This window comes from Anaerocolumna sp. MB42-C2 (assembly GCF_030913705.1).
Lineage (GTDB): Bacteria > Bacillota > Clostridia > Lachnospirales > Lachnospiraceae > Anaerocolumna.
Window position 1 is genome coordinate 5,097,916 of sequence record NZ_CP133190.1, and the last position, 57,671, is coordinate 5,155,586.

The following is a 57,671-nucleotide window of genomic DNA, read 5'->3' on the forward strand; positions in this document are numbered from 1 at the left end:
ATATAATCAGCATGTCAATAAGAACACCTGCCGACGCATATGATCCAAGTATTATCTGGATACCTAAACATCTTTCAATTACTGGTTTTGTTGATGCCTTTAATTCCATGAAGTATATAAGTGCGTTAAAAACCAGTCTTGGATTAGGATTTGGTTGTGCTATATTGGATGTGTTATCCTGCGCTTTAGCTGGATATGGTTTTGCAAGGTATAAATTTCCAGGTAAAAAAATATTATTTGCCTGCGTTATTTTAACGCTGATTGTTCCATCGCAGACAATAATTCTTCCATCCTACATGAATATGAAATATTTTAAGTTAGGCGGATTATTGCCAGTGTTTTCGAAAATATTTGGAACGCCGGCATCCATCAATTTGATTGGAACCAATTGGACTTTTTATTTACCTTCCCTGCTTGGAGCAGGAATCCGATCAGGGCTTTATATCTATATCTTTAAGCAATTTTTTGAATCGATGTCAAGTTCTTTGGAAGAAGCAGCATATGTGGATGGAAGCGGTCCGCTTCGTACATTCTTACAAATAATGCTGCCAAATGCAAAAAATGCAATCATATCAGTATTCCTGTTTTCTTTTGTATGGCATTTTAATGATTATTATCAAGCAAAACAGTTTCTTGGTACTTCAAGAAGAACCTTAATTGTCGCATTGTCATTCTTAAGAGTTGATTTGGCATCTTATGTTGGCGGACAGACAACATCGGATCCTCTAAGAATTGTTACCCGGATGCAGGCGGGATGTCTGCTCGCAATAATTCCTATGTTCGTTCTATATTTAATAACACAAAAATATTTTTCAGACAGTATAGAGCATATGGGCATCAAATAGGTTTATATTTAAATATTTAAATATAAGATATATCCCCATTTATTAATAAAAAAACACATTAGGAGGTATTTTATGAAAAAAATAATTTCAGTATTTATGGTATTAGTTATATCCACTATGTTGTTTACAGCATGTACAAATAAGGCTGTGAATAATGATGTTAGTACTGATTCAGACAATACTAACACAAGCGTAACGAACACAACTGAAGATACACAGACAAATGAAACAACAGAAGATGAAGTAAAGTCAACGCTACCCGATAAGTTGGATAACCCAAATATCACAATATTATGGCATACTTCAGAAGACCAATACAAAACAAATTTAAAAGCTAATCCAGATACTTTTGATGCGGTTTGGAGTGTTAAGGATGCTTTTGAAAAAAAATATGGTGGCAAAGTTAACATAGTTCCTGTTGCCTGGGGTGACCAGAAAGATACTTTAATAAAAAAGGTGAATGCAGGAGAAGCAGTAGATTTAGCACAGGCAAATGACCAGAACTTCCCGGTATATCCTGCCAAAAAATTAGTCCAGGATGTTTCTCAATATATGGATGCTAATGACAGCTTCTGGAATCCCGGAGTAACGAAAGCCTTTACTTTCGGTGGTGCTCCATATGCACTTGGTATTGATGCAACACCTGTTGTTATCTACTTTAACAAAACATTATTTGATAATTCTGGTGTAGAAACACCTATGGATTACTATAAAGGAGGTAACTGGACCTGGGATTCTTTCCGTGAAGCTGCATTAGCTTTGACAGGAGATACGGATGGTGATTCCAAAACTGATACCTTTGGATTTGGTTGGTGGGATGGAACGTATGTTCAGTTTTTAGCAACCGATGGTATTACTAATATGGTATACAATGAAGATGGTTCAATCGGAGATAATTATATGACTCCTCAAGCAACTGAAACAATAACCTTCTTACAGAATGCTTTTATTAAAGATAAATTTATAGATGCAAGCCAAACAGGTGATTACTTTATTAATGCATTTAAAAAAGGAAAACTAGCAATGACCTGTGAATATGGATTTAATGGTATGACTGCATATGCAAGTGATGATTATGAAATTGGCTGGGCACCTCTTCCGAAAGGACCTTCAGGACAGGATAATCAATGTGGCGGTGGTATGTCTGGATTTTGTATTCCTGTTACCTCGACAAACGGAGCAGGTGCCGCAGCATTTATGAGAATGTCAGCAGAAATGCTTAAAGATTTCAATGATAACCAATTACTGGATAAGTATGGACAGGAAGATGTTGATTTAATGAATACATTAGCACAAAATATCCTGTTTACTCCGATAGGAATTGATGGTTATTGGGATGCAAATACTACCATTTACCAGGGAATGATTAAAGGAACTCCGGTAAGCACATTCCTTACGAATGCAGATGAACAGATTAAAAAAGGTGTCAAGACTACTTTAGAACAGTAGAGGGTTAAGTCATTCATAAAAATTAATTGAATGTATTTACATAAATGGGGATGTAAACATTTGGATAGATATTTTCCATCACCGCCTATACTATAGCGGTGATGGGTTAAAGGAGTTTAATCCTGATTTGCATGTGTGTTAAAGCACACAGATGGGAGTTAGAATGAAGAAGAAAATTAAGCCGATTTTCTTAATAGTAATCATTATGACACTGCTTTGTGGGTGCAGCAAAAAGATAGATAAAACAATCAATGAGAATGGAGTAAATACCGTGACAGATGAAGCATATAATAAAAATTCTGTACAGGAGAATAATCAAACAGTGAATACAGATACAGCTGAGACAGTTAACAATCATATTAATGAAAAAACCTATAAGTTATTTATGACTTCGGAAAATAATTACGTTGGAGATATTATGCCTCTAACAGATGACAAAGGAATCCAGTTATATTATCTGTTTGATACGGACCATAATGGAATTGGATATCATCCAATTTACAAATTTTCAACCAGTAATCTTTATAATTATTCGGACGATGGATTGGCAATCCCGTATTCAAACTCATCCGATGATCCGGATATAGCTATTGGTACAGGAAGTTTTTTGCTTGCAAACGGTGTATATCATTGTTTTTATACCGGACATAATGATTCATACCCGGACAAAGGGCTTGACAAAGAACGGATTATGCACGCCATCAGTTCTGATAATAAGAAATGGGAAAAAATATCAAAAGATACATTTCAAGCGCCAGAAGAATATAGTGGGGACGATTTCAGAGATCCTTTCGTTTTCTGGAATGAGGAAGAGAAATGTTACTGGATGTTAGTTGCAGCTAGAAATGATAATCTTGGGGGCTTTATTGCAAAATTCACTTCGAGTGATTTATCGAAATGGACCTTAAAGGAGCCGATCTATGCACCTGACAAGTATTATATGATGGAATGCCCGGATTTGTTTAAATTGGGACAAAAATATTATTTATTCTACAGTTGGAATAATGTCACCTATTATGCAATGAGTGATTCGATGAATGGACCATTTACAGAGCCTGATAACAATGTGTTAGATGGGCAGGCATTTTATGCAGCAAAAACAACCGAATACCAAGGTAAAAGGTATTTATTCGGTTTTATTAATAGAAAAAAGGACGGAAATGATACCAATAATTATAGCTGGGCTGGAAATCTCTGTGTTTATGAACTTGGGCAAAATCCAGATGGAACGCTAACAGCAAAAATGCCATTGCAATACATGGATTATTTTAAGAATAAGATTGATTTGCCGAAAGCTTCACTTATTGGAAATGCCGGTGTAGCCGGGACTACAGCAGTTATAGAGAGTGACGGGGAAAACATATCAGGAGTAGATTTTGGAACACTTCCTAATACCATGTTACTAACTTGTAAGGTCAGGATTGATAAAAAGGGATATGGTACTGGTTTTTCATTTGGTAAAACTAATAAGTTTGAAAATTCATTGGGTATTGATCTGGATTCAAAAAAAGATTTATTAAGATATGATAGCTGTATTTTGAACAGAATGAGATTTGCTGATCCAAGTGTTTATTCCGTATTCCATTTTGATGAAGGTGTTACCTATGATGTAAAACTGGTAGTTGAAAATGATATTATCGTATTGTATATGAATGACACAAAGGTATTAAGCAATCGAATTTATAAGGCAAGAGGAAACAAGTGGGGCTTATTCAGTATTGGAGGGAAAACTACATTTTCTGACATACAGATTTATGTTCCATAATACATACACTTTATATAAAGTGTCATTTTGTAAACCTAAGTTGTATATTTACACATCACATGGTATACTTTTCGTATATATTTATAAGAGAGGTAACATGAAATGAATAAAGTAAAAATTCAGGACATCGCTGATAAAGCAGGATTATCAAGAAATACGGTATCTAAAATATTTAACGGCAAATATAATGGACCGGTGGAAACAAAAGAAAAAGTAATTCAGTTGGCAATGGAAATGAATTATAAAGAATATGGACAACTTCAAAATAAAATATCTGACAAAATGTCGTATTCAATAACAAAAAATATACTTATTTTAACAAAAGGCGATATTATTAACTCATACTTTTTTGCTCACATAGTAAATGAAATTCAGAAAATGATCGAGGGGGAAGGATATAATCTTCTATTGTCAAATATTCGTGATATTGATATCGAAACAATGCAGCTTCCTTCTAATGTTAGGAGCGGATTAGTTGATGGTATTGTCTGTATGGAGCTGTTTGACAGAAATTATATAGAAAAGTTGATAGCTACGGAAATTCCTATAATATTTGTTGAATTCTATTATGATGCATGGAATATCGAAGGAAATTACGATATCATCATGATGAATAATGAATTTTATGTAAATAGTATGGTTAAGAAATTAATAAAAGATGGTAGCAGCGATATCGGTTTTGTTGGAGATTACCATCACTGCAGAGGTTTCTATGAAAGATATATGGGATATGTAAATGCCTTAAGGGAGTCTGGTATTCCTGTTAATCCAAATAATTGTATGACTGTTGATGATGGAGATAATTATTTTAATGTACCTTGGATAATCGAGAGGATTCAGAAAATGGAAAAAGTGCCAGATGCATTTGTATGTGCTAATGATGCAATAGCAGTAAACATTGTAAAAGCCCTTAAACAATTGCACTATATAATTCCTGACGAAGTCCAGATTATTTCTTTTGATGATATCCCAGATGCAGTTAATATCAGTCCTACATTGACTACTGTAAGAGTTTTTAGAGAAGATTTAGGAAGATGTGCATTTGAAAATTTATTGGCAAGAATCAATACCCCAAATAGAAAAAGGCAAATTATATATGTAGATACAGAAATTGTTGTGAGAGAGTCTACAAGAAAGAGTATTGTATGGTAATAGTTTAAAAAACTATTTAGAATCTATGCAAAACAGGTATTAATATGGATAATTATAAATGTATCTTATTTGATATTGATGGAGTACTAGCTAAAGCCACTAATTCTGCCGATGAGATTTTAAAGGAAAATAATATTACAATCGAGGAATTTTTTAAGAATTGGGACTCTTCCAAAGCAGTGTCTGATTTTGAAGCAGGAAACATTACACCAGCAGAATTTTCGGAAGTCAGAGGAAATGAGCTGGATATGGATCTGAAGCCAAATGCTGTCATGAATATACTTATGGCACGAAAAAGTGTTTTATATGATGGTGTGGAACAACTGCTTGATAATTTGTATAAAAGAAATTTCGTGTTAGCTTGTCTATCAAATACTAATGTTCTACACTGGAATAATATAGAGGGAGAAGAGATCTTTGAACGCTATTTTTATATGAAATTTTTATCCTATGAAATGGGTTTTATTAAACCGCAAAAGGAAATTTATCAAGCTGTACTGAAAACTTTACAGTGCAAGGCTCATGAAATTTTATATTTTGATGATTCTAAGAAGAATATTGATGCAGCATTAAATCTGAGTTTTAATGCTGTACATGTAAAAGATTTTTATGATCTGGCTGAAAAAATAGATAAGGTTCTTTCTGTAAAAATTATATAAGGACAAACTAAGTATGCAGTGATTTATGGAAACCAGTCTAAAAATCAAAGTAATTGTTATATAATATCTAAGGGCTGCCAATCGGCAGCCCTTAAACTGTAGACAAACTATTTCTGTAAGACCCATCGCTATATAGTTGATTCTCTATAAATAAGTGAAGTAGTATACTGAGAGTAAACACAAGGGGTTTTAGGATTCTTGATCCGCTCGATAATACAATTTGCAGCGGAGATACCTAATTGTTCTTTCGGTGTGTCTATAGTCGTGAGAGGGGGATGTACTTTGCTGGATTCGGGAATGTTATCAAAACCTACAATTGAAACATCTTTAGGAATACGGTATCCTAGGAATTGGAGGGCGTGCATTAATTGAATTCCCGTCCAATCGTTACCGCAGATGAAAACATCCGGTATAGATTGCATTTTCTTAATTTTATTAATTAAATAAGTAAAATCCATAAATTTATCGTCCGTTTCGTAAAGCAGGGAACACTTATCATCCAGCTTTAGTTGATTCGTTTTTAATGTTTCACATAATGCATCGAAACGCTCCTGAAAACCTCTGCCGACATTTGAGGAATAGATATCTCCGGCAAACGCGAAACGGCTGGCCCCTTTTCTAATCAATTCAGATATAAATTGTTTTAAGTTTATTTTATTCTCCATAGTAATAATGTCAAGTTTACCCATGATTTGTTCGTAATCACGGGGCATGTCTACCGTTACAATTGGTATATTGTAATTTAATAATGCATTAATGACACGTTCATCGCAAATTTCCACCAGAATGATTCCCTTTATCGTCGGATCATTGATGGTAGAGGGAAATTGCAGATTCTTTAAGTCATTCTCAGCCATAATTCCCAATACTAAATTATAAGCATTTGGACGTAAAACGGACTCAATTCCTTTTAATACATTAGTCCAGAATTCAGAGTAATTGGCAGAAGCCCGGGTTAAAAATAATATAGAGCCATGGATAATAGATGAATCGGAAAAATTATATTCCATAATAGAACTTTGATAATTCATTTCCCTTGCTTTCTCCTGAATCACTCTTCTGGTAGCATCAGAAACACCCGGACTGCCGCTAAGAGCTTTTGATACAGTGTTTCGCGATATCTGCAAGGCTGCTGCAATATCTTTTATTGTACATTTCATAATTACAGAATCTCCTTTGCTTTTTTTAAAATTATATTATAAATAGCACAAAAATGCAAATAGAAATGCATAAAACGAAAAGTGTATGAATGTATCGTGATGGAATAAAATAATTCAGTAACCGCACGAAATTATAAAGTGTGCACACAGTGCACTAAATGCACACAAAACCGTATTATTTTTATTTATTATGTATATAAACTATATGCTATATTAGATAGAAATGTAGAAAATGTATATAATACACAATCGAATATTGAAAATATCCTGAAAAAAGGGTATTATGTATATACAGCAAGCAGCTGGAAAGAAAACAAAAATGCAATAAATAAAAAGTGCATAATGTGCATTTGAACGAAAGCAAGAGGTATAAGCGTTTTATGTCAAAATTATTCTACAGGCCAGAAGATGCATGGGTGGGTGATTTGATTCCCTATTATGAAGATGGACTATACTACGGATTTTATCTACATGATCCAAGGTGCAAAAAAGATGAATATGCGGAAGAAACTACATGGCATCTGGTAACAACGAAAGACTTTGTTAATTTGGATTATCATGGGGAAGCAATTAAAAGAGGCGGAGAGGATAAACCTAATAAAAATGCATATACAGGTTCTATAATAAAAGATAAGGATGGAATGTATTATGCATACTATACTGCCTATAATGCAGATATTAAGATTAATGGAAAAAGCGTACAGTCTGTCATGAGGGCAAAAGGCAGAGACCTTTATCATTTGGAAAATGAGGAAGATTTTTTGTTTGTAGCAGATGATACTATATATGAAGCCTTTGATTGGAGAGATCCATATGTATTTTGGAATGAAGAAGAGGAACAGTATTGGATGCTTTTAGCTGCCAGAAGGAAAAACGCAGGAGCTATAAGAGGGGGGTGCATTGCACTTTGTAAATCAAAGGACTTAAAAAACTGGAATTATGCGGAACCATTTTTTGAACCGAATATGTATGTAACCATGGAGTGTCCGGAAGTTTTTCGGATGGGTGAATGGTGGTACCTGGTATTTTCTACCTTCAATGACCGCTTCGTAACCCATTACAGAATGGCTGAAAGCCTTAACGGTCCTTGGATTATTCCGGAAGATGATGTGTTTGATACGCGGGCTAATTATGCAATAAAAACGGCTTCCAATGGCAGGCAGAGATTTGCATTCGGCTGGATACCCAGTAAAAAAGGAAATAATGATTTTGGTGCCTGGGAGTGGGGAGGAACCATGGTATTCCATGAAATTATTCAAGAGAAAAATACGGGAATCCTTAAAATAAAACCAACGGAAGGAAGCAGATATTACTTTGATAAAAAGGAAGCGGTAAGGCAGTTTGAGCCATTTCATTGCACAGTAGAGAATGAAAATGGTATTTACCGGATAGAAGCTCATATGTTAGGCGCTGCTCTATTTCCAATACCTAAGGATGCATTTAGCCTGGAGTTTGATTTGGAAGTGGAACAGGCCCATGAATTTGGAATAGCAGTACATGCGGATAAAGAGATGGAAAAAGGGTATTTTCTTAAAATGGATCGCAGGAAGAATATGGCGGCATGGGACATGTGGCCAAGAAGTGAACAGGGCTTTTATCAATGGCAGATAAAAGGGGATGTGGCTTATCAGGTAGAAACGGTGAGAAGACTTCCAGAGGGAGATAAATACCATATTTTCATGTTACGCGAAGAAGATATCTGTGTAGTATATATCAATAATGAAGTCGCCATGTCTACAAGAATGTATGATCATAAGGGGGAGTATGCGGGGGTGTATCTGATACAAGGAAAGGCAGCCGTTAAAAATTTAGTGATTAAAACAAAAGAATGACTGCTTGTAACTATTCGGTCACAATTTCTTTTGTTTAGATAAAGAAAAGGAGAGAATAATATGAAAAAAAGAATGCTTAACTTACTTATGGTGTTAGTGATGATTATTTCGCTTGTAACTGGGTGCGGCAGTAAAACCGACAGTACAGAACCTGGTGTCACTGAAAATCAGACAAAATCATCGGAAAAGACTACGGTTGTAAAATGGCTTGCGTCCAGACCTGTTGACGGTGCTATTGATTTAACCATGAGAGAGATAGCTAAGAAGTACAGCGAGGAACATGATGGAAACTGGGTACTGGATGTGGAAACCACAGCGGACAGGCCCTCCTATTTACAGAAATTAAAGACGTTAATTGCCGGAAATAATATGCCTGATATTATTGACATTGATGCAAATCCATACTGCAAGGAACTGGTGGATGCAGGTTTATTGGTAGATGTAAAATCTTTTCTAAAAGAAGAGGAAAAATATGATGACTTTTATCCAATTGCATTAAAATACCAGGAATTTACCGATGGGTCAATGTATACCCTGCCTTTAGAATATCATGTTGAAATGATTTGGTATAACAAAGAAATCTTTGCTGCAAATAATATTGAAGTTCCAAAAACCATGGATGAATGGTTAGATGCTTGTGCGGCCTTAAAAGGGAATGGAATAACACCAATATCCGTAGATGGTGTTGACAGATGGCCGGTACAGCGTTATCTGGCAATGTTGCCTTTCCGTGATACAGCCAATGATTATATTGTTAATCTTCGTGACGGTAAAGCTTCTATGGGTGATGAAACCGGAATGAAAGCAATTAAGTTCTTGAAACAAATGGGACAGTACTTTAATGAAGGTTTTGCTGCAACTGATTATGCAACCGCACAGTCCCTGTTTTTGGATGGTAAATCAGCAATGTACTATATGGGGGACTGGGAACAGGCGGCAATGTTAGATCAATATGAAGCTGGAAAGATTGATTATTTCTATCTGCCCACAACCCCGGACGGTAAAACAGGAGCTAATGAATTCTGCGTAAACTCAGGCATAGGAATGGCATTTAATATAGATACATTTGATGCGAAAACAAAAGATTTCATACTCTATGTGATAGAAAATTACGGCAAAATCTATGCCGGAAGACAGCAGATGTCTCCGATTAAAACAGAGTTACCAAAAGATATAAAATTTACTGATCTTTATTTAAGAATTCAGGATGATATGAATAATACGGGCGAACATTTCCTAAAACCTTGGGATACTTATCTGGACTCAAGTACGAATTCCATAATGCAGGACAATATGTTATTATTAGCAGCCGGGGATATGTCCGAAGAGGAGTTCGCTGGGTTAGTGGATGATTCAATAGCAGCCAGTAAAAATTAAATTAAAAATATTGCATCCGGGGAGATTTGTTCTCGGATGCAATTAATTGAGGTGACCTATGGGAATATTAAAAGATAAAAGATCATTCTGGGTATTTTTATTACCGGGATTATTATTTTATATACTGGCCGTTTTCTATCCCATTGAAGAATCCATTCGTTTAAGTTTTATGAAATGGGGTGGAATCGGGGATAAGAAATTTGTTGGATTTGATAATTATTTTGTAATGTTCAAAGACAAAGTGTTTTATAAAGCTTTTCTGAATAACCTGATTTACTTATTAATTGTTGTTTCCATGCAGCTATTAATAGGTTTAGTATTTGCAATACTATTATCTTATATGAAAAAAAGGGTTACATTAATAAAAACTTTGTATTATGTACCGTGTATAGTAACTACTGTGGCTGTAACACAGCTTTTTAGAAGTATGTATGCAACAGAACCGGTGGGATTAATAAACGAGATACTGAATGCGATCGGTTTAGATAATCTGGCAACATCATGGCTTACTAATGTTAAAACAGTTTTAGCCTGCGTATCTGTTCCGGAAGGATGGAGATTCACAGGTATGTATATGGTTATTTTTTATGCAGCACTAGTTTCACTGGATTCATCAGTTTACGAGGCTGCTAAGGTAGATGGAGCCAATGAATGGCAGATATTAATGAAAATAAAATTGCCGTTGATAAAACCTATTCTTTTGCTGACATTAACGATGTGTTTGACCGGTGCTCTCAGAGGATTTGATATTCCGTTTTTATTAACAAGTGGCGGACCCGGAAATGTAAGTGAATTAATGTCCACATATATGTATAAAAAAGCATTTTCAAGTAACCAATATGGCTATGGCAGTGCGCTTGCCGTATTCATAATCATAGAGAGTATTTTGGTTGTTTCGATTTTAAGAGCTGGTTTTACTACCAAGGAAGACAGAGAACTTAAGAAACAACAAAAGATAAATGACAGGGAAAGGAGAGCGAAAAGAGCATGAAAAAGAAAATCGGAAAAATAGTATTCAACTTAATTATCTTACTCTTTTTGGTTATTCAGCTATACCCGATCATTTGGCTTTTTATGGCAAGCATTAAGCCAACGGTAGAGTTGTCCTCAACTCCTTTTGCGTTACCTCATAATCCTACCCTAAACAATTTTATAAAAGTCTTTTCAGATGGTAAAATAGGGTTTTATATTTGGAACAGTATTAAGGTTACTGGAATTTCTTTGCTCCTGATTATAGCATTAAGTGCAACTGCCGGATTTGCATTGGCAAAGTTTAACTTTAAAATTACGAAAAATATTTATGGATTTTTCACCTTCGGTATAATGATTCCGGTTCAGATTACTTTAATTCCATTATTTATTTTTTATAGTAAATTAGGGGTACTAAACACTTCATTTTCTCTGATTTTACCGCAGGTTGGGTTTGCACTGCCACTTTCGGTTATGATGTTCTGCAGTTTTTATGGCTTTTTGCCCAATGAGTTATTGGAAGCAGCAATTGTAGATGGATGTAGTACCTACCGTATTTTTGCAAAAATTGTTTTTCCACTGGCGCGAAACACGATAATTACTATAGCGTCGATGTATAGTATATTAATATGGAATGATTTTATTTTTGCTAATACATTTATCAGCGATGATGCTGCAAAAACAGTAGCAATGGGTTTAAAAGACTATGTTGGTGCTTTCGGTAATGTGGATTGGGGATCAACCTTTGCAGCGATAACTATTACGATATTACCCCCTATGATTGTCTACTTTGCATTGAACCGATGGGTTACTGCGGGTATGACTATGGGAGCAACCAAAGGATAATTTTATGTAGTTATTAATGGGAATAACTATTTCTAAAGCAATAAAGAAAAAAAGTGTGGATTTTATGGTCTCACACTTTTTTTATAATAAGTTTTTTAGTACCGGAACTAAAGTTTTTTGTTTGAGGCTGTGTAAACTAAAAACTTTGGATATTAATAAATCTGATTAGAGAAATGTTTCTTTACCGTGGATTCCCGGTAAATAGCATCGGTTTGAAGATAAGTTATAGTGTATGGAAGGGAAGGGTTTTGAATCCGATCCAATAGCTTTTTAGCAGCAATGATCCCCATATCAGAACTGTGAGAATTTACAGTGGTCAGATGGGGTTCTACAACAACAGAAGCCGGAACGTTATCAAAACCGGTTACAAGAACGTTTTTGGGTACAGTGATATTCAGGTCTTTTAAACAGGAAATTAGCTGAATTGCCAAGGAATCATTGGCACAAACAAAAAGTTCCGGTAATGGATCCATCATTTTTAAATTAGAAATCAACCACAAACGATCCCAGTATTTTAAATCATCTTTTTCAATAATACAGAAAGATTTATTAACTGTTAGATCACAGCCCTGGAGAGCCATACAGAAACCAGTCCAACGTTCGTAGAAACTTAAACAGTGTGTATAGGATCCTACGAATCCAGCCCGGTTAATACGGTGTTCATAAAGAAGTTTTTTAACCATATTGGCTAATCTGTATTTACTTTCCATTAATAAAATATCTGCGTTTAAGTTGTCTTCTGCTGCAGTGTAATAGGAATCGATAAATAAAACCGGTTTATTCAAAGAGCTGAGCATTTTACAATATTCACGGTCAAATAATTCCACACATAAGATTGCGTCAATATTATTTAAGTCAAAAGTATTCGGCAGCCGTAAATAATGAATATCAGTATCCTGGATAGTAAATAGGGATAGGGTATACCCATATTTACTGATTTCCTGCTCCATTGTGGTTAACAGGGAAGAGCCAATATGCTGCTTATCCGGAAACTTATGAAATGTCAGGGCAATGTTGCCATGGATATTAGGAGCAGCATTTTGTTCTGAGGATTTAATAATATTAAAGGATTCTGGCATAGTGGAAAATTGTCTATAATTCAGTTCCGCCGCTCTCTTTAAGACCTTCTGTCTGGTTTTTTCTGAAATATTTTCACTGCCATTTAATGCTTTAGAAACGGTAGTGCGGGAAAGATGAAGTGAATCTGCAATATCCTGCACTAATATTCTTTGCTTTGCCATAATGTTAAAAATTCCTTTTCTTTATCTCTTTTGTAAACCTAATACAGAAGTTGGTTTACAATTTTTATTATATCACAGAAAGAATGTGCACGCAATATGTTTACAAATAGTAATTATGTTTACAAATGTAAAAATTTAAAAAATTAAATAGGCATATAAAACATACAAAATATATAAAAACATTCTGTTTGATTTGTTTGAATATACAAATCAAACAAAGACAGATTGACAAATGTTTAAAAAGTGTTAAAATAAATTTACACATAAGAAATACAGATATATAAATAAATTGAACATATGTAAAAGTTTTAAGGAAAGTTATGAAACGTATGCAACAAAAAATAGGCCGGACCTATTGAGGCCGGCTTTATTCTAACAAAAAAGGAGAGAAGATAATGGATTTATTTTATACTCCGGAATATGCAAAAACCGGTGATGTAATACCTTTTTATAATGAAGAATTGAAACAGTTTGATCATTATTACTTAAAGAACTGGAATCCGGATGCACCAAAGGACAAAATTGTTCATGGCTGGCATCGAATTACAACCATGGATAACCGGAATTATATTGAAACGCCTACAAAAATCCATGGAGGAACCGGTTCCGTTATTAAAGCAGATGGCCTGTACCATATGTTTTACTGCACATTTGATCAGAATCCCCCTGCGCAGTGGGCCAGACATGCAATCAGTAAAGATCTGACCGAGTGGGAGGACGTTCCGGAGGATAAGTTCGGTCCGGATGGTGTGATTTACAATATGTCTGACTGGAGAGACCCTTATGTATTTTGGAATGAAGAAGAGAATAAGTGGTGGATGCTTCTGGCAGCCAGAGAGAATGCTCCAACGGAAAGAAACGGTTGTGTAGCTCTTTGCGCATCAGAGGACCTGTCAAAATGGGAATATAGAAAGCCGATCTATGCGCCACGCTTTAACCAGGCAGCAAACGAATGCCCGGATTTATTTAAAATGGGTGACTGGTATTATCTGGTATACTCCAATTATACGGACGGTTTCTGTACTTATTACAGGATGAGTCAATCTTTAAACGGTCCCTGGATTCGCCCGGAAGTGGATACTTTTGACGGTAGGGCTTTTTATGCGGCTAAGACCGGTTTTGACGGAAAAGACCATTATGTATATGGATGGAATCCCACCAGAGGCGAGAATGGTTGGGGATTTGACCCGGGTAAAGACTTCGGTAAGGATTATAAAACCTGGAACTGGGGCGGCTCTATTGTAGTGCATAAGATTATCCAGCGCGCAGACGGTACCCTGGGAGTGTGCCCGGTAGAAAGTGTGGCAAATGCATTTAATAAAATACAAAATGCCAGCTTACAGTCCTTAACCGGAAACTGGGTAATAAATAAAAATACAGCAGTCTGCGAGTCTATGGATGGCTTTTCTTCCGCAATTGGTGATAAAATTCCGGAATTATGCTGTATTAAGGCGAAAATCAAATATAACGGAAATCCAACCCGATTTGGTATTGCCTTACAAGTGGATGATACTTATGCACAGGGATATTATCTGATGTTTGAACCCTGGTACAACCGTATACAGTTCCGTTCCGGACTTCGGATGTATGAACAGGGAGGGCAGATGTTCCCTTATGCAGTAGAAATGGAACGTCTGATTAAACTGGAAGCGGGGAAAGAATATGAGCTTGCAATTTATATTCAGGATACTCTTGCGGTTCTTTATGTAAATAATGAACTGGCATTTGGATTCCGTATGTACAATGAAAAGGATCGTCAGTTAGGTTTCTTTGTATCAGAAGGAACTCTGGAAGTAAAAGATGTAACCATTGAAGAGGAATAAGAAGAGTACACTAAGAAATAAATACCATATAGGAGGAAATATCATGTTTCATAACAGTATGGCAACATTGCCGATTTTAAAAACAGGTAAAAGCAGAACCATTAACTGGGAAAACAGGACTGGGCAAAAGGGTGGGGGAGGCATGGCCGCCAGCGATCTGGGCCCAGAGAGAAAAGGATCACCCTGTATTCCGAAAATATCGGCCGGTGAGACAGTGACACTGGCAGAAATGGAGGGACCGGGTGTCGTTCAGCACATATGGATTACCGTAACCGACCGTACCAGCGGCCGCAACCGATATGTACTTAGAGATTTGGTGCTGCGTATGTATTGGGATGGGGAAGAAACACCTTCTGTGGAAAGTCCTTTAGGCGATTTTTTCTGTTGTGGATTCGGTGTTTCCTATCCGGTTAATTCTATGCCTATCGTTGTAAACCCGACCAGGGGATTTAACTCGTATTTCCCTATGCCGTTTGGAAAGAAAGCAAAAATTACGATAGAAAACCAGAATGATGAAGATATTAATGCATTTTTCTATCAGGTGGATTACTGTCTATATGATGAACTTCCGGAAAATACTGGCTATTTTCATGCTCAGTGGAGAAGACAGCGTCTAACCGAAAAAGGCAAAGATTATGTAATCCTTAACGGAGTGAAAGGAAAAGGCCAGTATGTTGGTACTTACATGGCACTTACGACCTTAGAACGTTATTGGTACGGAGAAGGAGAAGTAAAATTCTATCTGGATGGTGATGAAAAATATCCTACAATTTGTGGAACCGGAACGGAAGATTATTTCGGAGGTGCCTGGAGTTTTGCAACCCAAGAGAACGGCAGGACCATAGAAAATACCTATTGTACACCATTTATGGGGTATCCTTATTATTCCCATCATGATACTTTTATCCATAACGATTACCATAATGATGATCAGATGCCCCAGAGAAGCTTCTATCGTTGGCATGTGATGGATCCAATTCTATTTGAGGAAGATCTTAAAGTGACGATTCAGCAGATTGGGGTATACCACGGCGGCTTATTTGAAAGACAGGATGATGTGGCAACAGTAGCTTACTGGTACCAGACAGAACCCCATAATCCTTTCGGAACGTTAATGGAACGTAAAGAACGCTGGCCCAGATAAAGAAACGAGAAAAGATACCGAAAAAAGGGCAATTAAAAATTAAAGATGATAGAAACGAAGGCTAAGAGGGGAAGAGAGAATGAGTAAAGTGTTAGAAAAAGCCAGAAAATATGAAATTGAAGTTTCAAAACAGATTCCGGAGGGACAAAAACCATCCTTCCATGTATGTGCACCGGTTGGCTGGATTAATGACCCTAACGGTTTTTCACTGTATCAGGGAGAATATCATTTGTTTTATCAATATGATCCCTATCATGTTACTCAGGGGTTAATGCACTGGGGACACAGCAAATCAAAAGATTTTATTAAATGGGAACAGCTGCCGTGTGCTTTGGCACCGGATTCCAGTTATGATGGGCAGGGTTGTTTTTCTGGCAGTGCAGTGGAACATGACGGAAAACATATCCTGATGTATACTGGTGTACTGGATAAAGAACAGGAAGACGGTTCCAGATTACTAAGGCAGACACAGTGTATTGCAATAGGAGACGGAGTGAACTATGAAAAACTGGATAGTAATCCGGTGATTACTAGTGATTTGCTGCCGGAAGGAAGCAGCAGGGAAGATTTCAGGGATCCGAAGATCTGGATAGAGGGAGAAGACTTCTATGCAATAATTGGAAGCAGGAGTGATAATACCGGCGGTCAGATTGTCTTGTTTAAATCCAAAGATGCAAAGAACTGGGAATATTTAGGTATTGTAGATGAAAGTCGAAATGAATATGGAAAGATGTGGGAGTGTCCGGATTTCATTTACATAGACGGCAAACTGGTATTGCTCATTTCACCCACAGATATGCTGGCGGAAGGTCTGGAATTTCATAATGGTAATAATACCATATATATCCTTGGGGATTATGACTTGGAAAATCATAAACTAATCCGGGAACGTGTAACAGCCATAGATTATGGACTGGATTTTTATGCACCGCAGACACTGGAAACCGCAGACTGCAGAAGGATTATGATTGCGTGGATGCAGAGCTGGGATAACCATATCACACCGAAACACTTTAAATGGTCCGGTCTCATGACGGTTCCAAGGGAATTGTGTGTAAAAAACGGAATATTGTATCAAAATCCGGTAAGGGAATTAGAAAATTATTACCAGGACAAAGTAGAGTATGAGGCAGTAACTGTAAATGGGGAAAAAGAATTTATCGGTATTCAGGGCAGACAATTTGACATGACTGTGGAAGTGGAGACCGGTGATTACAAAGAATTTGCTGTCCGCCTTGCTGCAGATGATAAATGTTATTCGGTTCTGCATTATAATGCGAAAGAAAATACGGTGACATTTGACCGTACTTGTTCCGGACTGAGTAAGGATATCATACATAAACGTTCCATGTATGTAAAAGAGCAGGGCGGTAAAATAAAACTACGTATATTGATGGACAAATATTCGGTGGAAGTTTTCGTAAATGACGGAGAACAGGCGATGACTTCTCTGATTTATACTTCCATGGAAGCGGATCAAATCCGATTCCTTAGTAAAGGTGAAGTTAAATGTAACATCGTCAAATACGATGTTGTAATATAATAGATGAGGGCCGCCGCACCAGGAAATAAGACCGGAACAATAGACCGTTTACTTTTCCTGATGCGGCATTGTTATGTACAATAAAAGACAGGTGGCTGATAATGACAAAAAATATGACACAGGGAAATCCAATGAAAGTAATTTTTGCTTTTTCATTTCCTATGCTGTTAGGAGGGATCTTTCAGCAGATTTATAATATAACTGATGCATTAGTCTTAGGGAATTTTGTAGGATCACGGGCGTTGGCAGCGGTGGGGGCTACCGGCTCGGCTACCTTTTTTCTGTTAGCGGTGGCATCGGGACTAACAAATGCTTTCGCTATAGTCATTGCACAGTACTTTGGTGCGGGAGATGAGAAAAAAGTACGCCGTACGACAGCAGGTACGATCTATATTATGGCTGCGGCCGGAATTATTTTATCCCTGGCAGGCATTTTCGGTGCAAGACCGCTGATGGAACTTTTGCAGGTTCCTGAGGATATCAGGGATCAATCTGTTGTATATATCCATATATGTGTCGGAGGTTCGGCGGGACAGATTGTGTACAATGGTGCTGCATCTATTCTGAGGGCAGTAGGGGACAGCCGGACACCTCTTTATTTTCTTATTTTTTCTACGGTACTCAATGTGGGAATGGATGTCCTGTTTGTCACAATACTGCATATGGGAGTGGCAGGTGCGGCAACGGCCACCATTCTATCACAGCTTACAGCAGCCGTTCTGTGTGTGGTTTATATTTACCGAAGATTTGCAATTTTCAGACTGCATAGGGAAGATTTCCGGCCGGAGTTAAAGATAATCGGAATAATTGTAAAAATCGGTCTTTCCATGAGTATACAGAGTATTCTTCTATCCATTGGTGAGATGACGGTCAGTGCGGTGGTAAACGGATTTGGTACAGATGTGGTAGCCGCATATACAACCGGCAACCGGGTGCACCAAATAGCAGCATTGGTGTTTTTGAATCTGTCTCAGGCCTTTGCATTATATGCCGGACAGAATCTGGGTGCGGGGAAACTGGATCGTATAGAGGAGGGCTTTAAAAAAGTGGCACTGCTGATTTTGGGTTTAAGTGTTGTGGCCGGGATATTTATTTTCTGTTTTGGTGAACAGTTTGTGCGAGTATTTATCTCTTCTTCCGATACCCATGTGGACAATGTAGTAAAAGTAGCAGGCGGTATGCTGAGGATTATTTCCTTTTTTTATCCTTTCCAGGGATTAATCTGGCTTTATAACAATACGATGCGGGGGATGGGAGAGATCATGATACCACTGATTTCCGGTATCATTGAACTGGCTGTTAAGGTAGGACTTTCTATTATGTTGGCAGGGTTATTTGGTTATGTCGGTATCTGGTATGCCGGACCGATTGGATGGGTGCTGGGAATGCTGCCTGCTTTTATTTGGCTGCACAGCGGAAAGTGGAAAAATCATGTGGATAAAATTGTCGGATAAAGAAGAAAATTCTCAGTTAATTATACTATTAAGTTAGATGCTGCAATAACGATAATATAGCAGAAACAAGGAAATGATATTTTTCCTTGACCGGTAGATAAAGGAAACTTGGCCAGGTAGATATTCTTATAATATAGGAAAAGGAGACACAAATATGAAAAAATTTGATGCAGTAGCACTCGGGGAGTTATTAATTGATTTTACAGATAATGGGAGGAGCATCCAGGGGAATACTATATTCGAAGCAAATCCGGGTGGGGCACCTTGTAATGTACTGGCCATGCTGAATAAATTGGGCCGTAAGACAGCATTTATCGGCAAAGTCGGAAAGGATATATTCGGAGTTAAACTAAAAACTGAATTGGAGGAAATCGGGATCGACACCTCCAACCTGGTTATAGATGAGGAGGTCCGCACCACACTGGCCTTCGTGCAGACTTTCGATGGCGGGGACCGGGATTTCTCTTTTTACCGTAATCCGGGTGCGGATATGATGTTAACAGCGGAAGAAATTCAGGATAGTCTGGTAACAGAAGCAAAAATTTTTCATTTCGGAACTCTTTCCATGACCCATGATGGGGTACGGGAAGCGACCAAAAAAGCCGTTACCCTGGCAAAATATAGCGGAGCGGTAATTTCGTTTGACCCTAACCTGCGTGAGCCATTGTGGAAATCCCTGGATGATGCTAGGAAGCAGGTTGATTATGGTTTATCCCAATGTGATGTATTAAAAATCTCTGACAATGAGCTTTTATGGTTTACTGAAGAAAAGGAGTTTGATGCAGGAATTTCTGTAATTCGTGCTAATTACCATATTCCGCTTATCTTACTGTCCATGGGACGGGACGGCAGCCGGGCTTATTATAAAGATTTATCCGTGGAGGTACCTTCTTTCCTGCAGGAGAACACCATTGAAACAACCGGTGCGGGGGATACTTTTGGAGGAAGCTGCTTAAACTATGTATTGGAATATGGTCTTAATAACCTGGACGAAGAGAAATTAAAAGAGATGCTTACCTTTGCCAATGCTGCTGCATCTATTATCACCACCAGGAAAGGTGCATTGCGTGTTATGCCCGAAGCAGACGAAGTAAAAGCATTTATTCAAAACAGAAAATAAATACAAAATAACAAACAGTAATGTTAAATGGAGGAAATATGGTAAAAAAAAATTCTTAAAGCAGAATGATTTTTTGAACTATATCTTTAAATCAGTATTCCTAATCTTTATAATTTTTATTATAGTAAGTATTTTTTATAATTTATTTATCTATTATAAAGAAGAAGAGCATTATTCAGCCCTTGTTAAGAAAGGACAGATAGAAAGGCTGAACTATATTTCTAAAACCTTGGAAGAAGAAATCGGTAAAGTAAAGGTTGCGACCTATTTTGCAATGAAAGAGAATGCGGTTCTGGATTTATATGTAAAATTTAATTATGTGAATAGCCATCAGAAGAATAAATTATTAGAGGCTGTTGAGAAAAGATGTATGGAAATCAGCAATACAAACCCATATGTAAAAGATTGCTATTTTTATTTAAATAAATATAAAATTAAAATTTCAATTGATAATTATAGTAATATGAATCAAAATGAAATTCTTAAAATAATTGACTTGGCGAAACAAAGTAAAACATTGGTGAAAGCAGATAATAAAATTTTTATTGTTGATACCTTAAATATAGACTATTTAGGAGATAAATGGAGTTTGGATAATATTGCCGGAGTATTTGTAGCGGAGTTAGATATTAATAAATTAAAAAAAGAACTCAAATATGCAAAATTAACCGATAAGGATATGCTTTTTTTTACAGATAAGGATCAGGAAGAAATTTATATTAGTACAAAGACGGTAGAGGAATCTGTATTAAAACAAATTAATAATAAAAATATTTACTACAATCATGAAAAATATAAACTTCTTCACTCAAATATCGAAAACTCCCACTATCAACTAATTTATCTGGAAAAACAGGATATGATTTCAATGATATATCAAAGGGCGGTTTTAAATATTTTAGGATTTTCTTTGATTGTATTATTGACGATTACAGTCTGCATTGTTTTATTTTACAGATATGTTGTGAAGCCTTTGAAAATCCTCTTAGTGGATGCTTTTGGACAAGTAAAGGAATCAAATTTCAGTTATAGAATAACGATCCCCGGGAATGAAGTATTTGACGATATTTATCAGAACTTTAACAATATGGTGGAGCGGATTGAATTTTTGATTTCAAAAGAATTAAAGCAGGAAATTCTGGTGAATCAGGCAAATTTAAAACATTTGCAGGCACAAATCAACCCCCATTTTATGTATAATAGTTATTTTGTGTTATACAGACTTATTAAAATAAATGACAGAGAAAACAGCTTACGTATTTGTGAAAATCTGGGCAGGTTTTTTCAGTATATTACAAGAGATTCAAAAGATGAAAAGAATTTATCCGATGAAATAAATCTGGCGCAGTCTTATACCATTATTCAGGGGTATCGTTTTAAAAACCAGATAATAATCGATTTTGAGGAACTTCCGGAACGTTATAATTATATTATTGTACCAAGATTAATTATTCAGCCTGTCATAGAAAATGTTTTTAAATATGTGGTCGATGAAATTTCAAATGAAGAAGTGATTTTAAAGGTACATTATTTTGAAGATATGGATGATTTAATTATCTGCATTGAAAATTCCGGACATATAACAAAGGAAGAATTGGAAAAAATTCAGCAAAGACTCCTTTCACCTGAAGAAAATGAAGATATTACGGCATTAATTAATATTAACTACCGGTTAAATATTTATTATAAGCAGGAAAAATCAGTGGAAGCATTTCAATCCTCTTTAGGAGGGTTAGAGGTTCATATTAAAGTGAGGATGTAGAAATATGACAGAGAAAAGAAAATATACTTTATTAATTGTAGATGATGAACCAATAATTTCAGATGGATTAAAAATCCTTTTTGAAGAGGAATTTCCGGGGGTATTTCAAATTTATAATTGCTATTATCCATTAAAAGCGATCGAGATTTTTAAATTTTTCAAACCGGATATTGTGGTAAGCGATATTAAAATGCCTAAAATGACAGGGATTGAAATGGTTGATAAAATGAGAAAAATAAAAGATGAGATACATGTATTATATCTCTCCGGTTATGATGAATTCGACTTTGTATATTCTGCAATTAAGCAGGAGGCAGATGATTATATCCTGAAAACAGAAGGGGATGCAATGATTGTTGAGGCAATGAAGAAAATGCTTTTAATGATAGAAAAAAATAATTCATTTATAGAAGAATACCAATCCGTCCAAAACAAGATTCTTTATATGGAACCGGCCTATAAGCAGCAAGCGATAGGTTATATTTTAGATGGCATAATAGGCACAGAAGAAGAATTTGATCTTATTATGGCTGATTTAGAAAAACCCATAGCAAAACAAGCCGGATTTTTAATAATTATTGGAAGCTGTAAAGAAATAAATCCCAGGAAAGTACAGGAGAATATCCTGGAAACGGTACGGCAATTATTGATGAAAGCATATACGGGTAAGATTGATTTGATTCATAATACGATATACCGGAATAATTTTGTATGGATGATTGAGACAGAGGAGGCGGAATTACCGAAATTACTGCTGATATCCGTTGTTGATATACAAGAGAAGATTCAAAAAAATCTTGGAATTTTAATCTGTTTTGGTATCGCAGCGGAGGTAGTTAAATGGTATGAATTATCCGGAAAATATATGGAACTGTGGGAACAGATTCAAAGAAGTGTTATTAATGAGGAAAATAATATTATATTGGAAAACACAAGAAAGAATCAGGATTTTAACGGAGAAGACAGTACATTAACGGAAATGTTCGGTACGATTACAGAAAGATTCAAACTATTAAAAGAACAATTAGATACGGATAATTTTACGGCATTTCGTTATTTGCTGAAAGAACTATTAAGAATTCTATCTGAGGCTAAGAGACATTCTATGTATGCTTTGGAAATATTTTATTATATTTCCAATATTCTGATTTCTTACATTAACAAAACTAATATCCGAATCGAATTAACTTCCAGAATACAGTTAATTGCTTTATTTGACCCGGGAGTATTTCATTCCTGGAAACAGGCAGCTGATTATATCTTTGAATTAACGGATGCCATAGAAGAAATCAGAAATACAACAAACAGGAATGATATGGCGAATATAGCCGAAAAAACAAAATCCTATATCATTACACATATAGCGGATGATTTATGCCTGACCAAAATTGGATCGGTAATGGGATTTAACCCTGTTTATCTGGCAAGAATATTTAAACAGTTTGAAAAAGAAGGAATCAGAAATTATATTGAAAATTGCAGAATGGAGCTTGCATACCAATTAATTATGAATTCTAGGCTGAAAATATTTGAGATAGCAGAAAAATGCGGGTATCAGAACACTGCATATTTTATTAAGATTTATAAAAATCATTATAATATGACACCCCAGGAATGCAGGGAAAGAATGAATTTGTAATAAAAAAGCCTTGTTTACAGGTAATGTAAACAAGTGCTATTTTTTTTGCTATAAAAGTATGAAAAGTTTTATATAACTCCTTTGTGCCAACTGGTATATTAAATACTATAAAAGAGGAGGCGTTAGCAAGTGAATAAAAGGAAACGGAAAACAAAAAACTGGTTTTTGAGAGAATTACCATTTCATATTATGCTTTTACCAGCAGTTATCATAACATTTATTTTTAAATATATACCTTTTGCCGGAATTACCATGGCATTTGAAAAGTATTCTCCTTTAAAGGGTATGTTTAACCAAAAATGGGTAGGCTTTGATAATTATAAATATTTATTTTCATTACCCGGGTTTTCAAGTGTTATCTGGAATACGGTTTATATAGCATTATTAAAGATGATAGGTAATTTGATTCTTCCCGTATTGATTGCGCTGCTGTTAAATGAAGTCAGATCGAAAGCATATAAGAAAACAGTACAGACGGTGCTTTACCTCCCCCATTTTATTTCCTGGGCGGCACTGGCAGGTATCTTTATTGATATCCTTTCGCCATCTGGCGGTATTGTTAATCAAATGCTGCAATTATTTGGTATGAAACCGGTATTCTTCCTCGGGAATTCATCAGTCTTTCCTTATACAATGGTTGTCAGCGATATCTGGAAAGAACTTGGATGGGGGACGATTGTATATTTAGCTGCGATTACTGGAATTGATCCTACCTATTATGAGGCAGCAAAAATTGATGGTGCCGGACGTTTAAAACAAACATTATATGTAACGATTCCCAGTATATTACCCATGATACTTTTAATGATGGTCCTGAGTGTGGGTAATGTATTACAGGCCGGTTTTGAGCAGGTTTATAATTTATACAGCCCGCAGGTATACAGTACCGGGGATATTATTGATACTTTTGTTTACCGGATAGGTGTTATCGAGACCAGATTCGATCTGGCAACAGCGGTTGGCCTTTTTAAATCGGTTATATCTTTTATTCTTATAACGGTTGGTTATAAGCTTGCTGATAAAATGGCAGGATACAAGGTATTCTAGGAAGTGCCTTAAAGTATACCCTTGAGGCGCATAAAACTATATTTCAAATTAATTGTATGGTATATTCGGGAAACTTATGTAGTATGGAATTGCCTAGTGAAAATGAAAGGATACATACACAGCATGAAAATTAAAGAATCTTCTTCAAAAAAAGTATTTAATGTAATAAACTACGTTTTTTTAGGCTTACTGGGTCTAACCTGTATTTTGCCGTTGGTCAATCTGTTTTCCATTTCTTTTAGTGCAAGGGCATTAGTGGATGCGAATGCAGTGACATTCTGGCCGAAAGGTTTCAATACGGCTGCTTATGAGTATATCTTATCAAATAAGCAATATTATATATCCTTTGGAATCACATTATGCAGGGTAATTTTAGGTTGGGGTGTAAATTTGGCACTTATTATTTTAGTGGCTTACCCGTTATCTAAGGATGATAAGAGAACTTTCCGGTGCAAAAAAATTTATACCTGGTTTTTCCTCATAACAATGTGCTTTAACGGAGGTTTAATACCAACATTCTTAGTTGTTAGTAAAATGCATTTAGTTAACTCATTTTGGGCGCTGATTTTACCGGAAGCTTTACCTATGTTCTGCGTACTTATCATGTTGAATTTTTTCAGAGGGATTCCAAAAGCAATTGAAGAAGCAGCACTGGTTGATGGAGCAAATTGGTTTATTACAATGTTTAAAGTATATCTGCCATTATCTAAGCCGTCATTGGCTACCGTATCATTGTTTGTAATTGTTAACCACTGGAATTCCTGGTTCGATGGTATGATTTATATGAATTTACCGGAAAAATATCCGTTAATGACATATCTGCAATCTATGGTACTGAAATTTGATATTTCCAAAATAACTTCAGAAATGTTAATGAGAAATCCAAGTCTCATGGAGGTAACAGGCAGAGGTATTAAAGGAGCGATGATATTATTATGCACAGTCCCTATCTTACTGGTTTACCCATTCCTGCAGAAGTATTTCGTAGCAGGAGTAGTAATGGGCAGTGTGAAAGAGTAAGAAATTAAGCGAATGCTTAATTATAAATCAAGAATCAAAGGAGGATTTTTTTATGAAAGTTAAAAAACTATTATCAATGTTATTGGCAATTGTAATGGTTGTATCCCTTGGGGCATGTAGCAGTACGCCGGATGAAACTTCTGGTGGGGATGCATCCGTTACGGAAACAGGGGCTGAAACAACAGATGCATCCACAGATAAGCCTGTTGAACTGACCTATATGCACAAACTTTTTGGGGATGAGAAATTTGTTGGAAACGACGATATCAACAACAATGTATGGACCAGGTATTACAAAGAAAAATTGGGGATTAAACTGAATTACGTAGTTGCAGCGGCAGGCGATGATTATACCCAGAAACTTACCATGGCAATTGCATCCGATGATTTGCCGGATATAATGGATCTTCCCCCGGAAGAATTTAAGGAATTGGCTGATGCAGGGCTTTTATATGATTTATCGGATTTATATGATAAGTATGCATCTGATCTACTGAAACAGTCACTGGAAGCAGATGGAGGAACACAGCTGACGTCCGCTAAAGTCGATGGCAAATTATATGGCTTTCCTCAACCGGCAGCATCGGATTCCACGGTTGATATGATTTGGGTACGGTCTGATTGGCTCAAAAATTTGGGATTAAGTGCACCAACCACCATGGACGAATTAATAAAGGTAGCAAGAGCCTTTAAAAATGATGATCCGGATGGCAATGGAGTAGATGATACTTGGGGTATCGGTTTTCAAAACAAGATTTGTGATAAAGACGGAGCCAGCCCGGGCAGTTTTGAAGGTTTCTTTGCCGCTTATGGTTCTTATTCCAAAGCATGGCTCAGAGGACAGGACGGGACCATCCAATACTCAGGCATTGAAAATGGAATCAAGGATGCATTAATACAGTTAAATACAATATATAAAGAAGGGCTGATAGATCCGGAATTTGGAGTAAAAGATACGACAAAGCTTTCCGAAGATATTGCATCCGGTAAAGTCGGTCTGTTTTATGGTACGGAAGGGATACCGTGGGGTTGTGCCAAGAGCAGTATTGAAAATAATCCGAAGGCAGATTGGGTGAGTCTTCCGATTGTATCTGCCACAGACAAACCGGCAGTAGCGCCCATGTATGTTAGAATTACACGCTATTTTGCAGTCAACAAGAACTGCAAGAATCCGGAAGCTATCTTTAAAATAGCCAATGTCTTCCAGGAGAAGATTAATTCTATTGATTCAGATGAAGAAACATTAAATACTTTTGGTGTAGATCCCGCAACAGGAGCTAATCTTGCTGCCTATGCAGCTATTGGTTTAGATCCTGCCATTCAAAAATGTAATACCTATTATTCAGAAATCAAATCAGTTTTTGATGGAAAATCGACAGTGGATCAGATTCATCCTGAAGCCGCCCGTTATTATAAGGTGATGAAAGAATATATAGACAGCGGTTATGATAAAACCAACTCATTGGGATGGAACTATTATAAATTTATCGGACCTGAGGGAAGCTGGAATACAATCATCAATGATTATAAAGCAAATAACAGAACCACAGAATCCTTATTCTTTGGTGCACCAACGGCCACTATGAGTACGAGTTTAGCTTCCCTTGATAAACTACAGTCGGAAACCTATGTTAATATCATTATGGGAACACAGGGACCGGATACATTTGATAAATTCGTCACTGACTGGAAAACACTTGGCGGTGACCAGATTACAAAAGAAGTCAATGAATGGCATAAAACTACTTTCGGGAATTAGTTGACTAAAATGAGCGAGGTTAAACAGATGAAAGGCAATTATAATATTTTTTATACCCCGGAAAAACAGTACCCGGGAATGCCTCATGGAGAGATGTGCGGTGATTTCATGCCGTTTTACTGGAAAGGCACGTTTTATCTTTTCTACTTATATAAATACTGTGTTTATGTAGTGGAAACAAAAGATTTTGTAAGGTATGGAATGCCAAAACTGGTATTACAGAACGGATCACCGGATGATCAGGACTGGCATATAGGCACAGGCAGTGTTTTCCATCATGATGGATTATTTTACTTCCATTATACAGGATTCTGTGAAGGAAACCATAATGTTGAGGGCAAAAATGAGCAGGTAGTAATGCGTGCTGTAAGTACGGATTTAAATACCTGGGTAAAGGATAAAGAATTCTTTTTTAAACCGGATATAGAACATTATGGTAACCTTCATTGGAGGGATCCTCATGTTATCTGGAACGAAGAACTTCAAAAATACTGTATGATTATTACAGCGACAGAAAAAGAAGGAGCCTTTTTAAGAAACGGATGTACAGCGGTGTATGTTTCGGATGATGTTAAGAACTGGAAGCACTATAAAAAGTTATATGCACCAAGAACTTTCATTACCCATGAGTGCCATGATGCATTTCAGATAGGCAAGTGGTGGTATTTATCTTTTTCTAACTATTCACGGTGGTGGGAGACGAGATACCGTATATCCGAAAGTTTTAACGGACCCTGGACTATGCCGGATTTTGATGATATGTTTGACGGAAGAGAATTTTATGCGGCAAAAACGGTATCGGATGGTACAAGAACGTATCTGGTAGGCTGGCAGTCAGTCAGAAAAGATTGTAAAGATGAAGAGAAGTTTGTGTGGGGCGGGAATGTACTTGTACATGAATTAGTCCAGAGACCGGATGGTACTTTAGGTGTCGGAATGGTAAAAGAAATAGAAGAATCCTTTCAAGAAAAAGTTCCCATGTCAATGATAGAAAGGCAAGGAGCCTGGAGTGGGACTGATATGATTCAAGGTGAATCAAAAGATGGTTTTGGCTGGGCAGAGATCGGCAGACTATCCGATACTTCTTTATTTGAAACAACAATTGAGTGGGAGGAGGGTACCAAAGCAGTTGGATTAATGATTCATACAAGTGATGAAAAATTAGAAAAATGGTGCCAGCTACGCCTTGAAATAACACATAATAAGATAGTTATGGATCGTTATAACAGAATTGACGGAGAGCAATACTACATGGATGAAAGACCTGTCATATTTCAAGGGAATAAAGCAACGGTTAAGTTAATTGTCAGCGGAAGTATTATGCTGGCATATGTAGGGGATGTGGCACTTTCTACCCGCTGCTACAGTGTTGATCCAGGCTCTGTAGGTATATTTGTAGAATATGGAAAGGTGAATTGCAGAGATACGAAGCTGCTTGGTCAAAAATAGTTAATTTTTGCCTGGTATCAAATCTTACAGGTGGATTTTATTTTGCTTCAAATAAGGAAACATAAGATAATACCCATTAAAATCAGAGGATAAAACCTCTGGTTTTTTGATAAAATGTATAATCATTATGTCAAGTATGGATGTAATAGCAAGTGTTAGAGCAATCCCCCTCACTCAACGTGGAATTAAGTGAGGGGGTATTTTTTTATTTCCCCTATTTTTCAAGAATTATATATCTGAAACATAACTAAAAATTTGTCCGATTCTAATAAGCGGCTGTAATAATGTGGGTGCGCAATAAATGACTGCGTAATAACTGACATCCGCCGAACTAATAGAAGCGGTGGTGACGAGCAATAAAATCCGATTATAAAAAAATACAGAGTGGGCTTTTGTTGGGATTTACGCTGATGAGGCTATTACCGGAACAAAGACAGTAAAGCGTGAAGGGTTTTTGAATATGATAAAAGACTGTATGAATGGACAGATAGACATCATATTAACCAAGTCTATTTCAAGATTCTCAAGGAATCTGGTAGATACGCTTCAGTATGTCCGTTTACTGAAAGAGAAAAATATTGCTATCGTGTTTGAGAAGGAAAATATCAATACTCTTTCCATGGAAAGTGAAATGGCATTAGCACTTCTAAGCACTTTGGCTCAAAATGAAGTAGAATCACTGTCGGCTAATGTAAAAATGGGTATTAAGATGAAAATGAAGCGCGGCGAAATGATGGGCTTTAATGGCTGTCTGGGATATGATTATCATTCGGAAGATAAAACAATTACAGTTAATGAAGAGGAAGCTCAAACTGTTCGCTGGATTTTTGAACAGTATATCATGGGATATGGTTCTTATACCATTGTAAATCAACTGGTTCAGCTTGGTAAGAAAAATAAGAAAGGCAAGGTGAAATGGACGGATAGTGGAATAATAGGAATTATCTCCAATGAGAAATACAAAGGAGATTTATTACTTGGTAAGACATTTACTGTTGATCCGATTTCAAAACGAAGGCTTGATAACATGGGAGAAGAGGACCAGTTCTATATTAAAAATCATCATGAACCTATTATTTCTGCCGAAATGTGGAATAAAGCCCAGGAAATTCGTAAAAAGCGTTATAAGGAAAATGTGCTGACGATTGGCGGTACAAGGGAAAAGTTTACAAGAAAATATGCGCTCAGCAGTCTTTGTGAGTGTGGGTTTTGTGGAACTAAACTCACAAGACGAGCCCATAATCAAGACACACATTCTACAAAGCCGGTTTGGAAGTGCAGGACAGCTACTAATAAAGGTAAAGATTTATGCCCTCATAGTAAAGCTTTAGATGAAGTAATTATTGAAAACGCATTCTTAGAGGTATATCGGTTGTTGTCAGTTAATTTTGATGATGTATTGGATTCTGTTCTTGCAACAGTAGAGGATGCCTTAGCAAATGAAGAAGATATAGTAAGATTAAAGAAAATTGAAAAATCTTTGAGTGCATGGGAGTCTAAGCGAAAAAAATTGACTGATATGCTATTGGATGATACAATTTCTAAAGAAGCATATGATGAGAAATATAATGATTTTACGGATAAGATTAATCAGAGTAAAAATGAAAAGGAACTCTTGATGCTAAATTTAGATTCTAAAAAAAACATCAAAATACGTATGAAGGATTTAAGAGAAAGGCTATCGGAAGTAGATATGCTTGACGAGTTTGACAGAGTTGTATTTGAAAGCATTGTAGAGAAAGTAATCGTTGGCGAAACAAACGAAGATGGTTCGATTGATCCGTATAAATTAACGTTTGTACTGAAAGGAAATGGGTATAAGGCAATTCCTGATGCGAAGGAAAGATATATAAGTTTATGTAAAAAGCAAATTAGTTGAAAAGTGAATACATTTGATAGGTTAGAAAGGAAGCATTAAAATGAGCGTATTTGATGACCTGTTGGATGGTAAAGAAGTTTTAAATGAAATTAATAGTAAAGCAGATGATCATATTCATATGTGTTCTTTCTGGCAGGACGAGCTGGATAATATGTGTTCTTATCGGCAATACGACACATGTTGAGACGTGCGTTTTATTAACTCAAAAAAATTTGGCGAGCTATAATGTAGAAATAACTGTAGATATTGATGTGAATAAGTAAACATAAGCCTTGGAGTGTAATCCAAGGCTAAATTAACAGGCTAATTATCTAGATAAGATTAATGTGGAAATGATTTGGAAAATATCTTATAAAATTTTATATACTAAATAATGTAACTATAAATAACTATAAAAGTTTATGATATTGCAGCTTGAAAAAGCAAGGTGTGCAATAATGTGGTTAAAGGTGAAGATGGGCAACAGGGTATAGCGGTAATAAAAGATATACATGAATATGGGTTGAGAATGCTAAGCGGTGATTTAAAAGAAGATGAAATTTTAGAATGCATACTTGTTATTATCCTACATTACAACGGAGGGCATTGTATTACGTTATTTTGGTTGATTTGAAAAGAGCATTGACAAAAAACTAAGAACGAGGTAATATTGTTGATAATATCAACTAATCGGAGGCGTGGTATGAATAAAGAAGAAATAGTTAGAAAAGAGGTAAGGTTAATTGTGAGAGAATTAGGTTTATTAAATCACAATTGCTTCAATTCAGACTTGACAATTGCACAAGCGCACATATTAAATTACCTGAAACAAAACGGAAAGACTCCTTTTAATGAATTATTAATAAACCTGGGTATTGATAAGGCTTCACTTAGTAGAATAGTTAGCAATATGGAGGCAAAAAATTACTTAGAATTGAAAAAGTCTGAAGATGATAAGAGAATGAAAGATATCTACATTCTGCCATTAGGTTTGACAACTATTAGCGATGGGGATTATAAAGCAAATGCATTTATAAAAGAGATTTTAGATTTAGGAAATAGCGAGGACATAGATAATATTGTTAGAGCATTTAGAGTATTTCGAATTCTTGCATTAAAAAACAATCTAAGAAAGAATGATTCTAGAATTTCGATAGAAAAAATTTCGGAAAATTATATGAATGATGCAATAAAATTAGCAACAGAAGTATTTGCTAATGAGCAGAGTATTCCTGCAGAATCAATTTCAATTGATGGTAATTTAAAGCCAATCTGGTGGTGTGCAAGAGTAGGAGAAGATATCATTGGGGTGGCAGCATCTTGGAAAGAAAAAGATAAATGGAAATGGGGAAGATTTGCTGTTGATAAGAGATTGCGAGGTTTTGGTATTGGTCAAAAAATAGCCATTTATTCATTAAAAGAAATTTTTAGCCAATATACGGATGAGGTATATATTGAAGCAAGAGAAGTAACTGTAAATATGTTAATAAAATTTGGATGTAAAGTTATTGGAGAAACGGAAGATTTTTATGGCGATACTATAACACCAATATTATTAAAAAAAGAGTTGTTTGATGAACATTTGAAATGAAAGCTGTTAAAACCAGAGCATTTCTGAAAGATTTACTCTTTGAATTGGCTGTTCGTTGCGGGTTTACTCACTGGGATTATCGGGTTAGGAATCAGCGTATTTCTGAATTATGAGAAAAAGTATCTCTTGACCCAGTCCATTTTTAATTCTGAACCAGAGACAATCCGGGGTGAGGTTGTGTCTGATAAACAGACCACGTTACCCACAGAACGTGACAATCTGTTTGAAAATAGCGTATTAACCACCAGTCTGGTGGTGCTTTTTTCAATTATGCCCTATGGCGCGATCTCTTGTTTATGATGATAAAAGAAGTGATTTGGTGGAAAACGAAGCAATGAAAGCATATCTGGAACTGATAAATCAAGCCGACCATCTAATTTTTATTTACCGCATATGGCACTATAGCCGTAAATGAAAAGTGGGTCAATCGTGGTATGAAGGAAAGTCCAAGTAAAATTGCTGCTTTTATTAATAAAGCGACAGAAGCAGTATCGAAAGATTTTTATTGATACTCCCTTTCATTATAATAACCAATAAATTGTACAATATCGAAAGAGCAAAATGGCGTTTGCTTGGACCTATGAAACGTCTAAAAAAGCAATTTTAGAAATATACCCTGCCGCGAAGGCACAGCTAGTTCTTTACGACATCATTATTGTCTACTCAAGGCATGTTGAAACGATAATTCTGATGACGAAATGTGGTTTGGATGGCAAAAAGTAAGGTTTGACCACAAGATGTCGTGGTTTTTGGGCGAAAAATGAGCAAAAAAATGGGGCTAAAAATGCAATTTTTAGCCCCGCTTTTTTTGCTCTTCCACGGATGACATAGTGTAGTTGGAGAAGATATCCTTACAATGTGCTATTAAATGAACTTTAAAATGCATAAGATTAGCACCTCTTCTGTAATGGTTTATTTGATGTGTTAATCTTATTATACCACTTCATAGGTGCTATTTTAATGTCAATGAACCAATTAAAGTAATAATTATGCTTGATAAGTCAAACATTTTCACCAGCTATGCTCGTGGGAATATTGAGTTAATAATTATTTTAATTTTAATTGAAGATGAATATGTTTGGTAGTAAACTGTATAGATAAGAGTAATTATAGATTTAAAGATATTTTGAATGGAGGTAAGTAATGAAGTATAAAAAATTAAAGATAATATATTTTATAATCTTCATTATAGTTATGGTTGGTACTGGTTGTACGAAGGAAACAACAAAGGATGATAATAATATACTGATTCAACCAGATAATGGAAGTGACGAAAGGCAAATAAATGAAAATGATATTTTAATAAAAGAGCATCCATTATTAGAGAATACACCATTCTATAGCGCAACAATTGAAAACATTAAAGGAAAATATTCTGAAAAGCTAGCGGTTTCTTATTCGGAAGAAAAGCTTGATGGGTTCTTAACTTATTATACGGGTGATGGAATAGTTTATATTACGACAGAAGACGGAGGCTTGTATTCTGTAATACTAACTAATGATAACTATGAATTTGCCTGCGGTCTTAAAACTGGTATGAGTGAAAGTGAGATTAACAAATTAAATTTATCATTTAATATTTATGATAAAGATGAGATTGGAGTCGATAAGAAAGTAAGCAGTTATTTATTGAGTTATAAAAAAGGCCCTTTGTCAATGTTTGATTTTGATTCAATCTATTATTACAGTGCTATTTTAAATGCTGAGGTTGATAGTGACAATGAAATGGATAGCTTTGCAGGACGTTGTATTGGCCTCATTGTCTTTATGAAGGATGGTAAATCAATTGCCGTATCTACAGATTGGCCAAATGCTAATTAAAAATTATAATATTCTGTAGAAATAGTAAAAGAATGTTATGATTAGGAACGTAATTAACTATAATGATTTGATGAGGTATAATTTATTTCGCAAATTCAATTTAATATAAATAGACATGGTCTATAGCTGTTTGGTAAAATTAAGTCACCACAACAAAATCTCTCAAAGGAGGCTATAGAACATGTCCGATAACATTATACAATTAAATCAGGTACTTATCCATAACGAATTGAAAGATTTAGAATACATAGAATTACTAAGTGAAGACGCTAATCCATCAGAAAAATTTGGAGACTGGACAAGAGAATAAAGGTAGATAAGAAGAAAACTGGTGTTCAATTAGAAATGAACCGGTCGAACCTTATTTATAATATTATTTCACTTATAAACGAAGGTGCAATTAGCTTTGTAGATCTCGAAGAGTTCAGTGATGAATTGAAGGAAACCATAAGTGCTTTTGTTGAGAGATAATTTATTATATAGTATAGAAGGGTATTTTCTTGACACTATATCGGAACACCGATATAATGAATGCAGGTGATGAAAATGACAATACAACAGCTTTTACAGAATACGAATATGTCCCGTTATCGTTTATCAAAAATTAGCGGGATTCCATGGACTACTCTTGCAGATATTTATTCCGGGAAAACCCATCTTAACCGTTGTAGCGCAGGAACACTCTCCAAACTATCCAAAACGCTTGGTCTAACAATTGAGGAACTCCTGGCACTGGAAACAAAGCCGGAAGAGAACATAGTCACAGGAAAACCAAATAGAAAAACCAAATAGAAAAACTTATCTGGAATCTGGACTGCCGGAGAGTGTTAAAAAAGCAATAAAAGAATATTTACAAGGTGAAAAGGAACAGGTGCTCTATCTTGATTGTTTGTGGGACGAATTATATGGAGCCATTAATTCCAATCTTTGGGCTGACTTAATTACTGAGGAACAGGCTAGCTGTCTTCGTGAAAAATATCTTGGTACAGAGGGAAAGGAGAAGAGCATTAATGATTGATTTTACATCGTGTGAAGTAAATAAATTCAGAGCCTACGGTGGAGCAAATGGAAATAAAATTAATATTCTTTATGAGGGAAATAGCTATATGCTTAAATTTCCGCCTGTCCCAAGTCGTAATATAACCATGAGTTACACCAATGGGTGTATCAGTGAATATCTTGCCTGCCATATTTTTGCCTCCCTCGGTTTCAAAACCCAGGAGACACTTCTCGGAACCTATACCGATTCACGTGGAAAGGAAAAGGTAGTAGTGGCATGTGGAGATTTTACCGAAGGCGGAAAAAAGCTCATTGAGTTTGCACATCTGAAGAATACTTGTATCAGCAGTGAACAGAATGGATATGGCACAGAGCTTTCCTCCATCCTACTGAATTTGTATGTACATGTACTCTGCATCAATTAATTGGAGATTCAGTTCCAGTCATATGTACAACTATGGATGGATTTTTGCTTCATAGTTGCTTTCAGGATTCATATAAGAAGAACATGAAAAAATGTTGCATTTTTTTAAAGGAACAAAACGTTATACCCGGGAACTACTACGATTCTTCCTGAAAGTTTGCGAGCAGCAGCAATGCTGGCCGAAGGGAAAGAACAGTTAGGTCAAATGGGTATAAATATCGATCTAGATGCAACTGCAATAGATATTTCCTCCATTTCATTTGAAAATGGAATTAATGGAGAAATGACGAAGACTACGAAAAAAGTCTACCCAAATGATTCATGTCCTTGCGGCAGTGGAAAGAAATTAAAAAGTGTTGTGGTAAGTTTTAAAGATTCGTTACTTAATGAATCAATTCTGAGTTGGTGTAGTGCTAGGAGTGTATATGAGAACGGAAGCAACGATAGAAGAATGGAATAAATTATATGAGATCGCAACACGTATTAAGACGTTAAAACCGTGGGAATTCTTGTGGGATATGGATATATTTCCTTTGAAATGAATGAACCGGAAGAGGATTCTCTTGTGATTCTGGCGAATAGTCTAATAGATTTCATTTTTAAATATGGGTTGCCAAGAGAAATACGAGTTTCAAATATGATCGTTGAAGCGGCTTTGGAACAAATCTGTGAAATATGTGAAATTAAGCTTAGAAAGGTGAAAAGATTGCATGCAATGGATGATTTTTTAAATTCTATGAGAAAGTTTAATTAGCATTCCGGCAAAAATGGATGCTGAATGTCAGTAATAAAAAACTATTAGAATGGGAAATGTTGAACTAATGGGAGGTTTGTGGACTTGCAAGAGCTAATATCTCGAGGCCTACGCCAAGGCACAAATGCGTCTTTCAGGAATCATTATCACCGACTCAGCACATGTAGAAGTTTGTATAAGGGTTGAGAGGGTGAAAGGTTGATAAATAGCGGGTTGTGAGATATTGAGTGCCTTAATGCTGAGAGGGTAGCCCTTGAGAGTATAAACGATGAAATAGAAAAATGAAAGGGAAACAAGTATGGATGATGCATTACTGCTTAAGATGGAGTTCGATAATGGGAGAGAACTGACTGATGAAACTATAAGTAGTCTTCTATTTTCATCTGAATTGATCCAGTCTCTTACCAGTGAGTTTTCAAAGAATTCATTATATCCTATATGGAGATTATTAGCCCTTTCAGAGATTCCTTATGCCGGAAGATTAAAGTATACTCAGGACTTGCTGCAATATATAGAGAAAACATATGCCACGTCCGATGGATTCTCAATAACGGGAAAAAGTGAAGATATGTTGCCTTGCTATAATGCAATGATTGTGGAAGCATATTCAAAGTTAGGATTTGCCGATAATCATTATATTAAATGTGCTGTTGAATGGATTAAGAATTATCAAGTGTTCGAAAGAAGCGAAAAGACTTTATGGCTTGGTGTAGGATCTACCAAGTATGGTGGTTGTTTAAAAGCAATACCTTGTTATATCGGAATTGCAAAATCAGTAAAAGCACTGCTGTATTATCATAATGCTTCTACGGTCCAGGATGATAAAGTTAGGGAAATTATAATAAAAGGTACTGACTATTTATTGCAGCATAATTTGTATCAACGATTAACAAATAACGAGCCTATAACAAAGCATATACTTGATATAGCATTTCCCCAATCATATCAGTTGAATATCGTTGAATTGATTGATATTGCTTATATGACAAAGAACATGAATAATCCCAGAGTGAAACAAGCTATCGATTTTATCAAAAGCAGGAAAACGAAGGATAATAATTGGAGGATCAATTATATCTATAAGGCTGATGGCTTTATAAGTTTTGATAAGCGCGGAAGAAAAGGAGAATGGGTAAGTTACTTGTTGGAAAAGTACCTTAGTCAAGTGACATAACGGTAGTTGGTTTTTATTATGAATATGTAATTAAATTTCACTAAAATAACATAATTATCTATTGCAATCGACCCTTCCGCCAAGGTCCCACCAGGCTCTGACCGCATCTTTTTTACGCACTCAAGGCATTGCGAGGTTATATGCCTGTTGCAACCCACCGAGGGATAAAATAGAATAAAAATTAGTGAAAGCCGTGAGCCCCTATCAGCTCACGGTTTTCTTGTACCCTAATTTGAGAAAAGAGATAATGATGAAAAATATTAGAAGAATAGATCAGTTATAGAAAAAAGTTGAAGGTTGCTGCGTATTGCAGGGTTAGTACAAAATTCGAAAGCCAACAGCGGTTTCAGTGTGAAAAACGGGCAAAAATCATATCTTGCAAAACAGAAAAGAATATCCTGCTAAGTTGATATATATGATTTAGACTCGACGCTTGACTACGTGGAAAATAAAGAACGACTTCAAAAGCTTCTAACAGTATTATTCGGCCTGGGCAGTGGGCTGTTCCTGCAGGAAGGTACCTATGTCGGTGATGCGTTTTTTCAGTTCATTCCGCCTGGCGCATGTTGAGATTTTAAAGAAGGATGTTACACGGGCTTGGGAAAATAAGGGCGATATCGTTGTTGGTAATGGTGCATAGATTGGTTGTGAAGCGGTTACTATGTCGAGCTTCCATATTAAAATGGAGCAATTATTGGAACAATCACAGTCTAAGGGTTATTTGAAAAAACAACAAAATAGTTATATACTGGATTTATAAGAAGCACTGAGAAAATAAGAAGTATACAAAATGACTCTATCAGTGTACTTTAGGAGATGATTATGAAGAAAGAAATCAAAACGGACTACTATGACACTTTTACCTGCATTGCAGACAAGTGTTCGTTTAATTGTTGTCAAGAGTGGAAGATTGCAGTAGATGATGATACTTATATAAAATGGAATCGCTTAAGCTTAACAAAGCATAACAATAATTATTTAGATCAATATGTAAAACAAAAAGATGGCACACGTGTCGTTGCATTGAATGAACAGAAGCAGTGTCCTTTCTTAAATGAACAGAAACTTTGCAATCTAGTATTGAATTTTGGAGATGAATTTTTGTCTGAAACTTGTGCGATTTTCCCAAGGCAGATACACGAATTTGCAGATAGAAAAGAATATTCTTTGGTATCCTGTTGCCCAGAAGTTGTGGATTTGATGAATCAGCAGGATAAAATTTGTTTTACGAAGAATATGTTTGATATGGATGAAGACATTTTGTTGCAGATTCGAACTATGATGATTACTATTATGCAAAATCAACACTTTTCTATTTCAAAGAGTGTGATGATGATTTTTTATATTCTTCTGGATATTCATCAAAACGAATCTGTATTAAAAAAAGAGATAGACGAATATAAGGACAAAGCTGTTTTAAAAGAATTATCAGATACCATAGATAACATGCAATTTCTTAGTTTAGATACTTTTGAAGAAAATAATGAACTTTTTTTAGACATAGCTGAAAATTATCGAAAGCAAGAACTATATACCAGTTATCTGGAACCAATAGCTGTGATAGCGGAAAACTTATCGAGAGACTATGATAAGCGTAAAATGATCGTACAATTACAGAAATTCGAAAAGCAGTTTTCTTCTTATGAAAAGTTATTTCGCAATTACCTTGTTGTAGAAATTTTCTCAAACAGTCTGATGCCAGAATCGGATTTGGAAAGTATAGTTGTTATGATTCAGTGGATTGCTATGGAATATGCGATAATGAGGCACTCAATCTTTCTAAGTTGGTTACTTGATGAACAAGAAAAACTGTCTTATACGGTGGTACGTAATTATATTGTTGTTATATCACGAATGATGGGATATGATCAAGAAGATATCTGTCAATATCTGGATAAAAGCTTTGAAAACTTAATATGGGAATGGGGATATTTGGCTTTGCTTATTGGAGCGTAATAAGGTGAATAATCTGATATCACCGAGCCTTTACTTAAAGAATGTGCCAATATAATATTCAGTGCATGGGGGTAAGATGGATATTTAAGTTGTACCCATACTGCTAATGCGGTCAATGTGCTTTGCCACAGGGGTTATGCTTTTGATGCCGGACTGCAGAAAACTTTCTAACACCTTTTGAATACACAATATACCGATGGCAGTTGGCGCTACAACAAGTTTAGCTTTGGCAGAGGTCCAAAATGAGTATTCTAACCCTTTCCCAACACTTACTGTCCTGATTGCATTCCGCTTTAGTGACTATCTCAATAAAGAACCAGCGCTTGATAGGTCTGTAGATTTCTTGCTTGAGCATTGGACAATCCGGAAACCGATTGGCCCATTCCACTATGGAATAGGCACACGGTTTATGCAAATCGAATATCCTTTCCGCAACTCCAGACTGATTATGAACTAATAACTACAATTTAAAAGTATCAGACATATTGGTTTGGTACTTTTGTATTCAGTTTGGTTTTAGAGGATAAGGCAAAATCGGAAATCCCGTTATCTAAAACAAAAATATTAACGAAACCGAATTACTGTGCTGCCGTATAGATGAGCTGCTTTTGTTTACCGCAGTTTTTTCGTTATAAGTTGACAGAAATCATAATATGGTCAATAATTAGAGAGTATGTAACATTAATAACTCTATATAAAATACGGAAATGGTGATCCTATGTCAAATAGATACGAAGAAGATTTATTAAAACAGCAAGTACTTGAAATCATGAATGATGAAAAAGCAGAGAAAGATAAAATGGAGCTAGTAGAAAAGGAAGAGCAAGGAAGGGCTCCGCAGCCAAAGAAGTCACCTTCCCGAAAAAAGAAAAACCATAAGGCATTAAAAATGGCAGGCATTATGGTTTTAATTCTACTGATTCTAATTGTCTTAATTATTGGAACAAAGCCGGGACGCAGCATTATCTATAAATCAGCAAGCACCTTTGCCTTTCATAATATGAACAACGAAGAAATTATTAAGGAATACGATGCGGCAGGCAGTACAGAGCATGCTGACGGAGCAAGGTACGAAGACTATGTAACCAATTATCTGATCTTCGGTATCGAAGAATTCGGGGGAGCCAGAAATACCGATTCCATGATGATTGCCTCCATCAATACCAAAGATGATACCTTAAAGCTTACCTCGTTGCTTCGTGACAGCTATGTTGATATACAAGGTTATAAAGCAAATAAATTGAATTCTGCTTATGCACGGGGTGGAGCGAGATTATTGGTTGATACGATAGAAAAGAATTATAAGGTCCAAATCGACGGTTATGTATCGGTTGATTTCAAATCCTTTGAGAAAATAGTTGATCTATTAGGCGGCGTAACAATTGAGCTGGGGAAAGAAGAAGCACGATACCTTAACAAAACCAATTACATATCGCAAAAGAAAAATCGAAATGTAAAAAAAGGTGTTAATCATCTCAATGGCAATCAGGTCATGGGATATGTCCGCGTACGAAAAGTAAAAACTCTGGGCGGAGTAAATGATGACTATGGTCGTATTGTCCGACAGCAAAGAGCTTTAAAAGCGATATTTAATAGCTATAAATCTCCGAAAAACCTGTTCAAAATTCTATCCATTACAAAAGAAAGTCTGGGTTATGTGACAACGAATTTAACACAGAATCAGATAGAAAAAGCAATGGCGGATTTGGTTGAGAATAAAATAACAACCTTGGATACCTTCCGAATTCCGGCTGACGGAGCCTTTGATGCACCTAAGAAATACAATGGAATCACTTATCCGATTGTTTTAGATTGGGATAAGAATAGAGTTGAATTATATAAGTTTATATTTGATGATACAGAGAAGGAAGCGGTTGCCACATTAAAGTAATAAGTCAAGATTGTAATGAAAAATATATTATTATAACTACTTATTCCCTCATATTAGGCGAAGCAACTGACTTTCTCCGTAAGGGCACAGAGTAAATAACCAGTGTACCGGCGAGTTAAGGTTGCTTCTTCGTTGGACATTACGTTTTGTTTTGCACACATTTGTTCAATATGCGGAAAGAGAAAAAGAGCTGTTTGCTATGATTTCCGACTTTTTTATTTTTGCTGTATAATTAGGTGTGGAGCCGATTCCGTCCGAGGAACATCCGAAGCAAGGAGGGATCAAAGTGCAAGCATCCCAAATCATAACCCTGATCGCTATGACGTTGACCATGTTTGGAGTCATCGGCTTATTATCCTTGCTGGGTATTACTACACACTCAGCGGCATCAAATCTAAAACCGAGGGCGCTGGGCATCACGGGACGGCCCGCTGGGCATCAAAGCAGGAGATCGACGACATGGATAAATACGGTATCGACGTACTGGTAATTTCCGGGGTCGGGTCCCATTCAAAACGATCTCGACACGGCACGTGCTGTGAATACAGCCACCCGATGCAATGATTTACTTTACGACCTCACGAAAAGATATCCGACACGTTTCAAGGCATTCGGCAATCTAGCTTTCCAGAATCCGGTTGCCGCAGCTTTGGAGGCAGAGCGCTGTATTAAAGAACTCGGATTTGTGGGTTTTATGGTAAACGGCGCCACCAATTTTCATTACTACGACGAGCCGCAGTTTTATCCTATTTGGGCTAAAGGATGAATAATTTCCTACCAGGTTTGACATCTTATTGCTCACCTGAGCCTCATGGAGAGACGGCAATAAAGATGCAGTAATGTGGTTGTTAATCTATTCCTAAGTTTTGAAGAGATTACTGTTACAAATTGAAAATTGCATAATATGTAATCTGCAAGGCCCGACCAGGTCCAACAAACAAGGAATGGATTTTCTTTAAATATATAAAGTATGAAAGGTGGTTTGGTAATGAAAATTCTCATAGTCGGCTATTTTACTGAGACCTCAAAATTGAATATCATAAGGAATTTTCCAGAAGAATGGAACATCGTAATTGTTCCGCCTGGGGAAGAAATGCTGCATCATATTGAAGATTGCCAAGTAATCATACCAGAACATGTTAAAATTGATCGCAATCTGCTTTCAAAAGCAAAAAAATTAAAATTGGTGCAGACAGGCGCAGGATATGATAATGTAGATATCGATGCCTGTACGCAACAAGACATTTGGACGGCCAATGCGGCAGGAGTGAATGCTCAGGCAGTAGCCGAGCACGTAATGGCATTAATATTGTCTTATTATAAAAACATACCGTTTCTTGATGCTTTCATGAAAAAAAAGATAGATCAAAATCAATTGGACTATACGGGAAGTGAGTTAAAAGGCAAAACGATTGGAATTATTGGATTTGGCGCTATTGGTAAAAAAGTAGCCGAGTTTTGCAGGGTTTTTGATATGAATGTATTGGCTTATGCTAGAAAAGCTGTTGTACAACCTGACGGTTTTGTGAAAATGACAGATTTTGATAATCTTGTAAGTGCATCAGACATAGTAACAGTACATGCATCCTTGAATCCACAAACCAAACAGCTGATCGACAAAGAGGTATTCAAGAAAATGAAGAATACCGCACTTTTTATTAATACAGCCCGCGGTGGAATTGCCAATGAAAAAGACTTAATAGATGCTTTAAAAAATGGAGATATATCAGGCGCATGCCTGGATGTGTTTGAAACTGAACCCCTTCCAATTGACAGTGAGCTTCGGAATCTGAGTAATGTGATACTTACGCCTCATACGGCAGGCATGCCTGACGGTCTCAAATTTCATAAAAAGAGATATGATTTCTTTGTGAATAATATAAAACGTGTAGAAAATGGTGAAGAGCCTGAAAGCAAGCTTAATCAGTTATTCTAAACGGATATAACTATCATCAAGTCTTAGCGGAGTTCTCTACAGTCTATACAGACAACATATAGACTGTGGAGAATGAGTATAGGTACTTATACCCTATCATCTTTATGTAAAAGCTTGCTTAAATCTATTGCTGTTTGGTAAACCTCCACTATGCGACTGTTCCAGCAACCCCTATTATTCCCGTAATAGCGGGTATGGCGATGCTAGCGAAGCCAAGAGAAACATTTGAAATAAATAATGCTGGAATTGTCCAGGGAAAGTAAGCTGCAAGCCCAGCCTGCGCAACGACATTGGAAATAACCACTATAAGGAACGCAAGTCCAATAGGAGCTAAATATCCCTTACTGACATTCGCCAATAGGGCACTTATCGTACTGACAACCATAGTTAACAGTGATGCAGTCATAAAAGCAAGAAAACTTTCATGATAATCAACCATATTCCACCATTAAGACCAATCAACATACCCATAATAAATACTACCGCGAACATGAAAAAGGCTAACAATACATCCCAAAGAAAAATTACGATGAACTTTGAAAGTACCACATAAAGTTTAGATAATGGTTTCACTAGCAATTCACTGATTGTTTTATCGGTGTATTCCCGTCCGAAAACCCAACAAGCGGTGAAAGAGAATCCAATCACCAAAATAGCAGTGCTTGAACCAAGTAAATCTGTTAAATAAGGCTCCCATCCGGCATCTACCGCATTGATATATGTGACTAAACCAAGCATAATTGGCATAGTGGCAAATGCGACTACAACAATCCAAAAAACACTTGAACGCAATACTTTAAGGGCTTCGCAATGTATAAATGACAATATTTTCATTCGTGTATCCTTCTTGTACTTTGAATCATCCGCAAAAAAATAACCTTCCCAATAACCAACTTGCTCCCATAACTTGTGAGTTCCGGGGTCAACTTTATTCCCCAGCATATAGATACTACCGGACGAGGGTTTGAGCAATGACAATATCATTTTAATTGTGGTTGATTTGTCTGCTCCATTCAAACCAAGAAACCCGAATATTTCGCCACCATTTACCTCAAGTGAAAGATTGCTGACGGCACGATAATCACCAAAATTTTTTGTGAGACTATCCAACTGTATTGCAGCTGAGCCGTTACTACTTGATTTTTCCATTTTATGCACTCCTTATGTGAATTTCTTTTGCGTTTTTATTTAAATTCACCGCTTACCCCCTTTAATGTTGTCTCATACTTTTGGCTAATGCCCCGTAGTATTTTGGCTGGCAGGAAAACCCCTTGTCGGTTTTTTATTTAACAAAGATATTTACAAAATATGGGCATCATATTATAATAATACTTATTATAAGTGTTAAAATAAGTATTATTATAATAATGAATAATAGAGGGGGGAATTAATGGGAAACGCAATTACAATAAAGCAGAGTAATATTGACACAGTTCGCCGTGCCTTGTATTCATGCAGGATTTCTACAGTTAAAGATTTGGCACAAAAGACGGATATCAGTCCTGCTACTGTGGGGAGTATTTTAAATATTCTTGTGGAAACAGGAGAAGTACAGACAGGTGATATGGTTTCCTCTACAGGAGGAAGACCATCTCAATCTTATATATTCAACGCCGAATATGCATACATACTTGCACTTTCTGCAAGAACCAACAAGGATAAAGACGTGATACATGCTTCTGTTACCAACTTATTAGGCCAAGTGGTATGGGAAGTAACACATGATTATAAGTGTATTCATATATTGGGCTTTGAATCAGTCATTGACATATGTTTAAAAAAATATCCGACAATAAAGATTTTGGCCTTTTCCTTGCCGGGCGTTGAACGTGATGGTGTGATTGTGGCAAATGATTATAAAGAATTAGAAGGGTTGCATTTCGCAAACAACCTAAAGGAAAGATATGGACTTCCCGTTATTATTGAAAATGATATTAATGCAGCTGTGGCAGGATATGGTCGGACGCTGGGAACCTTCCCTGCCATAGTGGGTATTTATTTTCCACGACGCTATCCGCCTGGCGCAGGTCTATTAATAAACGGTAGAGTCTTCAAAGGGACGTCCGGATATGCAGGAGAAATCAATTTGATGCCATTGAACATTGACTGGCTTACGGTGAATTATTGCAACAAAAAAGAGATTGCTCCTGCTATATCAAAGCTAATATGTGCTATCACAAGCGTTATCGACCCGCACCGTATAATATTGTATGGGGACTTTTTCTCCGACGAGCTGCAAAAAGAAATAAATATGTCTGTATCTAAACAAGTAGTGCGTAATATTATTCCATCTATTATTTACCGGGCTGAACTGGAAGCTGATATAACTTCCGGTTTGATTTTGCAGGCATTATCTCTTTATGAGAGTGAGGCGAAGGCATAATGATCGCGGTTGAATTGCATATTCATCCAACTACAGGCAGTGAATTATCACCCCCAGTTATTTTCAGGAAATGCTGTCAGAATAGACTTTTTAGGTTGAAGCATAAAACAATTAGGAGGGAAAAAATGTCAAAGTTACGAGTGGGATTGATCGGATTTGGGTCTTGGGTTAGAAAAGCATATCTACCAGCTTTGCAATACGATGGTCGCGCTGTTATCACTGCAGTGACGGCTGCAACGGAAAAAACAAGACAGCTTGCGGGAGAGATATTAGGTAATAATGTAGCTGCCTTTGATAGCTATGAAGATTTATTGAGTCATGGAGATTTTGATGCTGTAATGATAGCTGTTCCCGACAGTGTCCATCAAGCTGTTTTAACTGCTGCACTTCAAAGGGAGGTTGCGATATTCTATGAACCGCCGATCTCACATATACGGGGGCAGATTCCAATAATGATTAACCGTTTGCTTACTTCGTCTCAGGTTACTTATGCTCATCTTGAGTTGTGCTTTCATCCGGGTATTGAGCATGCTGTTAACTTGATTAAGAGTGATACAATTGGATTATTACATAATGTTGCTATAACATTGCATGCGGACTGGGGGCATTCGAGAGATTCGGATTTGTGTTTGATGAACCGTATGTCTTGTTGGTATGTGGATGTTTTAAACCGAATTATTGGTTCAATTCCAAAGCGTGTATTAGTGCTTGATGGGTATGGCTGTTCTGGCCGTATGCAGAATATAAGTACTGGAATTTATGATTATAATGGTATCTGGGGTATATTCAGGGCTAATGTAAGCAGTCCGGAAGGAGTGTCAATCATAATAGAAATCAGCGGTGATAAAGGAGATATTTATTTGAACTATTTTACGGGCGAACTTCGTTACCGTACCATGCAGCACCCGGAGTGGATTGTTGAATACATATCTCCATTAAAGCCCTATGCAGATTGGCCTGGGGTACGTGAGAACATTTCATCTTTCCTGGATTGCGTGATAAGTGGAGAGCCAAGCCAAGGAAATGCGCAAACTGTTGCACAATTAAATTTGATTGGACTCGCTTCAGATAAATCAATAGATACCAGAGGCTGGGTAGAGGTAGAAAAGATAAATTTAAGCAAATAATTTGATATTAAGATTACTCTCAAAGACGGTCCAAAAGAAGCTGCATTTTGCAATCAAGATAGTACTACCAGAAGCATTTTTCTTTTTACATCCGGGTGAATATTTCATCAATCGAAAGTTTCCATTCTAATATATTTGTCTGTAATGGAGAATTAGCATATCGGGTTCAAAAAAAGTAGGCAAGAATTCTGAAATGGTGTTTTGCAATGTTTAATAAAATAATTCTCCGACAAGGAGTCAATGGGTCTTGAAGGCATCTTTTTTGACCGTTCAAGGCATGTGGAGTCCATAGTCCTGTTGCAACGAAAAAACAGTTAAATTATTAAAGCAAGAAAATATAAATATAACGGAAGAGGATTGGAATCGTTTGGCACGAGGAATCAACGGTAGAAATGTTTCCATTCCTGTATAACATCTTTACTTAAGCAGATTAGACAATCAAATATTACTGATGAACTTTTTGAGAAATATCTTAAAACCAAAGCAATTGAAGCATATTTATTAGTTTTGGACTTTGTTCAAAAGAAAAGAAAAATTAGAACTAAAAAGGCTAAACAATAAAAGTCATAAAGCAGTAAAGGGAGCTATAAGCATTTTGGATAATTCATTTGGTAATCCTCCGATTATTTCTGAACTATCAAAGATGGTAGAGGTTGATAAAAAAACATTACAGTTTGCTTTTAAAGAAATTGTAGGACTTAGTATTCATAAGTACGTTCGTACATTAAAAATGCAAAAGGCGTTGTTGTTACTAGAAGATAAAAAGTTGAATATTGAAGATATATCAAAAGCTGTTGGTTATCAAAGCAAAATCCATTTTTATAGGGCGTTTGAGGAGGTGTTTTCAATAAAGCCATCGGAGATGAGAAAAATCCTGACATAGCAGTATAGAATATTTTGAAACAAGAACTAGACTCTCTGTAAATACTCAGTTGTTCAACATTGGCAGTACGTTATTTGTTAAGACTAGAGTATTGCGAAATGTATTTATATAATCTTACTGTTGCTTTGACTCTAAATATCTAAATACATTATATGTTGATAAAAACCTTAAGCAACATGGCTTGATTCAGGCTTTTTCAAGAACAAACCGTGTACTGAGAGAAGCGAGAAAACAATATGTCTTGCTTACCGATCCGCAGAAAATCTCATCTGTATGCTTTATGAATGCGATGAGCGTTCAAAGTACATAATCAAGGCAAACGTGAAAGCTTTTCTTGAGGCACAGAACAAAGGAAAAGTTTTTAAGTTCTGTGTCCTCACGCACTCTAATTCTTGTATTATTTTTGCAGATAGGGCATAGTAACCACTTTTTTGTATTCATGCTTCACTTTCCATAGAGTAGTTATTTTTATTTTTTATTCTTAAGAGGATATATTAGATTTGATAATATCGTGACCCCTCCTGCAGATGCTGTTCCAATCGCCCACGGAATTTTACCTACAAATAGCTGAAAAGCTCCTGTCAACAACAAGCCGATGCCGATATAGGCACCGATTGTCCGTCCGATTTTATCAACTCTTGGCGAGGGTGTTCGCACTTTTTCTGTTTTTTCTAAAAGTGTTTGTGTAAATTCTAAGGGTCTCTCTATTGCTTTTCTTGTGACCTTAAAAAGTTTATCCTGCTTCATTTATTCTACCTCCATATGATTGATTTTGTGGGATAACGTAACAAATACCGCTAAAATAGCAAGCAAGGAAACACCTATAATCAGCAAGGAAATGGCAAAATTTCCTGCACTGCCAATCGCAATATTACCATAAATACCAGACAAAATAAATGAACTGATTAACGTAGCTGGTACGGACTTTTTAATAAACCCAATGCGCATAGCCAATAACCCGATTGCACTGACTGCAACTATAGAAACAACTATAGTGGCAACTGCTTTTATCAAGATGTCGCTCGTCATAGTATCCGATACAATGGGGGAGAACGATTCAGTAGCAGCGAAAACAAAAATAGGCAGTATCGTGCAGAGCAGCATGGATAGCACCACGAATGAGAAAACAATCAATATTTTTGCTGAAAATGCTTTTTTGCGACCCACGGGATAAGAAAAGAGTAATGCCAACCGTTTTCCAGAATACTCCTCAATAATCAGTTTTTCATACATGGATGCTGATAAAACACCAAAAATGAGAATACTCATTGCACCAGTAAATAGAAAGATGTTCTCATAGTTCATAAAGTCCACTTCTTGTTCCACCTGTGCCACATAAGCAATAAAGTAGGTGAATGCCAATAATACAAAACCGCTAATAGTGCTGCTGATGAGATAAGGGCGCAAATTGATACGCTGTAATTCTAAATTAATAAGTTTCACCATAGCTGATTTCCTCCATTCATGGTGGCAAAAAAATAATCCTCAAGACTGCCTTTGTGCTCTGCTTTAATTTGTGCCAAATTAGATTCACATACTATTTTTCCATCAACAATAACACCAATTGTATCTGCTATATGTTCAATTTCACTTAGGATATGACTGGATATTAGAATTGTCATACCGTTTTCTTTTGTAAGAATTAAAAACAATTCTCTCATCGCTTTAATTCCCATAGGGTCAAGTCCGTTAATCGGCTCATCTAAAATCAAAATTTTAGGCTGGTGAATCAATGCTCTGGCGATTCCAAGTCGCTGTCGCATACCTAGTGAGAACTTGGCAACAGTTTTTTCTCCAACATCAGATAGCCCTACCATTTGCAATGCTTTTTCAACCCCAAATCCAGAAGTATTCATATAGGCTAAGTGAATTTCTAAGTTTTTTCGTGCCGAAAGATGCTCATAAAAAGCAGGTGATTCAATTAAACTTCCTATTTGAGAAAGCATTCGGTCACGGTTCTTTAGCATAGCTGACCCCAATATTTCAGTACTGCCAGAATCGGGTATCAGCAAACCAGTCAGTAGCTTAAATATGGTGGTCTTTCCTGCACCATTTGCGCCAAGAAAGCCATAGATTGTACCCTGCTCGATACACATAGAACAATCCTTAATAACTTTATTATTGCCAAAGCACTTTACCAAATGATTTGTTTGAATTGCTATTTGTAAACACATATTTTCTCCTTGTAAAAAACCGACAGTCGGTCTTTAAAATGTGTTAAAAATGGACTGTTATAATAACAGCCATTTTGATTAAAAAGCTTTTAAAACATTCCAGTCTTGTCATACCCATTTGTAATGCTCACAATAAAGTCGCTATCAATTATATCTAATCCGAGCATACACATAACCGATTGCAGGTAGTATAAACGCTTTTGCGTTTCCTCTAAATTGCGCTCAAACAAAATTGGACTTGCCCAAAAATTTAAAAGCATTAAAAATATTTCTGCACATAATTTAGGCTGTGCAGTTTGTAAAGAGCCATCTTTTACCCCTTCTTCTATCAGCTGCGCTATAATAGGCGCATCTTTATTGACAGCATTTTGTAAGGCACCCATAACAAAAAATGGATCTTTTGCTTGTGAAGTCAAAACTGTATCAAACATATGAGTTTTCGTATTTGTAACCAGATGATAAAGAATTTTTTTCAACTTTTCCTTTGTGTTTGTTCCCTTAGTGTTTTGAACTAATTCTCGCAGCATATCAGCGGCGTACTGTGCTCGTTTTTCTCTCACAGCTTCTAAAATTTCTTCTTTTGACTTAAAATGGTGATATAGCCCACCTTTGGAAAGATTGAGAGCATTCAAAATATCCTGTATTGTGGTCTGCTCGTAGCCTTTTTCAACAAATAGCTTTATTGACGCATCAACTATTCTTTCCTGTGTTTGTTCTGGATATTTATTTCTTCCCATGGCACCTCCTATAAAAACCGACGGTTGGTCTATATATATTCTATCAATTCTTTATTCTTTTGTCAATCCCTATGTAGTTAATTCAAGAAAAAAGTGTGTTGGGTAAAACAACACACAGTAAGCGGAAGAAAGAAAATGTTGTTTTTGAAAAGCCGGTAAGGATGATAAAAAGTCGCTTAACAATGAACCAGGTCGATGGCAGTGATGTAGAACTGATTGAACGGAAATTGGAACGGTTGCAAAAGCTTTATTAATGAAAAGAAAATGGAAGGTACTATTAAAGGTGAAAAATATTCTTATATTGGAAAAGAAGCGCATTGTGTAGACTGCGGCTCTGAAATTTATGTCGCAGAGGTAAATAATTTTAATTTAAAAGCACTATATGATGCATATTGAGAAAAGAATAATATCGTATCACACAATATGATTAATACAAATGACATTAAAGGTTATGCTCAGAAAATGTTCGAACAGATGTAGAACGCTTAATTTAAATATATACAGACTTTCTTGTAAATTTAAATTTTGCTGGAAAGTCTGTTGTTTTTATATTTAGATTGGATTGTGGGTGAGTTCTTGTGGCGAAATATCCGAATGCCGATTATAGAAAACATCAATGATTCGGAAAAAGAAATGAAAGATCGAAGAATATTTTTGCAGGATATAAGAGGTATAGAACGTATGGATATGAAACCTGTTTCGAATTATGGGAGCACTAAATATAAAGCTCTAGGTAAAATTATTCCGCAATTTAACAATAAAACAATCTCAATATGCTTGTGGATCGAGCGGAAAGCGAATGAATGGCAGAGTTTTTAGTGTATTCGATGCTTCTCTGTTAAATAAAATAAAAAATCAGCAGACAGCGTTTGGCAGTCTGCTGACTTTTTTATATTCGATACATTTCATAAATTATCGAACAAATATTTCAATTAAGAGACACAACTGAATACAAATGGATATCTTAACTGCCGTTCACCACCGTATGTTCTTCATTTCACGATTTTTATTATTTTAAATGGAGGACAGTTCTATGGCTGATTATCGAAAGAAAATTAATTACCGGGATAAGTTATACACAACTTGGGATTCTACCTGCATATATGTTATTAAATTGCCATTGCAATTTCATATGCATCCCAAATAGCGCCCATTAGATTAGATACTTTTGAGGCGTCTCCTATTAAATGCACCTCTGCACCACAATCTTTTAATGCTTCATATAATGATTTATCGCTGATGTATCCAATACTTGTAATAATTGTGCCGGCATCTAATTCAACTGAGCTGCCGTTCTCCTCAAACTGAACACCATTGGATGTGATTGCGGTAACATTTACATTAGTATGAACACCAATGTTATGAGATAATACAAGATTTTGAAGCATTGTTTTATTAGCAGCATTTAAGCCTTTTACTTGTAAAATATCAGGAAGCATTTCAAGAATTTCAACATGTTTTCCTTTATCTTTTGTTAGGCTATATGCAATTTCAACTCCAGTAAGTCCACCGCCTATAACCACCACTTTATCACTGATTGGTTTTGTCTCCAATAATGCTTCCACTGCGGTTATAACTTTTTCTGAATCTGCTCCATCTATGGTCAGCTTTCTTGCAGTGGAGCCGGTTGCCACAAATACAGAATCTGGTTTAGCAGTTTTTATCGTGTTTTCATTTACCTCTGTGTTCATATGAACTGTTACACCGGTATCTTTAAGTTGTTTCACATACCATTGTATTAACTTTTTATCCTCATCTTTAAAACTCATAGAAGAAGCAGGAATGAAAACACCCCCAAGATTGTTCGTGCGTTCATATAAATCTACTTTGTGCCCTCTAAGCGCACTGATTCTTGCAGCTTCCATACCGCTAATACCGCCGCCGATGACCATAATATTCTTTTTAACATCAGCAGGTTTAATTTCATATTTACTTTCCATGCCAACTTGTGGATTAATTGCACATGAAGTGTTCTTTCCAGAGAAAAATCTCTCCAAACATCCTGCATGACATCCAATGCAAGGTCTGATATCGTCAAAGTTTTCAGCTTGTACTTTATGTGGCCATTCAGGGTCAGCAAGTAATGCCCGTCCAACAGAAATAGCATCTATACTTCCATTTGCAACAGCCTCGGTTGATATTTCAGGATCGTCCATTTTACCTGCACATATAACAGGAATATCAACAAATTGTTTTATATATTGAGCATCTGCCAAGTTACATGCTTTCGGCATATATACGGGCGGGTGTGCGAAATACCATGATTCATATGTGCCATTGTCTGCATCTAAAGCATCATAACCGGCGCCTTGAAGAATTTTTGCTATTTTGGCACTTTCTTCTAGGTCGCGGCCATATTCTACAAAATTTTCCCCGGGAAGGGCTCCTTTATCAATACCCAATCCTTTCATATAGCTTTTAACGCTATATCTTATTAAAACCGGAAAATCTTTACCGCATTTTTTCTTTATTGCTTGTACTGTTTCTGTGGCATAGCGAAGTCTGTTCTCTAAGCTTCCGCCATATTGGTCTGTACGGCGATTGGTACATTCCATAGAAAATTGATCCATTAAGTATCCTTCATGAAGCGCATGAACTTCTACCCCGTCAAATCCCGCCTGTTTTGCAATATAAGCACCATTAGCATAAGATTGTATAAGAAATTGAACTTCTTCTGTTGTTAATGCTCGATGCATCATTTCAGGATGCCAAACATTTGGATTTTCTGAAGAAGAAATAGGGTCATTGTCTATAAAAAAACCATCTTTACGGTTTCTGCCGGCCCCGTTTGCTATTTGAAGTACAATTTTAGCACCATACTTATGGACTTCGTCAGTAAGCTTTTTGTTGGATTCAATATAAGAATCACCTGCTGTAGCCAATGTGGCATGCATTGCATCCAGTTTATTCTGACATGCGATACCTGTTGTTACAATTAGTCCTACTCCTCCTTTTGCACGTGCAACGTATAAATCGACAGCATCTTGATTAAAACTTCCGTCAGGATTTTTTGCATGTAATCCCATTGGAGCCATGGCTATTCTGTTTTTTACTTTCATTGTACCTATTTTCATAGGCTGAAATAATGCATCAATTTTACCTTTCATAAAAAGTACCTCTCTCTTATAGAATAGAATTTTGTTACCGTGGTATACTTTTATTGTATACCACGGTATACAATATGTCAATGTTTTAACAAATATAAATTTTAAAATTTGGATAAGTATGATATAATTGTAATAGAACAATCTTTTTTCAAGTCATAAAATAAATAACGCTTAAAAGTACCCTCACATTACGTTTTGAGTCTTGAGCGTAGCAAAGGAATGGAATAAATATGATAGAAAATATAAAACACACAATTTTGGATAAAGCTATTAAACTTTTTAAAGAAAATGGGTTTGATAATGTAACTATTAATGAAATATGTGAATGCTGCAATATTACAAAGAGGACATTTTACTATCATTATGATTCGAAGAAAACTCTACTTTTAGATTATTTTTCTTTAGTTGATGAAGATATAGAAACTACTTTAAAGGATATAGATAATGAAACAAAATGGCTTGATAAATGTTGGAAAGTAAAACAAATTCATGTAAATGGAATTGCAAATTTGAATCCGGACATATTAAAAAATTTAATTAAAATCGACATGGAACAACAAAATAATATGTTCAGCTTTAGGTTAAATGATTATGATCCGAATTTGAAAAGATTGCGACAAATGGTTCTTGAATATACGCGTAAAGCCCAAGAAACAGGGGAGATTGACGCTGATACTTCTGCGGAAGATTTATCATATTGTTTTGCATCTGCATTTTTGGGATTAGCTGTAAACTGGAGTTCAACAGGAGGAAACTTTGATTTGGTAGAAGCATCAAAGAAATATTTCGATTTAATATATAAAAAAACATCAATTCCTAAACATTGAACATCTTAGCTTATAGTAATTCATTCATAATATTAAAAGGAGCAATCAAAGATGTTCTCCGAAACCCGAAAAAAAGCATTGGAGTAATAGGATTAATTTAAATCTATAACGAAAGTAATTCTGCTTCTATGATAGCCAAGCAGGCAAGCATTGCATCTATGGATTTCCCAAAGAAACGATCCACCGGAGCATAACAGCTTATCGAGATAAATACCCCTGAGCATCCGGGTCATCCTCCCATCGAAGTCAAATTGTTGCTTCGAACTCGGAGAAGATATACAATGTGTATCAGAAAAAATCGGATACAGCAGAGCCAGTATTTATACTTGGCGCAGAAAGTATATTCATAAAGGGGCGGTTGCACTTATAAATACCGGTGATGATCCTTGGGGCAGTTTGTCGTTACTGTTCACTCCCCTGCAAAAAACAGCAGTTCCGCGAACAATAACACGCTTCGCGATGCACACAAAACGCGAAAACAGCGTTCCTACGCTGCAATTCCCCGGTTTTCTGTGACAATACACTCACAAAAAACACGTCGAGTTTATGCCTGTGAACAGTAACATTTTGTCCCCCTACTGAAACTTATAAAGTAATTCATTCATAATATTTTTTTAAGTCAGTCGGTAAACTTTTATAAACATTCTCTGCGATAATCTCAGGACTTACTTTCATATCATCCAGCACCCAATCTATCTGCATATAGGTAACTCCGTGCCAAAAAAGCTGCAATTGTAACAATAGATTTTCATCAAGTCTTTTATAACCGATATGTTCTTTAGCATAATCCATCTGTAAATTGAAATAACAATTTTTAAATGAGTTTGGGCCTTCGAGAGTTATGGCATTTTTATAAAAAGCTTTGTGTCTTGTCATTTTGGTTAATGTTAGTACAAAACATTCTTTAATATCCTTATTCTTAGAAAATGCAGCCAATGACTCTTTTGCATTATACTTATGAAACCAAAATATTAAGTCATATTTATCAATGAAGTGCTTATAGAAGGTTTGACGTGTCATGCTGCAATTTCTCATGATTTCAGTAATGCTTATTCGCTCTATGGGCTTGCTTTGCAACTGCTGTTCTAACGCCTCAACGATCATAAGCTTTGTTTCATCGTGATCTTTCACTTTCTTCGCTCCTCTAGATTTGATTAATATTTTCCTAATTGAGAAATCCCACAATCCTTAGAATCATTGGCTTTTCATCTTTTACATATTTTTATTTGGATATAGTATAGCATAGGCGGTTGATTTATGCAAATTTACAAATGTATGATAATGCATCATTTTATGACGACATTATATCCTATATGTGAATTGAAAAACTCTGTTAATTTAATATCATTTAATTAAGGCTTCATGCTTCTTTCTTAGCTTTTGTTTACCTTGCTTCTACTGATATTTTAAGTAGCACAAAATTATATATTTTATAAACAAGGCTTATTAAAGGAACTATTATTATAAAACGTAAGAAAAGGAGAAACAGAATGAACTTTGAAAAAACATTCAGTCCTATGTATATAGGCAAAATGATGGTCAAGAACCGTTTGGTAATGCCTCCGATGGGTTCCTGTCTGTACGAAGAATTAGGTAAGATATCCGATGCAACAATTAATTATTATGCTGCACGTGCACGTGGAGGGTTCGGCTTAATCTTTGTTGAAGTTGCCGCAGTGGAACGAGATGGGCTGGCTATTCCCGAAGAAATCGATATTTCAGTAGATGAAGCCATTCCGGGTTTAAGGAAACTGGCATCAGCTATCAAACACTACGGTTCCAGAGCGTGCATTCAGCTTCATCACGCCGGCCGTCAGACCAACTCTCAGTTGTCGCATGGCATGCAGGTTATATCGTCTTCTCCGATACCGTGTCCTATTTTCAGGAATACTCCCAAAGAAATGACAACAGAAGAAGTATACGTTATGATAGACAAATTTATTGCAGCGGCTGTACGTGCTAAAAAAGCTGGTTTCGATATGGTAGAAGTTCATTGTGCTCACGGTTATTTGGCAGCAGAGTTTTTAAGTGGGCGTTATAATAAGCGCATTGATGAGTTTGGCGGCGATATCTATAGCAGAACTTTATTTGTCAAACTGATTGTGGAGGGGATAAAAAGAGAGTGCGGTGCGGATTTTCCGGTATCTGTACGTATGAGCTCAAATGAATACTTAAGAGGAGGCTATAAAGAAAATGAAGCAGTAGTTATAGCAACATTACTTGAGTCCTACGGTGTTGATGCGCTTCATCTTTCCGCAGGCACCTACGGTGCTTACGAATACATTTTACCAACAGCATCCCAGCCGCCGGCATGGAATATTGAAGCAGCAAAGTTATTCAAACAGGCTTTGAATATACCTGTAATCACAGTTGGACGTTACAACCAGCCCCATGTCATTGAATACGCTCTGCAAAGGGGCGATGCAGACTTCATCGCATTAGGGCGCCAGTCTGTTGCTGATCCGGAGTTCCCGAACAAAATGTTTTCAAACGAACTTATGGAAATTCATCCTTGTATTAGCTGCGGTCAGCGCTGTCTTTCCAATCATGCAGGCCCTGCGACTGGAGTTGCCGACTGGGCAGGTGGCGACTATGGAATGAGTTGTCTCCAAAACCCGTTATCAAATGATATGCCTCAAAATCGTATTATTGAGACGAAAGACCCCCAAAATGTAATGATCGTTGGTGCAGGACCGGCAGGTTTAGAAGCTGCATGGATTGCAGCAGCAAGGGGTCACAAGGTATCATTATTTGAAAAAAATCCACGTAACCGTGCAGGCGGTCAATATCTGATTGCTTCTTATCCTCCAAATAAACAGGATATCACACGCGTTATTAAGCATTATCTATATATGTGTGAAAAATACAGTGTCGATATGCACTTTGACACTGAAGTAAATATTGATTTAATCCAGCAAATCAAACCCGACGTGCTTATAATAGCGACAGGTGGTACGCCCTTGATACCGCGTAT

General features: G+C 36.2%; 55 protein-coding genes and 3 pseudogenes (2 of these 58 only partly in view). 46 read left to right on the plus strand and 12 right to left on the minus strand.

From position 1 onward, the window contains the following. The 5 genes from RBU59_RS22565 to RBU59_RS22585 form a co-directional block, all read left to right on the plus strand. A protein-coding gene (locus RBU59_RS22565; RefSeq protein ID WP_308144730.1) for a carbohydrate ABC transporter permease crosses the window boundary here: on the plus strand, positions 1 to 845 show its 3' portion. Its footprint begins 100 nt before the window's first position; only the last 845 of its 945 coding nucleotides appear in the window; the start codon falls outside the window, past its left edge; the stop codon is at positions 843 to 845. Between the two features lie 72 nt (positions 846 to 917). Continuing rightward, the gene (locus RBU59_RS22570) at positions 918 to 2,294 is read left to right on the plus strand and encodes an ABC transporter substrate-binding protein (protein WP_308144731.1); all 1,377 of its coding nucleotides are present in this window, start codon (positions 918 to 920) and stop codon (positions 2,292 to 2,294) included. A 163-nt stretch (positions 2,295 to 2,457) separates the two neighbouring features. Beyond that, positions 2,458 to 4,059, plus strand: coding sequence for a family 43 glycosylhydrolase (locus RBU59_RS22575; protein ID WP_308144732.1), 1,602 nt, complete (start codon positions 2,458 to 2,460; stop codon positions 4,057 to 4,059). 102 nt (positions 4,060 to 4,161) lie between these two features. Then, positions 4,162 to 5,211 (plus strand): LacI family DNA-binding transcriptional regulator, encoded by a 1,050-nt coding sequence (locus RBU59_RS22580; RefSeq protein WP_308144733.1) that lies wholly within the window; start codon positions 4,162 to 4,164, stop codon positions 5,209 to 5,211. A 44-nt stretch (positions 5,212 to 5,255) separates the two neighbouring features. Next, positions 5,256 to 5,870: an HAD-IA family hydrolase gene (locus RBU59_RS22585; RefSeq protein WP_308144734.1), complete on the plus strand. Its 615-nt coding sequence runs from the start codon at positions 5,256 to 5,258 to the stop codon at positions 5,868 to 5,870. A gap of 128 nt (positions 5,871 to 5,998) precedes the next feature. On the opposite strand, the gene RBU59_RS22590 is transcribed toward RBU59_RS22585, so the two are convergent. Then, complete coding sequence (locus tag RBU59_RS22590; RefSeq protein WP_308144735.1) at positions 5,999 to 7,030, minus strand: LacI family DNA-binding transcriptional regulator; 1,032 nt, start codon at positions 7,028 to 7,030, stop codon at positions 5,999 to 6,001. Positions 7,031 to 7,410: 380 nt separating this feature from the next. Between RBU59_RS22590 and RBU59_RS22595 the strand changes: the two genes are divergently transcribed. The 4 genes from RBU59_RS22595 to RBU59_RS22610 are packed head-to-tail and all read left to right on the plus strand — an operon-like array spanning position 7,411 to position 12,054. Beyond that, on the plus strand, positions 7,411 to 8,862 hold the full coding sequence (locus tag RBU59_RS22595) for a GH32 C-terminal domain-containing protein (protein WP_308144736.1): 1,452 nt from the start codon (positions 7,411 to 7,413) through the stop codon (positions 8,860 to 8,862). A 60-nt stretch (positions 8,863 to 8,922) separates the two neighbouring features. Beyond that, entirely contained in the window at positions 8,923 to 10,239 is a 1,317-nt protein-coding gene (locus RBU59_RS22600) for an ABC transporter substrate-binding protein (protein WP_308144737.1), read from the plus strand. 58 nt (positions 10,240 to 10,297) lie between these two features. Further along, a complete protein-coding gene (locus RBU59_RS22605) occupies positions 10,298 to 11,230 on the plus strand; it encodes a carbohydrate ABC transporter permease (RefSeq protein WP_308144738.1) in 933 nt (310 codons plus the stop codon). Further along, positions 11,227 to 12,054 (plus strand): carbohydrate ABC transporter permease, encoded by an 828-nt coding sequence (locus RBU59_RS22610; RefSeq protein ID WP_308144739.1) that lies wholly within the window; start codon positions 11,227 to 11,229, stop codon positions 12,052 to 12,054. The genes RBU59_RS22605 and RBU59_RS22610 overlap by 4 nt, the downstream gene beginning before the upstream one ends. A gap of 152 nt (positions 12,055 to 12,206) precedes the next feature. On the opposite strand, the gene RBU59_RS22615 is transcribed toward RBU59_RS22610, so the two are convergent. Then, on the minus strand, positions 12,207 to 13,295 hold the full coding sequence (locus RBU59_RS22615) for a LacI family DNA-binding transcriptional regulator (RefSeq protein ID WP_308144740.1): 1,089 nt from the start codon (positions 13,293 to 13,295) through the stop codon (positions 12,207 to 12,209). Between the two features lie 395 nt (positions 13,296 to 13,690). Between RBU59_RS22615 and RBU59_RS22620 the strand changes: the two genes are divergently transcribed. From RBU59_RS22620 to RBU59_RS22755, 29 genes and pseudogenes are all read left to right on the plus strand, one after another. Further along, positions 13,691 to 15,118 carry a glycoside hydrolase family 32 protein gene (locus tag RBU59_RS22620; protein WP_308144741.1) on the plus strand — a complete coding sequence of 476 codons (1,428 nt, stop codon included), beginning with the start codon at positions 13,691 to 13,693 and terminating at the stop codon, positions 15,116 to 15,118. Between the two features lie 43 nt (positions 15,119 to 15,161). Further along, positions 15,162 to 16,262, plus strand: coding sequence for a glycoside hydrolase family 172 protein (locus RBU59_RS22625; protein WP_308144742.1), 1,101 nt, complete (start codon positions 15,162 to 15,164; stop codon positions 16,260 to 16,262). A gap of 79 nt (positions 16,263 to 16,341) precedes the next feature. Continuing rightward, positions 16,342 to 17,805, plus strand: a complete 1,464-nt coding sequence (locus RBU59_RS22630; protein ID WP_308144743.1) for a glycoside hydrolase family 32 protein — start codon at positions 16,342 to 16,344, stop codon at positions 17,803 to 17,805. A gap of 101 nt (positions 17,806 to 17,906) precedes the next feature. Further along, complete coding sequence (locus tag RBU59_RS22635) at positions 17,907 to 19,259, plus strand: MATE family efflux transporter (RefSeq protein WP_308144744.1); 1,353 nt, start codon at positions 17,907 to 17,909, stop codon at positions 19,257 to 19,259. A 154-nt stretch (positions 19,260 to 19,413) separates the two neighbouring features. Then, positions 19,414 to 20,379: a carbohydrate kinase family protein gene (locus RBU59_RS22640; RefSeq protein ID WP_308144745.1), complete on the plus strand. Its 966-nt coding sequence runs from the start codon at positions 19,414 to 19,416 to the stop codon at positions 20,377 to 20,379. 73 nt (positions 20,380 to 20,452) lie between these two features. Further along, entirely contained in the window at positions 20,453 to 22,141 is a 1,689-nt protein-coding gene (locus tag RBU59_RS22645) for a sensor histidine kinase (protein ID WP_308144746.1), read from the plus strand. A gap of 4 nt (positions 22,142 to 22,145) precedes the next feature. Continuing rightward, positions 22,146 to 23,780, plus strand: a complete 1,635-nt coding sequence (locus RBU59_RS22650) for a response regulator transcription factor (protein WP_308144747.1) — start codon at positions 22,146 to 22,148, stop codon at positions 23,778 to 23,780. Positions 23,781 to 23,909: 129 nt separating this feature from the next. Next, positions 23,910 to 24,827, plus strand: coding sequence for an ABC transporter permease (locus RBU59_RS22655; protein ID WP_330698386.1), 918 nt, complete (start codon positions 23,910 to 23,912; stop codon positions 24,825 to 24,827). Between the two features lie 123 nt (positions 24,828 to 24,950). Then, the gene (locus RBU59_RS22660; RefSeq protein WP_308144748.1) at positions 24,951 to 25,847 is read left to right on the plus strand and encodes a carbohydrate ABC transporter permease; all 897 of its coding nucleotides are present in this window, start codon (positions 24,951 to 24,953) and stop codon (positions 25,845 to 25,847) included. 52 nt (positions 25,848 to 25,899) lie between these two features. Then, entirely contained in the window at positions 25,900 to 27,606 is a 1,707-nt protein-coding gene (locus RBU59_RS22665; RefSeq protein WP_308144749.1) for an extracellular solute-binding protein, read from the plus strand. A gap of 27 nt (positions 27,607 to 27,633) precedes the next feature. Further along, a complete protein-coding gene (locus tag RBU59_RS22670) occupies positions 27,634 to 29,055 on the plus strand; it encodes a hypothetical protein (RefSeq protein ID WP_308144750.1) in 1,422 nt (473 codons plus the stop codon). Between the two features lie 394 nt (positions 29,056 to 29,449). After that, positions 29,450 to 30,166, plus strand: a pseudogene (locus RBU59_RS22675) (recombinase family protein); the annotation flags it as partial. Continuing rightward, positions 30,143 to 30,934, plus strand: a complete 792-nt coding sequence (locus RBU59_RS22680) for a zinc ribbon domain-containing protein (RefSeq protein ID WP_308148626.1) — start codon at positions 30,143 to 30,145, stop codon at positions 30,932 to 30,934. The pseudogene RBU59_RS22675 and the gene RBU59_RS22680, both read left to right, overlap by 24 nt. Positions 30,935 to 30,974: 40 nt before the next feature. Further along, a complete protein-coding gene (locus RBU59_RS22685) occupies positions 30,975 to 31,118 on the plus strand; it encodes a hypothetical protein (protein ID WP_308144751.1) in 144 nt (47 codons plus the stop codon). 255 nt (positions 31,119 to 31,373) lie between these two features. After that, the gene (locus RBU59_RS22690) at positions 31,374 to 31,547 is read left to right on the plus strand and encodes a hypothetical protein (RefSeq protein WP_308144752.1); all 174 of its coding nucleotides are present in this window, start codon (positions 31,374 to 31,376) and stop codon (positions 31,545 to 31,547) included. A 69-nt stretch (positions 31,548 to 31,616) separates the two neighbouring features. After that, complete coding sequence (locus tag RBU59_RS22695; protein WP_308144753.1) at positions 31,617 to 32,504, plus strand: GNAT family N-acetyltransferase; 888 nt, start codon at positions 31,617 to 31,619, stop codon at positions 32,502 to 32,504. A 395-nt stretch (positions 32,505 to 32,899) separates the two neighbouring features. Beyond that, positions 32,900 to 33,013 (plus strand): annotated as a pseudogene (locus tag RBU59_RS28865) (hypothetical protein); the annotation flags it as partial. 634 nt (positions 33,014 to 33,647) lie between these two features. Then, a complete protein-coding gene (locus tag RBU59_RS22705) occupies positions 33,648 to 34,325 on the plus strand; it encodes a hypothetical protein (protein WP_308144754.1) in 678 nt (225 codons plus the stop codon). A gap of 181 nt (positions 34,326 to 34,506) precedes the next feature. Next, positions 34,507 to 34,635 (plus strand): hypothetical protein, encoded by a 129-nt coding sequence (locus RBU59_RS22710; RefSeq protein WP_308144755.1) that lies wholly within the window; start codon positions 34,507 to 34,509, stop codon positions 34,633 to 34,635. 236 nt (positions 34,636 to 34,871) lie between these two features. Beyond that, positions 34,872 to 35,117 carry a helix-turn-helix domain-containing protein gene (locus RBU59_RS28595; protein WP_330698387.1) on the plus strand — a complete coding sequence of 82 codons (246 nt, stop codon included), beginning with the start codon at positions 34,872 to 34,874 and terminating at the stop codon, positions 35,115 to 35,117. A 218-nt stretch (positions 35,118 to 35,335) separates the two neighbouring features. After that, positions 35,336 to 35,749: a hypothetical protein gene (locus RBU59_RS22720; RefSeq protein ID WP_330698388.1), complete on the plus strand. Its 414-nt coding sequence runs from the start codon at positions 35,336 to 35,338 to the stop codon at positions 35,747 to 35,749. A 171-nt stretch (positions 35,750 to 35,920) separates the two neighbouring features. Further along, complete coding sequence (locus tag RBU59_RS22725) at positions 35,921 to 36,208, plus strand: SEC-C metal-binding domain-containing protein (RefSeq protein WP_308144756.1); 288 nt, start codon at positions 35,921 to 35,923, stop codon at positions 36,206 to 36,208. Continuing rightward, the gene (locus RBU59_RS28870) at positions 36,174 to 36,290 is read left to right on the plus strand and encodes a DUF7309 domain-containing protein (RefSeq protein WP_442871694.1); all 117 of its coding nucleotides are present in this window, start codon (positions 36,174 to 36,176) and stop codon (positions 36,288 to 36,290) included. Before RBU59_RS22725 ends, RBU59_RS28870 begins: the two co-directional genes overlap by 35 nt. Next, entirely contained in the window at positions 36,260 to 36,502 is a 243-nt protein-coding gene (locus tag RBU59_RS22730; RefSeq protein ID WP_308144757.1) for a DUF6930 domain-containing protein, read from the plus strand. Before RBU59_RS28870 ends, RBU59_RS22730 begins: the two co-directional genes overlap by 31 nt. A gap of 298 nt (positions 36,503 to 36,800) precedes the next feature. Then, positions 36,801 to 37,676, plus strand: coding sequence for a hypothetical protein (locus RBU59_RS22735; RefSeq protein WP_308144758.1), 876 nt, complete (start codon positions 36,801 to 36,803; stop codon positions 37,674 to 37,676). Positions 37,677 to 38,498: 822 nt separating this feature from the next. Further along, positions 38,499 to 39,632, plus strand: a complete 1,134-nt coding sequence (gene fliB, locus RBU59_RS22740) for a flagellin lysine-N-methylase (RefSeq protein WP_308144759.1) — start codon at positions 38,499 to 38,501, stop codon at positions 39,630 to 39,632. A 718-nt stretch (positions 39,633 to 40,350) separates the two neighbouring features. After that, on the plus strand, positions 40,351 to 41,523 hold the full coding sequence (locus RBU59_RS22750; protein ID WP_308144760.1) for an LCP family protein: 1,173 nt from the start codon (positions 40,351 to 40,353) through the stop codon (positions 41,521 to 41,523). A 508-nt stretch (positions 41,524 to 42,031) separates the two neighbouring features. Next, complete coding sequence (locus RBU59_RS28875; protein WP_442871718.1) at positions 42,032 to 42,289, plus strand: amidohydrolase family protein; 258 nt, start codon at positions 42,032 to 42,034, stop codon at positions 42,287 to 42,289. 222 nt (positions 42,290 to 42,511) lie between these two features. Then, positions 42,512 to 43,459, plus strand: coding sequence for an NAD(P)-dependent oxidoreductase (locus tag RBU59_RS22755; protein WP_308144761.1), 948 nt, complete (start codon positions 42,512 to 42,514; stop codon positions 43,457 to 43,459). 148 nt (positions 43,460 to 43,607) lie between these two features. Here the strand turns inward: RBU59_RS22755 and RBU59_RS22760 are convergent, their stop codons facing one another. Together RBU59_RS22760 and RBU59_RS22765 are read right to left on the minus strand one after the other, a co-directional pair. Further along, positions 43,608 to 43,898, minus strand: coding sequence for a hypothetical protein (locus tag RBU59_RS22760; protein ID WP_308144762.1), 291 nt, complete (start codon positions 43,896 to 43,898; stop codon positions 43,608 to 43,610). After that, the gene (locus tag RBU59_RS22765; protein WP_308144763.1) at positions 43,862 to 44,608 is read right to left on the minus strand and encodes an ABC transporter permease; all 747 of its coding nucleotides are present in this window, start codon (positions 44,606 to 44,608) and stop codon (positions 43,862 to 43,864) included. The genes RBU59_RS22760 and RBU59_RS22765 overlap by 37 nt, the downstream gene beginning before the upstream one ends. Before the next feature lie 241 nt (positions 44,609 to 44,849). Between RBU59_RS22765 and RBU59_RS22770 the strand changes: the two genes are divergently transcribed. The 4 genes and pseudogenes from RBU59_RS22770 to RBU59_RS28880 all read left to right on the plus strand — a co-directional run. Continuing rightward, complete coding sequence (locus tag RBU59_RS22770) at positions 44,850 to 45,842, plus strand: ROK family transcriptional regulator (protein ID WP_308144764.1); 993 nt, start codon at positions 44,850 to 44,852, stop codon at positions 45,840 to 45,842. A 125-nt stretch (positions 45,843 to 45,967) separates the two neighbouring features. Beyond that, positions 45,968 to 46,969, plus strand: coding sequence for a Gfo/Idh/MocA family protein (locus RBU59_RS22775; RefSeq protein WP_308144765.1), 1,002 nt, complete (start codon positions 45,968 to 45,970; stop codon positions 46,967 to 46,969). A gap of 595 nt (positions 46,970 to 47,564) precedes the next feature. Beyond that, positions 47,565 to 47,852 carry a helix-turn-helix domain-containing protein gene (locus tag RBU59_RS22780; protein ID WP_308144766.1) on the plus strand — a complete coding sequence of 96 codons (288 nt, stop codon included), beginning with the start codon at positions 47,565 to 47,567 and terminating at the stop codon, positions 47,850 to 47,852. Positions 47,853 to 47,976: 124 nt separating this feature from the next. Then, a pseudogene (locus tag RBU59_RS28880) lies at positions 47,977 to 48,081 on the plus strand (type I restriction enzyme subunit R domain-containing protein); the annotation flags it as partial. Between the two features lie 68 nt (positions 48,082 to 48,149). Here the strand turns inward: RBU59_RS28880 and RBU59_RS28885 are convergent. The 5 genes from RBU59_RS28885 to RBU59_RS22805 all read right to left on the minus strand — a co-directional run bounded on the left by RBU59_RS28885 (position 48,150) and on the right by RBU59_RS22805 (position 50,763). Further along, positions 48,150 to 48,293, minus strand: a complete 144-nt coding sequence (locus RBU59_RS28885; protein ID WP_308144767.1) for a cysteine-rich KTR domain-containing protein — start codon at positions 48,291 to 48,293, stop codon at positions 48,150 to 48,152. A 27-nt stretch (positions 48,294 to 48,320) separates the two neighbouring features. After that, positions 48,321 to 48,599, minus strand: coding sequence for a hypothetical protein (locus RBU59_RS22790; RefSeq protein ID WP_308144768.1), 279 nt, complete (start codon positions 48,597 to 48,599; stop codon positions 48,321 to 48,323). Continuing rightward, the gene (locus RBU59_RS22795) at positions 48,600 to 49,298 is read right to left on the minus strand and encodes an ABC transporter permease (protein ID WP_308144769.1); all 699 of its coding nucleotides are present in this window, start codon (positions 49,296 to 49,298) and stop codon (positions 48,600 to 48,602) included. Next, the gene (locus RBU59_RS22800) at positions 49,292 to 50,026 is read right to left on the minus strand and encodes an ABC transporter ATP-binding protein (RefSeq protein ID WP_308144770.1); all 735 of its coding nucleotides are present in this window, start codon (positions 50,024 to 50,026) and stop codon (positions 49,292 to 49,294) included. Before RBU59_RS22800 ends, RBU59_RS22795 begins: the two co-directional genes overlap by 7 nt. 89 nt (positions 50,027 to 50,115) lie before the next feature. Further along, positions 50,116 to 50,763, minus strand: coding sequence for a TetR/AcrR family transcriptional regulator (locus RBU59_RS22805; protein WP_308144771.1), 648 nt, complete (start codon positions 50,761 to 50,763; stop codon positions 50,116 to 50,118). A gap of 98 nt (positions 50,764 to 50,861) precedes the next feature. Between RBU59_RS22805 and RBU59_RS22810 the strand changes: the two genes are divergently transcribed. Both RBU59_RS22810 and RBU59_RS22815 read left to right on the plus strand, forming a co-directional pair. Further along, positions 50,862 to 51,017: a hypothetical protein gene (locus RBU59_RS22810; protein WP_308144772.1), complete on the plus strand. Its 156-nt coding sequence runs from the start codon at positions 50,862 to 50,864 to the stop codon at positions 51,015 to 51,017. 340 nt (positions 51,018 to 51,357) lie between these two features. Next, positions 51,358 to 51,582, plus strand: coding sequence for a hypothetical protein (locus tag RBU59_RS22815; RefSeq protein WP_308144773.1), 225 nt, complete (start codon positions 51,358 to 51,360; stop codon positions 51,580 to 51,582). A gap of 290 nt (positions 51,583 to 51,872) precedes the next feature. Here RBU59_RS22815 and RBU59_RS22820 read toward each other — a convergent pair whose 3' ends face one another. Further along, positions 51,873 to 53,870 (minus strand): oxidoreductase, encoded by a 1,998-nt coding sequence (locus RBU59_RS22820; protein WP_308144774.1) that lies wholly within the window; start codon positions 53,868 to 53,870, stop codon positions 51,873 to 51,875. A 230-nt stretch (positions 53,871 to 54,100) separates the two neighbouring features. Between RBU59_RS22820 and RBU59_RS22825 the strand changes: the two genes are divergently transcribed. Then, positions 54,101 to 54,697 (plus strand): TetR/AcrR family transcriptional regulator, encoded by a 597-nt coding sequence (locus tag RBU59_RS22825; protein ID WP_308144775.1) that lies wholly within the window; start codon positions 54,101 to 54,103, stop codon positions 54,695 to 54,697. A gap of 92 nt (positions 54,698 to 54,789) precedes the next feature. Here RBU59_RS22825 and RBU59_RS22830 read toward each other — a convergent pair whose 3' ends face one another. After that, positions 54,790 to 54,921, minus strand: a complete 132-nt coding sequence (locus tag RBU59_RS22830) for a hypothetical protein (protein ID WP_308144776.1) — start codon at positions 54,919 to 54,921, stop codon at positions 54,790 to 54,792. Positions 54,922 to 55,294: 373 nt separating this feature from the next. Beyond that, positions 55,295 to 55,828 carry a TetR/AcrR family transcriptional regulator C-terminal domain-containing protein gene (locus tag RBU59_RS22835; RefSeq protein ID WP_308144777.1) on the minus strand — a complete coding sequence of 178 codons (534 nt, stop codon included), beginning with the start codon at positions 55,826 to 55,828 and terminating at the stop codon, positions 55,295 to 55,297. 359 nt (positions 55,829 to 56,187) lie between these two features. On the opposite strand from RBU59_RS22835, the gene RBU59_RS22840 reads away from it, so the two are divergent. After that, positions 56,188 to 57,671, plus strand: partial view of an oxidoreductase gene (locus RBU59_RS22840; protein WP_308144778.1) — the 5' portion only. 484 nt of this gene lie beyond the right edge of the window; the window shows 1,484 of its 1,968 coding nt (coding positions 1-1,484); its start codon is at positions 56,188 to 56,190; the stop codon falls past the right edge of the window.

Bases quoted from the DNA above. Each gene is read 5' to 3' on its own strand.
- RBU59_RS22570 (WP_308144731.1), top strand. From the start codon at position 918: ATGAAAAAAATAATTTCAGTATTTATGGTATTAGTTATATCCACTATG.
- RBU59_RS22575 (WP_308144732.1), top strand. From the start codon at position 2,458: ATGAAGAAGAAAATTAAGCCGATTTTCTTAATAGTAATCATTATGACA.
- RBU59_RS22580 (WP_308144733.1), top strand. From the start codon at position 4,162: ATGAATAAAGTAAAAATTCAGGACATCGCTGATAAAGCAGGATTATCA.
- RBU59_RS22585 (WP_308144734.1), top strand. From the start codon at position 5,256: ATGGATAATTATAAATGTATCTTATTTGATATTGATGGAGTACTAGCT.
- RBU59_RS22590 (WP_308144735.1), bottom strand. From the start codon at position 7,030: ATGAAATGTACAATAAAAGATATTGCAGCAGCCTTGCAGATATCGCGA.
- RBU59_RS22595 (WP_308144736.1), top strand. From the start codon at position 7,411: ATGTCAAAATTATTCTACAGGCCAGAAGATGCATGGGTGGGTGATTTG.
- RBU59_RS22600 (WP_308144737.1), top strand. From the start codon at position 8,923: ATGAAAAAAAGAATGCTTAACTTACTTATGGTGTTAGTGATGATTATT.
- RBU59_RS22605 (WP_308144738.1), top strand. From the start codon at position 10,298: ATGGGAATATTAAAAGATAAAAGATCATTCTGGGTATTTTTATTACCG.
- RBU59_RS22610 (WP_308144739.1), top strand. From the start codon at position 11,227: ATGAAAAAGAAAATCGGAAAAATAGTATTCAACTTAATTATCTTACTC.
- RBU59_RS22615 (WP_308144740.1), bottom strand. From the start codon at position 13,295: ATGGCAAAGCAAAGAATATTAGTGCAGGATATTGCAGATTCACTTCAT.
- RBU59_RS22620 (WP_308144741.1), top strand. From the start codon at position 13,691: ATGGATTTATTTTATACTCCGGAATATGCAAAAACCGGTGATGTAATA.
- RBU59_RS22625 (WP_308144742.1), top strand. From the start codon at position 15,162: ATGTTTCATAACAGTATGGCAACATTGCCGATTTTAAAAACAGGTAAA.
- RBU59_RS22630 (WP_308144743.1), top strand. From the start codon at position 16,342: ATGAGTAAAGTGTTAGAAAAAGCCAGAAAATATGAAATTGAAGTTTCA.
- RBU59_RS22635 (WP_308144744.1), top strand. From the start codon at position 17,907: ATGACAAAAAATATGACACAGGGAAATCCAATGAAAGTAATTTTTGCT.
- RBU59_RS22640 (WP_308144745.1), top strand. From the start codon at position 19,414: ATGAAAAAATTTGATGCAGTAGCACTCGGGGAGTTATTAATTGATTTT.
- RBU59_RS22650 (WP_308144747.1), top strand. From the start codon at position 22,146: ATGACAGAGAAAAGAAAATATACTTTATTAATTGTAGATGATGAACCA.
- RBU59_RS22660 (WP_308144748.1), top strand. From the start codon at position 24,951: ATGAAAATTAAAGAATCTTCTTCAAAAAAAGTATTTAATGTAATAAAC.
- RBU59_RS22665 (WP_308144749.1), top strand. From the start codon at position 25,900: ATGAAAGTTAAAAAACTATTATCAATGTTATTGGCAATTGTAATGGTT.
- RBU59_RS22670 (WP_308144750.1), top strand. From the start codon at position 27,634: ATGAAAGGCAATTATAATATTTTTTATACCCCGGAAAAACAGTACCCG.
- RBU59_RS22680 (WP_308148626.1), top strand. From the start codon at position 30,143: ATGTGGAATAAAGCCCAGGAAATTCGTAAAAAGCGTTATAAGGAAAAT.
- RBU59_RS22685 (WP_308144751.1), top strand. From the start codon at position 30,975: ATGAGCGTATTTGATGACCTGTTGGATGGTAAAGAAGTTTTAAATGAA.
- RBU59_RS22695 (WP_308144753.1), top strand. From the start codon at position 31,617: ATGAATAAAGAAGAAATAGTTAGAAAAGAGGTAAGGTTAATTGTGAGA.
- RBU59_RS22705 (WP_308144754.1), top strand. From the start codon at position 33,648: ATGAAGTATAAAAAATTAAAGATAATATATTTTATAATCTTCATTATA.
- RBU59_RS22710 (WP_308144755.1), top strand. From the start codon at position 34,507: ATGTCCGATAACATTATACAATTAAATCAGGTACTTATCCATAACGAA.
- RBU59_RS28595 (WP_330698387.1), top strand. From the start codon at position 34,872: ATGACAATACAACAGCTTTTACAGAATACGAATATGTCCCGTTATCGT.
- RBU59_RS22720 (WP_330698388.1), top strand. From the start codon at position 35,336: ATGATTGATTTTACATCGTGTGAAGTAAATAAATTCAGAGCCTACGGT.
- RBU59_RS22725 (WP_308144756.1), top strand. From the start codon at position 35,921: ATGCTGGCCGAAGGGAAAGAACAGTTAGGTCAAATGGGTATAAATATC.
- RBU59_RS28870 (WP_442871694.1), top strand. From the start codon at position 36,174: ATGAGAACGGAAGCAACGATAGAAGAATGGAATAAATTATATGAGATC.
- RBU59_RS22735 (WP_308144758.1), top strand. From the start codon at position 36,801: ATGGATGATGCATTACTGCTTAAGATGGAGTTCGATAATGGGAGAGAA.
- fliB (WP_308144759.1), top strand. From the start codon at position 38,499: ATGAAGAAAGAAATCAAAACGGACTACTATGACACTTTTACCTGCATT.
- RBU59_RS22750 (WP_308144760.1), top strand. From the start codon at position 40,351: ATGTCAAATAGATACGAAGAAGATTTATTAAAACAGCAAGTACTTGAA.
- RBU59_RS22755 (WP_308144761.1), top strand. From the start codon at position 42,512: ATGAAAATTCTCATAGTCGGCTATTTTACTGAGACCTCAAAATTGAAT.
- RBU59_RS22760 (WP_308144762.1), bottom strand. From the start codon at position 43,898: ATGGTTGATTATCATGAAAGTTTTCTTGCTTTTATGACTGCATCACTG.
- RBU59_RS22765 (WP_308144763.1), bottom strand. From the start codon at position 44,608: ATGGAAAAATCAAGTAGTAACGGCTCAGCTGCAATACAGTTGGATAGT.
- RBU59_RS22770 (WP_308144764.1), top strand. From the start codon at position 44,850: ATGGGAAACGCAATTACAATAAAGCAGAGTAATATTGACACAGTTCGC.
- RBU59_RS22775 (WP_308144765.1), top strand. From the start codon at position 45,968: ATGTCAAAGTTACGAGTGGGATTGATCGGATTTGGGTCTTGGGTTAGA.
- RBU59_RS28885 (WP_308144767.1), bottom strand. From the start codon at position 48,293: ATGAATACAAAAAAGTGGTTACTATGCCCTATCTGCAAAAATAATACA.
- RBU59_RS22790 (WP_308144768.1), bottom strand. From the start codon at position 48,599: ATGAAGCAGGATAAACTTTTTAAGGTCACAAGAAAAGCAATAGAGAGA.
- RBU59_RS22795 (WP_308144769.1), bottom strand. From the start codon at position 49,298: ATGGTGAAACTTATTAATTTAGAATTACAGCGTATCAATTTGCGCCCT.
- RBU59_RS22800 (WP_308144770.1), bottom strand. From the start codon at position 50,026: ATGTGTTTACAAATAGCAATTCAAACAAATCATTTGGTAAAGTGCTTT.
- RBU59_RS22805 (WP_308144771.1), bottom strand. From the start codon at position 50,763: ATGGGAAGAAATAAATATCCAGAACAAACACAGGAAAGAATAGTTGAT.
- RBU59_RS22815 (WP_308144773.1), top strand. From the start codon at position 51,358: ATGCCGATTATAGAAAACATCAATGATTCGGAAAAAGAAATGAAAGAT.
- RBU59_RS22820 (WP_308144774.1), bottom strand. From the start codon at position 53,870: ATGAAAGGTAAAATTGATGCATTATTTCAGCCTATGAAAATAGGTACA.
- RBU59_RS22825 (WP_308144775.1), top strand. From the start codon at position 54,101: ATGATAGAAAATATAAAACACACAATTTTGGATAAAGCTATTAAACTT.
- RBU59_RS22830 (WP_308144776.1), bottom strand. From the start codon at position 54,921: ATGCTCAGGGGTATTTATCTCGATAAGCTGTTATGCTCCGGTGGATCG.